The organism is Paenibacillus spiritus (assembly GCF_008710135.1).
Classification (GTDB): domain Bacteria; phylum Bacillota; class Bacilli; order Paenibacillales; family Paenibacillaceae; genus Paenibacillus_AQ; species Paenibacillus_AQ glufosinatiresistens.
Genome location: NZ_VYKK01000021.1, coordinates 1 through 57,533 on the forward strand (window position 1 = coordinate 1; position 57,533 = coordinate 57,533).

At 61.4% G+C, this 57,533-nt stretch carries 49 protein-coding genes and 1 tRNA gene (1 of these 50 running past the window's edge); 36 read left to right on the top strand and 14 right to left on the bottom strand.

All coding sequences use genetic code 11. From position 1 onward, the window contains the following. Positions 1-123 precede the first annotated feature (123 nt). Positions 124-1,203 (bottom strand): glycosyltransferase family 4 protein, encoded by a 1,080-nt coding sequence (locus F4V43_RS14415; RefSeq protein WP_150458956.1) that lies wholly within the window; start codon positions 1,201-1,203, stop codon positions 124-126. Positions 1,204-1,393: 190 nt separating this feature from the next. Between F4V43_RS14415 and F4V43_RS14420 the strand changes: the two genes are divergently transcribed. Continuing rightward, a complete protein-coding gene (locus F4V43_RS14420; RefSeq protein WP_191089597.1) occupies positions 1,394-2,299 on the top strand; it encodes a YhcN/YlaJ family sporulation lipoprotein in 906 nt (301 codons plus the stop codon). A 71-nt stretch (positions 2,300-2,370) separates the two neighbouring features. On the opposite strand, the gene nagA is transcribed toward F4V43_RS14420, so the two are convergent. Next, positions 2,371-3,549 (bottom strand): N-acetylglucosamine-6-phosphate deacetylase, encoded by a 1,179-nt coding sequence (gene nagA, locus F4V43_RS14425; protein WP_150459052.1) that lies wholly within the window; start codon positions 3,547-3,549, stop codon positions 2,371-2,373. Between the two features lie 222 nt (positions 3,550-3,771). Between nagA and F4V43_RS14430 the strand changes: the two genes are divergently transcribed. Then, entirely contained in the window at positions 3,772-4,650 is an 879-nt protein-coding gene (locus tag F4V43_RS14430; protein WP_150458958.1) for a phosphotransferase family protein, read from the top strand. Positions 4,651-4,824: 174 nt separating this feature from the next. Here the strand turns inward: F4V43_RS14430 and F4V43_RS14435 are convergent, their stop codons facing one another. Genes F4V43_RS14435 through efeO form a run of 3 tightly spaced genes read right to left on the bottom strand, consistent with a single transcriptional unit; the run spans position 4,825 to position 9,066 of the window. Beyond that, on the bottom strand, positions 4,825-6,816 hold the full coding sequence (locus F4V43_RS14435) for an FTR1 family protein (RefSeq protein WP_150458959.1): 1,992 nt from the start codon (positions 6,814-6,816) through the stop codon (positions 4,825-4,827). Then, entirely contained in the window at positions 6,813-8,171 is a 1,359-nt protein-coding gene (gene efeB, locus F4V43_RS14440) for an iron uptake transporter deferrochelatase/peroxidase subunit (protein ID WP_150458960.1), read from the bottom strand. The genes F4V43_RS14435 and efeB overlap by 4 nt, the downstream gene beginning before the upstream one ends. Positions 8,172-8,175: 4 nt before the next feature. Continuing rightward, on the bottom strand, positions 8,176-9,066 hold the full coding sequence (gene efeO / locus F4V43_RS14445; protein ID WP_150459053.1) for an iron uptake system protein EfeO: 891 nt from the start codon (positions 9,064-9,066) through the stop codon (positions 8,176-8,178). 257 nt (positions 9,067-9,323) lie between these two features. On the opposite strand from efeO, the gene F4V43_RS14450 reads away from it, so the two are divergent. Further along, positions 9,324-9,548, top strand: coding sequence for a helix-turn-helix domain-containing protein (locus F4V43_RS14450; protein ID WP_150458961.1), 225 nt, complete (start codon positions 9,324-9,326; stop codon positions 9,546-9,548). Between the two features lie 134 nt (positions 9,549-9,682). Here F4V43_RS14450 and F4V43_RS14455 read toward each other — a convergent pair whose 3' ends face one another. Together F4V43_RS14455 and F4V43_RS14460 are read right to left on the bottom strand one after the other, a co-directional pair. After that, a complete protein-coding gene (locus tag F4V43_RS14455) occupies positions 9,683-9,868 on the bottom strand; it encodes a hypothetical protein (RefSeq protein WP_150458962.1) in 186 nt (61 codons plus the stop codon). 236 nt (positions 9,869-10,104) lie between these two features. Then, the gene (locus tag F4V43_RS14460; RefSeq protein WP_223879912.1) at positions 10,105-11,409 is read right to left on the bottom strand and encodes a sugar phosphate nucleotidyltransferase; all 1,305 of its coding nucleotides are present in this window, start codon (positions 11,407-11,409) and stop codon (positions 10,105-10,107) included. A gap of 246 nt (positions 11,410-11,655) precedes the next feature. On the opposite strand from F4V43_RS14460, the gene F4V43_RS14465 reads away from it, so the two are divergent. The 4 genes from F4V43_RS14465 (at position 11,656) to rlmN (ending at position 15,378) form a co-directional block, all read left to right on the top strand. Further along, the gene (locus F4V43_RS14465) at positions 11,656-12,681 is read left to right on the top strand and encodes an ABC transporter substrate-binding protein (protein ID WP_150458964.1); all 1,026 of its coding nucleotides are present in this window, start codon (positions 11,656-11,658) and stop codon (positions 12,679-12,681) included. Continuing rightward, a complete protein-coding gene (locus F4V43_RS14470) occupies positions 12,659-13,444 on the top strand; it encodes an ABC transporter ATP-binding protein (protein WP_150458965.1) in 786 nt (261 codons plus the stop codon). The genes F4V43_RS14465 and F4V43_RS14470 overlap by 23 nt, the downstream gene beginning before the upstream one ends. Then, complete coding sequence (locus F4V43_RS14475; protein ID WP_150458966.1) at positions 13,438-14,187, top strand: ABC transporter permease; 750 nt, start codon at positions 13,438-13,440, stop codon at positions 14,185-14,187. The genes F4V43_RS14470 and F4V43_RS14475 overlap by 7 nt, the downstream gene beginning before the upstream one ends. A 123-nt stretch (positions 14,188-14,310) precedes the next feature. Further along, positions 14,311-15,378, top strand: coding sequence for a 23S rRNA (adenine(2503)-C(2))-methyltransferase RlmN (gene rlmN, locus F4V43_RS14480; protein WP_150458967.1), 1,068 nt, complete (start codon positions 14,311-14,313; stop codon positions 15,376-15,378). Between the two features lie 125 nt (positions 15,379-15,503). Here the strand turns inward: rlmN and F4V43_RS14485 are convergent, their stop codons facing one another. After that, the gene (locus F4V43_RS14485; RefSeq protein ID WP_150458968.1) at positions 15,504-16,334 is read right to left on the bottom strand and encodes a TerC family protein; all 831 of its coding nucleotides are present in this window, start codon (positions 16,332-16,334) and stop codon (positions 15,504-15,506) included. 524 nt (positions 16,335-16,858) lie between these two features. On the opposite strand from F4V43_RS14485, the gene nifB reads away from it, so the two are divergent. From nifB to F4V43_RS14555, 14 genes are all read left to right on the top strand, one after another. After that, positions 16,859-18,235, top strand: coding sequence for a nitrogenase cofactor biosynthesis protein NifB (gene nifB, locus F4V43_RS14490; protein WP_150458969.1), 1,377 nt, complete (start codon positions 16,859-16,861; stop codon positions 18,233-18,235). A gap of 6 nt (positions 18,236-18,241) precedes the next feature. Next, a complete protein-coding gene (gene nifH, locus F4V43_RS14495) occupies positions 18,242-19,120 on the top strand; it encodes a nitrogenase iron protein (RefSeq protein WP_150458970.1) in 879 nt (292 codons plus the stop codon). Positions 19,121-19,161: 41 nt separating this feature from the next. Next, positions 19,162-20,619: a nitrogenase molybdenum-iron protein alpha chain gene (nifD, locus tag F4V43_RS14500; RefSeq protein WP_150458971.1), complete on the top strand. Its 1,458-nt coding sequence runs from the start codon at positions 19,162-19,164 to the stop codon at positions 20,617-20,619. Beyond that, on the top strand, positions 20,616-22,175 hold the full coding sequence (gene nifK / locus F4V43_RS14505; RefSeq protein WP_150458972.1) for a nitrogenase molybdenum-iron protein subunit beta: 1,560 nt from the start codon (positions 20,616-20,618) through the stop codon (positions 22,173-22,175). The genes nifD and nifK overlap by 4 nt, the downstream gene beginning before the upstream one ends. A 47-nt stretch (positions 22,176-22,222) precedes the next feature. Further along, the gene (nifE, locus tag F4V43_RS14510) at positions 22,223-23,587 is read left to right on the top strand and encodes a nitrogenase iron-molybdenum cofactor biosynthesis protein NifE (protein WP_150458973.1); all 1,365 of its coding nucleotides are present in this window, start codon (positions 22,223-22,225) and stop codon (positions 23,585-23,587) included. Further along, a complete protein-coding gene (gene nifN, locus F4V43_RS14515; protein WP_150458974.1) occupies positions 23,577-24,908 on the top strand; it encodes a nitrogenase iron-molybdenum cofactor biosynthesis protein NifN in 1,332 nt (443 codons plus the stop codon). Before nifE ends, nifN begins: the two co-directional genes overlap by 11 nt. After that, the gene (gene nifX / locus F4V43_RS14520) at positions 24,883-25,284 is read left to right on the top strand and encodes a nitrogen fixation protein NifX (RefSeq protein ID WP_150458975.1); all 402 of its coding nucleotides are present in this window, start codon (positions 24,883-24,885) and stop codon (positions 25,282-25,284) included. The genes nifN and nifX overlap by 26 nt, the downstream gene beginning before the upstream one ends. Next, positions 25,281-25,871: a DUF269 domain-containing protein gene (locus tag F4V43_RS14525; protein ID WP_150458976.1), complete on the top strand. Its 591-nt coding sequence runs from the start codon at positions 25,281-25,283 to the stop codon at positions 25,869-25,871. Before nifX ends, F4V43_RS14525 begins: the two co-directional genes overlap by 4 nt. Positions 25,872-25,968: 97 nt before the next feature. Further along, positions 25,969-26,799 (top strand): HesA/MoeB/ThiF family protein, encoded by an 831-nt coding sequence (locus F4V43_RS14530; RefSeq protein ID WP_150458977.1) that lies wholly within the window; start codon positions 25,969-25,971, stop codon positions 26,797-26,799. A gap of 2 nt (positions 26,800-26,801) precedes the next feature. Continuing rightward, complete coding sequence (locus tag F4V43_RS14535; protein ID WP_150458978.1) at positions 26,802-27,944, top strand: homocysteine methyltransferase; 1,143 nt, start codon at positions 26,802-26,804, stop codon at positions 27,942-27,944. A 226-nt stretch (positions 27,945-28,170) separates the two neighbouring features. Next, positions 28,171-30,030: a glycoside hydrolase family 13 protein gene (locus F4V43_RS14540; RefSeq protein ID WP_150458979.1), complete on the top strand. Its 1,860-nt coding sequence runs from the start codon at positions 28,171-28,173 to the stop codon at positions 30,028-30,030. Between the two features lie 216 nt (positions 30,031-30,246). Continuing rightward, on the top strand, positions 30,247-30,981 hold the full coding sequence (locus tag F4V43_RS14545) for a class I SAM-dependent methyltransferase (RefSeq protein WP_150458980.1): 735 nt from the start codon (positions 30,247-30,249) through the stop codon (positions 30,979-30,981). A gap of 1 nt (position 30,982) precedes the next feature. Next, on the top strand, positions 30,983-32,053 hold the full coding sequence (locus F4V43_RS14550) for an MBL fold metallo-hydrolase (RefSeq protein ID WP_223879905.1): 1,071 nt from the start codon (positions 30,983-30,985) through the stop codon (positions 32,051-32,053). 499 nt (positions 32,054-32,552) lie between these two features. Then, positions 32,553-33,536 carry a diaminopimelate dehydrogenase gene (locus F4V43_RS14555; protein ID WP_150458981.1) on the top strand — a complete coding sequence of 328 codons (984 nt, stop codon included), beginning with the start codon at positions 32,553-32,555 and terminating at the stop codon, positions 33,534-33,536. A gap of 129 nt (positions 33,537-33,665) precedes the next feature. Here F4V43_RS14555 and F4V43_RS14560 read toward each other — a convergent pair whose 3' ends face one another. Continuing rightward, a complete protein-coding gene (locus F4V43_RS14560) occupies positions 33,666-34,271 on the bottom strand; it encodes a phosphatidylglycerophosphatase A (RefSeq protein WP_150458982.1) in 606 nt (201 codons plus the stop codon). Between the two features lie 227 nt (positions 34,272-34,498). Here F4V43_RS14560 and F4V43_RS14565 point away from each other — a divergent pair, with 227 nt between their 5' ends. From F4V43_RS14565 to F4V43_RS14610, 10 genes are all read left to right on the top strand, one after another. Beyond that, positions 34,499-35,698 (top strand): GerMN domain-containing protein, encoded by a 1,200-nt coding sequence (locus tag F4V43_RS14565; RefSeq protein WP_150458983.1) that lies wholly within the window; start codon positions 34,499-34,501, stop codon positions 35,696-35,698. Between the two features lie 146 nt (positions 35,699-35,844). Continuing rightward, on the top strand, positions 35,845-36,603 hold the full coding sequence (rph, locus tag F4V43_RS14570; RefSeq protein WP_150458984.1) for a ribonuclease PH: 759 nt from the start codon (positions 35,845-35,847) through the stop codon (positions 36,601-36,603). Between the two features lie 3 nt (positions 36,604-36,606). Further along, on the top strand, positions 36,607-37,239 hold the full coding sequence (locus F4V43_RS14575; RefSeq protein ID WP_150458985.1) for an XTP/dITP diphosphatase: 633 nt from the start codon (positions 36,607-36,609) through the stop codon (positions 37,237-37,239). A 195-nt stretch (positions 37,240-37,434) separates the two neighbouring features. Further along, entirely contained in the window at positions 37,435-37,899 is a 465-nt protein-coding gene (locus F4V43_RS14580) for a cupin domain-containing protein (RefSeq protein WP_150458986.1), read from the top strand. A gap of 93 nt (positions 37,900-37,992) precedes the next feature. Continuing rightward, complete coding sequence (locus F4V43_RS14585; protein ID WP_150458987.1) at positions 37,993-38,826, top strand: aldo/keto reductase; 834 nt, start codon at positions 37,993-37,995, stop codon at positions 38,824-38,826. Between the two features lie 141 nt (positions 38,827-38,967). Beyond that, on the top strand, positions 38,968-39,699 hold the full coding sequence (locus tag F4V43_RS14590; RefSeq protein ID WP_150458988.1) for a lantibiotic protection ABC transporter ATP-binding protein: 732 nt from the start codon (positions 38,968-38,970) through the stop codon (positions 39,697-39,699). Then, on the top strand, positions 39,677-40,411 hold the full coding sequence (locus F4V43_RS14595) for a lantibiotic immunity ABC transporter MutE/EpiE family permease subunit (RefSeq protein ID WP_223879906.1): 735 nt from the start codon (positions 39,677-39,679) through the stop codon (positions 40,409-40,411). The genes F4V43_RS14590 and F4V43_RS14595 overlap by 23 nt, the downstream gene beginning before the upstream one ends. A gap of 1 nt (position 40,412) precedes the next feature. Further along, positions 40,413-41,168 (top strand): lantibiotic immunity ABC transporter MutG family permease subunit, encoded by a 756-nt coding sequence (locus tag F4V43_RS14600; protein ID WP_150458989.1) that lies wholly within the window; start codon positions 40,413-40,415, stop codon positions 41,166-41,168. A gap of 33 nt (positions 41,169-41,201) precedes the next feature. Further along, positions 41,202-41,864, top strand: coding sequence for a response regulator transcription factor (locus F4V43_RS14605; RefSeq protein WP_150458990.1), 663 nt, complete (start codon positions 41,202-41,204; stop codon positions 41,862-41,864). After that, positions 41,852-43,267, top strand: coding sequence for a sensor histidine kinase (locus F4V43_RS14610; RefSeq protein ID WP_150458991.1), 1,416 nt, complete (start codon positions 41,852-41,854; stop codon positions 43,265-43,267). Before F4V43_RS14605 ends, F4V43_RS14610 begins: the two co-directional genes overlap by 13 nt. A 111-nt stretch (positions 43,268-43,378) precedes the next feature. Here F4V43_RS14610 and asnB read toward each other — a convergent pair whose 3' ends face one another. The 3 genes from asnB to F4V43_RS14625 all read right to left on the bottom strand — a co-directional run bounded on the left by asnB (position 43,379) and on the right by F4V43_RS14625 (position 48,850). After that, positions 43,379-45,223, bottom strand: coding sequence for an asparagine synthase (glutamine-hydrolyzing) (gene asnB, locus F4V43_RS14615; RefSeq protein ID WP_150458992.1), 1,845 nt, complete (start codon positions 45,221-45,223; stop codon positions 43,379-43,381). 100 nt (positions 45,224-45,323) lie between these two features. Next, positions 45,324-46,610: an MFS transporter gene (locus tag F4V43_RS14620; protein ID WP_150458993.1), complete on the bottom strand. Its 1,287-nt coding sequence runs from the start codon at positions 46,608-46,610 to the stop codon at positions 45,324-45,326. Then, positions 46,607-48,850: a B12-binding domain-containing radical SAM protein gene (locus tag F4V43_RS14625; protein WP_150458994.1), complete on the bottom strand. Its 2,244-nt coding sequence runs from the start codon at positions 48,848-48,850 to the stop codon at positions 46,607-46,609. Before F4V43_RS14625 ends, F4V43_RS14620 begins: the two co-directional genes overlap by 4 nt. A 367-nt stretch (positions 48,851-49,217) precedes the next feature. Between F4V43_RS14625 and F4V43_RS14630 the strand changes: the two genes are divergently transcribed. Beyond that, a complete protein-coding gene (locus F4V43_RS14630; RefSeq protein ID WP_150458995.1) occupies positions 49,218-49,574 on the top strand; it encodes a hypothetical protein in 357 nt (118 codons plus the stop codon). A 117-nt stretch (positions 49,575-49,691) separates the two neighbouring features. Next, positions 49,692-49,765, top strand: a tRNA-Arg gene (locus F4V43_RS14635). 81 nt (positions 49,766-49,846) lie between these two features. Here F4V43_RS14635 and F4V43_RS14640 read toward each other — a convergent pair. Continuing rightward, the gene (locus F4V43_RS14640; protein WP_150458996.1) at positions 49,847-51,727 is read right to left on the bottom strand and encodes an arginine--tRNA ligase; all 1,881 of its coding nucleotides are present in this window, start codon (positions 51,725-51,727) and stop codon (positions 49,847-49,849) included. 410 nt (positions 51,728-52,137) lie between these two features. On the opposite strand from F4V43_RS14640, the gene F4V43_RS14645 reads away from it, so the two are divergent. Genes F4V43_RS14645 through F4V43_RS14655 form a run of 3 tightly spaced genes read left to right on the top strand, consistent with a single transcriptional unit; the run spans position 52,138 to position 55,032 of the window. Then, positions 52,138-52,494, top strand: coding sequence for a hypothetical protein (locus F4V43_RS14645; RefSeq protein WP_150458997.1), 357 nt, complete (start codon positions 52,138-52,140; stop codon positions 52,492-52,494). A 34-nt stretch (positions 52,495-52,528) separates the two neighbouring features. Next, the gene (locus F4V43_RS14650) at positions 52,529-53,896 is read left to right on the top strand and encodes an exosporium glycoprotein BclB-related protein (RefSeq protein ID WP_150458998.1); all 1,368 of its coding nucleotides are present in this window, start codon (positions 52,529-52,531) and stop codon (positions 53,894-53,896) included. A 17-nt stretch (positions 53,897-53,913) separates the two neighbouring features. Beyond that, on the top strand, positions 53,914-55,032 hold the full coding sequence (locus tag F4V43_RS14655; RefSeq protein WP_150458999.1) for a glycosyltransferase family 2 protein: 1,119 nt from the start codon (positions 53,914-53,916) through the stop codon (positions 55,030-55,032). A 281-nt stretch (positions 55,033-55,313) separates the two neighbouring features. Here F4V43_RS14655 and F4V43_RS14660 read toward each other — a convergent pair whose 3' ends face one another. Continuing rightward, positions 55,314-57,533 carry the 3' portion of a DEAD/DEAH box helicase gene (locus F4V43_RS14660; protein ID WP_223879907.1) on the bottom strand. The gene runs 1,296 nt beyond the window's last position, so the window shows 2,220 of its 3,516 coding nt (coding positions 1,297-3,516); its start codon lies beyond the right edge, outside the window — the gene reads right to left on this strand; its stop codon occupies positions 55,314-55,316.

Genomic DNA, 57,533 nt, shown 5'->3' on the forward strand with positions numbered 1-57,533 from the left:
CAACCTAGGTGTTTTTTTCAATGTCCACTAAATGGGGTCTTGACCAGGAAGCAAATTCTTGGACGGCCGCTTTGCGTTTGAGCTTTTTCCTGGATGCAGAATAACCGGCGTAATCCCAGCGGGCTAGGTGAAAATGCCGAAGGAATTCATCATCTCCCGAAAAGAATTCGCATACCGCGCGGGATGAAAGCCCGCTGCCAGTCTGGCGGGGCCTTCGCGCGCAATTCTTTCGCGGAGCCCGCCATTGGCAATGAGGTCCGTCCCTTGGGCCACGGCGGTCTGAATATCCCCGAGCGGATAGAATTTGCCGGTACAGTCATGTTCGATGAAGCTTCGCACGCCGTCGGAGTCGGTGCTGAGCACCGGGCAGCCGCACAGAATGGCCTCAGCTACCGCATAACCGAAGCCTTCCATGACTGAAGTCGAGAGCAGAAATCCCCCGGAGTCGGCTACGCGGGAATAATAATGGGGCATGCCGGAATTCGGTATCCGGATGAACTCGGCGAGGCGGTCGCCCATGCCGCTCTCTGCCAGAGCCTGGCGGAACCGTTCGTTCTCGCCGTCCGCCGCAAGCTTCGGATCATGGAACATCCACAGATGCAGATCAGGCACGCGGGAGCGGAGCGCTGAAGCGACCGCCAGCAGCTCTCGCCAGTTCTTGTTCGGCTCCAGGCGGCCCACCCAGGCGAGCACGGGATCGCGGGGCCGCTCTCCCGGCACATAACGGAAGCGTTCGACGTCAAGCATGTTGGCAATGACATAGCGGTGTACGCCGGGCAAATAGCGGTTGAACAGATCGAACAAGTGATAGGTCGGCGGGAACAGGAGCGCATTGCAGTAAGCCTGCACGTAGGGGACGGCGAGCTGGACGGCGACCTCGGCATCCGCCGGAGCTCCGAATCCCTGGGCTTCATAGATCAGAATGCCGCCGTATCCGAGTCTCCGCAGCCGTTCGGTCATCCGGTAGTCCGAGGTGACGATGATGGCGTTGTACTGCTGGCGGGCCAGCAGGTCAGACAGCAGAGCGTCATCCGAACCGAAGAAGACGGGATAGGGACAGGAGTCTGGCTCCGGGCCGTTCCCCCCGGGCAGCAGATAGAGGGTATGGGCTTCAATGCCGACTTGAGGCAGACTGGCGCAGCGAAGCCGGTTAAGGGTCTCCACGCCTCCGCTCGCGATATAGAAAATGAACAGAACCTTCATGTTGTTCTCCTCCCGTCGGATCGCGGGTATGATCCTGCCGTCTACAGCATACGCAGCGCCGGAATGGATGGTGAGGAGCGGCGCAGGAGTTCCAATATTTTTTGGGATACAAGAGCAGGATGACGGTCATTCTAAGCTTGTTCACCGGCTTTATTGCCATGATCTTATTTATAAGGGATGGAGGATGATTATGCAGCATTCCCGAATTGGCATGACTCTCGCGGCCGCGCTGCTCCTGGGAACCGCAACCCTCGCCGGATGCGGCGGCAACGGATCGAAGAATGACGCGGGTGTGAAGACGAACAGTGTCAAGACAAACAGTACGAAGGGAACTTCCAATCAGGGGCGCTTTCAGACCCGTTCGGCCCAAGGCATTCACAACATCGCCAACCTGAAAATGGACCGGGAGCTGTCCGACCGGGTATCGGCAATTCCCGGGGTCCGCTCAGCCCATGTGCTTATGGCCGGACGAACGGCTTATGTGGCTGTGACGGCCGATGAGAACTCCGGCAACTCCCGCCGTTCCGGCAATGGCGCATCGGACCGCGGAACGACCATGCGCGGCACGAATCTGAGTCCGGGAAGCAGCGGTTACGGGACGGGCAACGGCACCGGATACGGAACCGGCAGCGGCACTCTCTATAAGCCGCGCAGCTCGGCCGGCGCTCATCTGACCGATGACGGCCGGAGTATGACCGGAACTCCGGGTACTGGCGGCAGCCGCGGAGGCGGACTCGGCGGTGGAATGAACGGCAGCGGAGGTTACATGAACGGCATGACCGGAACGGACGGAACGGGGCCCGCCGGAGGAGCCGGAGATTTGCTGAACGGTACAGGCACAGTCGAATCGGGACGGGGCTACCACAGCATGGGAACCGGCCGCGGGGATACGGTGAACAAAGAGTTGAAGAACCGGATTGCCGAGACGGTCCGCGGCTACGACAGCAACATCGGGTCCGTCTATGTTTCGGCCAACCCCGATTTTGTGGAACGGGTGAACGGCTATGCGGATCAGGCCCGCGGCGGCCATCCGTTATCGGGCTTCGCGAATGAATTCCGTACGCTGGTGGAACGGATCTTCCCTACCCGGGAATAGGAAGGGATCTCAAGTCCATTGAAGACACCCGATAAAAGGGTTCCAGGTTCCCGTACAAGCGGGAACCTTTTTTATGGAAGGGAGCATCCTCCGATCCACACGCTCTTCAGTTCAAGCTCTTCATCCAGCAGCACCAGATCGGCGCGTTTGCCTGCTTCGATAGAGCCGATGTCATGATCGAGGCCGAGCGATACAGCCGGGTTGAGGCTGGCCGCCAGGGAAGCGTCCCGAAGCGAAAGGCCTGCCTCCCGCACCAGATAGCGGAAGCCGCGAATCATAGTCAGCGTACTGCCGGCCAGCGTGCCGCTTCCATCGCGCAGCCGGGCGACTCCGTTCCTGACCCGAACAGGCAGATCGCCGATGGCATATTCGCCGTCGGGCAGGCCGGCTGCCGCCATGGCATCGGTAACAAGCAGCAGGCTATCGGGCCCTTTCATTCTGGCCAGGATGCGAATGGCTGCCGGATGCACATGAATGCCGTCGGCAATGACTTCTGCCCGAATGCGCGGATCGGCGAGAACAGCGCCTGCTGCGCCGGGGCTGCGGTGATGCAGCGGCGTCATGGCATTGAACGTATGGACCGCATGGTTCAGCCCGGCGTCGGCAGCGGCCAGGACTTCTTCATAGGAAGCGCCGGTATGACCGAGCGCAGCTGTAATGCCCCGCCGGCGCAGCCAGGCAATCGCCTCCAGCGCGCCTTCCCGTTCGGGGGCAAGGGTGACCTGCCGGATGAGTCCCGGGTGTCTTCGCTCCCATTCCTCCAGCCAGTCCAGACGCGCAAGCGAAATATGCGCGGGGTTCTGGGCGCCGGCCCAGTCGGGATGGATGAACGGTCCTTCCAGATGTACGCCGGCGATGACGGCTGCCAAGGGACTGCCGCCGTTCCGGCAAGCGGCGACTCCGGCAAGAACGGTATCCAGGGCATCCTTCGGGGCGGTCATGGTGGTAGCAAGGAGCGTGGTGGTGCCCATCGAGGCATGGAAGGCGGCAATCTCTTCAAGTTCCTGCTGACCGGCGGACATGAAATCATGCCCGGCTCCGCCGTGGACATGAACATCCACGAAGCCGGGAACAATAAGCCCGTTCCGGCATGCGGCCGCATCCGGCCAGTTCCGGCAGGCCGGGGGGAGCTCTTCGGCCTTGCCGGCAAAGAGGATTCGGCTTCCCTGAAACGCCACGGCCCCGCTCTCGACAAGGCCGCCGGGTGTCAGCACCTGTCCGCGCAGCAGGGCTCCTTCCTCTGCCGGCATTCGGGACAAGGCATTTGTACCGCCGTTTAATGGATAGGAATTCATAGGCTCTCCTCCTTGTGCCGAATATATCGGATCGGATAACGGAATACAACCGAGGCGGATAAAAGCTTCATTGACAAGCGAAAAGCAACCTCCTAATATAGCTTGATATCAAGGCTCGCCGAAATCCCGGATATCCGGGCAGGGAGGGCCATTACGCATCAGGCAGGGGGGATCGGTATGAATCCGGAACCGGGAAGAAGTATTGGAGAAGGAGGCTGTGCGGAGGTCCGCGTCTGGGAACCCGGGCGGACCATTATCAAGCTGGCCAAGAGCAATACGAGCCGTTGGGCCATGGAAAGAGAATACCGCAATCAGCAGCAGGCGTGGAACCAGGGGCTGTCTGTGCCCAGGCCCTATGAACTGCTGGAGACCGACGGGAGACCGGGGATCATTTCGGATTATATCCAAGGCCAGCCGCTGATCGAGCGTCTGTTCGGGGCATGGAGCAAGGAGAAAACACCGGGATACGATGAAGCTGTACCCGATTACGAGGGCTGGCGAATAACGGCAAGGCTGCTGGCCGAGCTGCACCGCGTTCCCGCTCCGCAAGGTCTGGCTTCGCAGAAAGAGAATTTCGCCTTCGCCATCCGAAATGCCCCCTATTTGACGGATGCGGAGAAGGAACGCGTGCTGGAGGAATTGAGAGCGCTTCCCGATTCGGACCGCTTTTGCCATGGGGACCCGAACCCGGGTAACATTCTGCTTCCGCCGGAAGGCCGTCCCGTGATCATCGACTGGATGGATGCTTCCTGCGGCCATCCCGGAGGAGATCTGGCCGAATATGTGGTCATGATCCGGTACGCAGTTCTGCCCCCGTTCCTGCCGGAGGAAGCGCACCGTCAGTTCGATGCCGTGCGGGAAGAGATGATCGACCAGTTCCATGAGGAATACGAAGCCTGCGGCGGGATTTCGCGCGCGGAGACGGAGCCTTGGCTGCTGCCCATAGCTGCCCGCAAGCTGAACGCGGACGCCATCTCGGAGGAAGAGAAGCAGCGGCTGATCGCGTTCATCCGCTCGAAGATCGGCGGAGATAATGCGGGCGAAGAAGGAGTCTGAAGCCAGGAAGATGAAGCCTGGAAGCTAAGGTCTGAAAGATAAAGTCTGAAAGATAAAGTCTGAAAGATAAAGTCTGAAATAAGAGGTCTGAAAGATAAAGTCCGGAACCTGAAATCCAATAAGACGTTTCTCCGGCGAACAGGAGAAACGTCTTATTGGCGTACCCGCCGTTATCTATGCGCCCGGGTCCAGGCTCCGGGCCTGCGAAGCGTCCGCTGCCGTCCGGCGTGCCCGTTCCGCCCGTCTCCGAAGCAGCGATTCTCCGAACAGGAGCAGAAGCAGGGCGGCCTGGGGAATCGCCGTCTCCCAGGTCGGGTACAGACCGAGCCAGCCGACGACCGGAAGCGAGTCCGAGACATGGGCCGGCGCATGTCCGGCCACCTGAAGCGCATGGATGCTCTCCCCGAGGAAGCGGAAGACAAGATAGTAGATCAGCAGCGCGGCGGTCCGGAAGAAGGCGCCAATCGGCAGCCGGGCGCTCAGCGCCAGAATCGCATAGCCGGCTGCCCCGAGCAGCGCAAGCGCCAGGACGATGCCAAGCAGCATCTGGGAGAGGTCCATCGAAGGCGCCATTCCGGCATAGAAGATCGCCGTCTCGGCCCCTTCGCGAAGGACGGCCAGCAGGGTAACGCCGAAGACGGTCCACAGGCTGCCGCCGGCCAGCGCCCCTTCCATGCGGCTGCCGACATAGCGGTTCCATGCCGCAGTGCCGGACTTGCCGTGCAGCCAGCGGCCGACGGCCAGCATCATCACGACTGCGGCGAGGCCAACGTAGCCTTCGATCGCTTCCCGGGCTCCTCCGGCGGCAGCGGATGCGACCAGGAGGGTCAGCCCCGAGGCCAGCGCCAGACTGGCCGCCAGACCGGCGGCCGCTCCGGACCATACCCAGCGCGCAGCCCTAGGACGGCCGCTGCGTCTCGCGAAGGCGAGCATGGCGGCCAGTACCAGAATCGCCTCCAGCCCTTCGCGCAGCAGCACGAGCGCCGCATCCCAGAACGTATACCGGGCCTCGCCGGACAGCGGCGTCAGTTCATCGCGCATCGTCTTCATCGTGGCCAGCGCCCGGTCCAGCTTGGGCGGATCGGACAGCAGGTAGCCGGCCGCTTCGGCGCTCTCATTCTCGAGGCGGGTGTAGGCCGAGGGCGAAGAGATCTGCACGCGGCCCTCGACAGACGGCCAATCGGCAATGAACCGCTCCACGGAAGCGGCCGCTTCGGCTGCCCGGCCGGCTTCGGCATCCGTAATCGCCTGATCCAGATGGCCGATCAGCCCTTCAATGGAAGCGGCGGCAGCCCGGCTGACTTCCGTCTCCGCGGCGGAAGGCTTCAGCCCCTTGCTGTAGCTCTCCAGCAGGCCGCGGAGCGCTTCCGCTTCCGCCAATGCGGCCTCCGCCCGGACAGGCTCGGCCTGAAGCGCGATCCGCAGCAGGCTCATCTTCGTCTCGAGCTGGCCGTAGACCGCAGCATTGTCCTGGCGGACGGCGCGCTCCACCGGCGCCCAGCCGTCGACGAGGCTGCGGTACGCCGCCTCCGCCGCGTCCCAGTCGGCGGCGCGCGCCGCGTCCCGCGCCTGCCCGGCCGCGGGAAGCAGCCCGGCCGCCGCTTTCGGCCCGGCGGCGGCCGTCTCTTCGCCGCCGGGCGCAGCGGCGGCGCTGGCGTAGGCGTCCACGGCTCCGGCGAGCGTGGACAGCGCTTGGCGGGCGGCCGGACCGCCGCCCGCCGCCAGAGCGGACGACGCCGCTTCGAGCGCGGCGTCCACTTCCCCAGCCAGACCGGCATGGGCCGAGTCCGCTTGGGTCTTCGCCTCGCCCCAGAGGCCGGCGAAGGTTGCAAGATCGGCGGCGGCCTCGTTCCACTCGCCGCCGCCTGCGGCCACGAGCGCGCTGCCGACCGGCGGGAACAGCGCGTCGAGCCGCGCCTGCGCCGCCTGGGCGGCCGCGGATCGGTCCGCGCTGCCGGCAGGCAGAAGCCCGGCGGCAGTCTGGGCTGAAGCCGCCGCAGGCTGCCTGCCCGGCGCCGCTTCCGCCGCAGCGGTTCCCGGCGCAGCCAGAAGCGCGCCGGCGGTCAGCGCGGCTGCCAGCGCGCCGGCCTGGAGGCGGCGCTTGAGTGAGGTATAAATCATCGGGATGCCCCTTCCGTAAGCCAGAGTAGTAGAAATGTGCTTCATCCCAGCAGCGCCTGTCCCAGATAGGCGCCTTCCCGCACGCCCGGGAAGCAGGCGAACACGGCGCTGCCGACATGCGCTTGGTATTCATTCAGCTTGTCGCTGGCCGCAAGCCGCCGCTGAACGGCGACGAACTGCTTCTGCAGATCGCGCTGGAAGGAGATGAAGAGCAGTCCGGCGTCCAGCTGTCCGGTCTTCAGGCTCAATCCGCTGGAATAGGAGAAGGAGCGGCGCAGCATCTTGACCGATCCGTCGCCGCGGGCGAGCGCGGAGTGCGAATGGGCGGGAATCCGGAGGTTGCCGCTGCTGTCGGTCGCCTTCGGGTCCAGCGGATCGAATTCATGGGCCGAGCCGAGCGGCGCGCCGCTCGCCCGGTGCCGTCCGAAGGTCGCCTCCTGGTCGGCAAGCGAGGAGCGATCCCATATTTCCAGCCGCAGCCGGACCCGCCGGACCGCCATATAGGTGCCGCCCTGCATCCAGGCCGGTGCTTCGCCGCCGCACCAGACAATCTCGTTCATGGCCTGGGAATCGGAGATGTCCGGATTCCCGGTGCCGTCCTTGAAGCCGAGCAGATTGCGCGGCGTTCCGGCGCGGGGATCGGCCGTTCCGGTGCGCTGGAAGCCCTCTTGGGTCCAGCGGAGAACGGCGGTTCCCCGGGCAATGCGGGCCAGATTGCGGATGGCGTGGAAGGCGACCTGAAGGTCGTCGGAGCAGGCCTGCACGCACAGATCGCCGCCGCACCACTCCGGTTCAAGCTGATCGCCGTTGAAGGCGGGAAGCTCCGCAAAGGTCGCCGGCCGGCTTCCGGCCAGGCCGAAGCGTCCGTCGAACAGCGACGGCCCGGCTCCGAAGGTCAGCGTCAGCCGGGCGGGATTCAGGCCGTCCGCTTCGCCGGTATCGGTCGGAGGCACATGGGCCCGGTCGTTGGCGTCGCCGAGCAGCCGGCCGGCCGTCAGCGCAGCGGCCGCTTCCGTCCAGCTCTGCATCAGACGGCGGAGAGCGGGAAGGCCCGAAGCCGTGACATCAAAAGACGCGAAGCAGATGAAGCTCTGCGCCGGAGTGACAATTCCGGCCTGATGGCTGCCGTAGAACGGAAGGCTTGCATCTGATGTATCGGCGGGGCCGGGAGCTGCGGACGGGGACGCTTCCCGAGCCGCCAGCGCGCCGACTGCGCCGCCTCCGAGCAGCAGGCCAAGCCCCGAGGCGGCTGTAAGCCGCAGCATATCGCGGCGGCTTACAGGCTTGTTCAGCAGGGAAGGGCCGGCGGCCTCTTCGTCTGCAGGGCGGACCGGAGGCGAATCCGGCCCGGATAAGGGTGTTACGTCAGGCGGTGACTTCCAGGGCTTGCGGCGCTTCATGGACTCACACTCCCAGAAGCCGCCCCATATTGGACAGCGGTTCGGCCAGCGCGTCGAGGTTCTGGCTGAGCTTGCGGACGTCCTCATCCTGGAGCTGATCGTAAGAGACATAGCCGTCCCCGGATTTGAACGGCGCGAGCTCGTCCTTCAGGGCGGCGAACCGCTCCCCGATTGTCCGCTCCAGCTCGGGGTCCTTCTCGGCCAGCCGGGGCTTCAGCAGTTCATAGATTTTCTCGGCCCCTTCCACATTGGCGGCAAAATCATACAGATCGGTCCGCGAATACCGTTCCTCTTCTCCTGTAACCTTGGAGGTGGAGACCTCGTTCAGCAGCTCGACCGCTCCCGTCACGAGGAGAGAGGCGTCAATCGGCGCAGTTTCCACCTTGGCGCGGAGAAGCTGGGCGTCCTGAAGCAGCCGGTCGGCGTATGCTTCGCTTCCCTTGGTCGTGCCCCCCGTCCAGAGTCCCTTCTCGATCCGGTGGAAGCCGCGCCATTCGCTGTCGTCCACATCGCCTTCCCGGGCATCGATGCTGGGATCAAGATCTCCGAGGGCTTCGGCAATCGGTTCGATGCGCTCATAGTACATGCGGGTCGGGGCGTACAGCTTCTTCGCCGCCTCCAGATTGCCGGCCTTCACGGCCGCTGCGAACGCCTCGGTTCCCTTGACGAACTCGTCGCACTGGGCGATGACGAAGCTGCGGTAATCGTTCACCGCCCGGGTGAAGTCCGGCGCTTCGGCTGAAGCCGGAAGGCCCGACGCCGGAGGCGCAGACGGCGCAGCGGTAGGTGAGGCCGGTTGCCCGGAAGTAGCACCGGACGCGTTATTGTCGGAGCAGCCGGACAGCAGCAGCACCCCGGCGAGCAGCCCGGCGGGCAGAGCAAAGCGGTAATTCATCATGACCAACATCCCCTTTTTCTATGTAATGAACCTATTATCAATGATAATGATTATCAGTGGGAAAATATGCCCTAATCATAAAACCGCCGCTACCTGCTGTCAACGAAAAAATGTGATTTCCGTCACATTTAAGCGACCGCCCATTTCCTTGAAGCGACCGCACCATCGTTCTGCGCGGCTCATACTATGGATTTGACTGTATCCCTTAACCTTGTTAGACCAAACATTCCCGGGCAAGGAGGGGTGACACCACCATGAAGGGGCACGAACATCACAGCAAATTTCTGTTGACACATCGGGAGCGGGAAGTATTTGAACTCCTCGTCCAGGACAAAACGACAAGCGATATCGCCGGTCTGCTGTTCATCAGCGAGAAGACAGTCCGCAACCACATTTCCAACGTTATGCAAAAACTGAATGTCAAAGGCCGTTCGCAAGCGGTTGTCGAGCTGATTAAGCTTGGGGAACTGAAGATATAGCCGGCCTGCCTGGGGAAACACCGAGAGAAGCCTTCTTTTATCCTTCGGGATGAAGGGAGGTTTTTTATTGAGACAATAAAAAGACCGCAGCCATCCGGATCGTCCGGTGCTGCGGTCGGTATGGGAGTTAACCGTTAGTGGAGAATAACGGATTTGATTCGCGATTCTTCTTCGTAGGTCAAGCGCTTCGGTGCCGGAGCTTCGCGAAGACAGCGGGCGGCGTCATACTCGATCTTCATGTAATCTCCTTCTCCCGATACTAGAGCCGGCTGCAAATTGGTGATTGCCCAATTCTTGAATTCTTTCAGTCCTGCCAGCATAATATTCATCCCCCTTGGTGGTGCTGTAACGGCTTGCCGCCGTTTATTGATTACGCTTACATTATAGCATGATCGACTGATAAATAAAATAGATGTCCGCTATAAAAATACATTTTACCCCTGCGGATCGTGATAAAATGCACTAATGGTGCGCTATGGAAGGAGAACTGTCCTTCCGCAGCGCACATTGTTGTGAAAGCCAGGCGACCGGCCGGATCGGCGCTCCCGCCTGCTGTCTAGAGCGGGAATGCCGTCTCGACGAGCCGGATTCCGCCGTGTGTCCGAAGGCTGTGCGGCGTGCCGGAAGGGAGCCGCAGCGCATCCCCGGGACCGAGCGGATGAACGCGGTTCTCCAGTACGGCTTCCCCGCTGCCGGAGGTGACGACCCAGACGTATTCGCACTGCGCCTCGCAGCGGAGCGGCAGGGTGCAGCCGGCGTGAACGGCAATCCGGCTGACCGTCGCCCTGCGGTCTTCCGCGCTCCCGCCGCGTTCCAGCACCCGCTGCCATCCCCACTGCCGCTCGGCGTACATCGGCGGCGCGTCTTCATCCAGCATCTCCTTGATCCGCGGGCTCGCTTCCTTGTCGGCCACAAGGATGCCGTCCGGGCTGGCGGCGACGATCAGGCCGGGGACGCCGAGCACGTTGACGGGAATATCCAGCTCATTGACGATATGCGTGCCGATGGAGTCTGCGCTGACTCTTCCCGGCCCGCTGACCGTCTCCCGCATCTCCTCGGTCAGCGTATTCCAGGTGCCGAGGTCTTTCCAGCGCCCCGCATAGGGAAGAACGCCCAGAGACGGGAGACGCTCGGCGACCTCGTAGTCGAAGCTGATCTTCGGCAGCCCGGCGTACCGCCGGAGCAACCCGGCGTAATCGGCGGGCAGGCCGCGCTTCGCAAGCAGGCCGGTATAGAAGGAGAGGCGCCCGGCGAAGACGCCGCAGTTCCACAGCGCGCCTTCGCCGATCAGCCGCGCCGCTTCTCCGGCGGACGGCTTCTCGACGAACCGGCTGACGGTGCGGAGCGGACAGGCGTGTCCCCCGGTGTGTTCTCCGGCATGTTCATCTATAACGATATAGCCGTATTTCTCCGACGGATGGGTCGGATGTACGCCGACCAGGACAAGCGGATACCGGGAGGCAGCCAGTGCAGAGTCCAGGAGCGCAAGGGTGCGGAAGAAATCCCCGTCGACGCAGGGGTCGATCGGCATGATGATGACCGTCTCGTCGGGGGCGGCTCCCGGAAGACCGGCCGCATAGGCGGCGGCCAGCAGAATGGCGGCGAAGGTATCCCGCCGCTCGGGCTCGAGAATCAGCGGTGCGGCTGCGCCGATCTGGGCGGCGATCATTCCGGCCTGGTCGCGCCCGGTAAGGATGTGGGCGCTCTCCCGGAGACCGGCTTCGCCGACCTGCCGCCAGAGGCGCTGAAGCATGGATTCGCTGCCTCCCCCGGGAGCAGGCAGCACGCGCAGGAACTGCTTGGATCGCGAATCGTTGGACAGCGGCCACAGCCTTTTGCCGGAGCCGCCGGAGAGCAGCATCAGTTTCACGAGAGATTCCGCTCCTTCCGTCATCTTGAGCCCGGCAGCATGCGCCAAGCTTCATTCTGTATCGTATGCACGCCGCGCTGCGCCGTCTTCCGCAGGGGGCCAGATCCGGCTGGGCTCCTATGGACCGGGAAGCAGATATTTCAATTTGGAAATATACAAAAGGCATGGACAGGTGTAAAATGGCAAGGGTCAAAACGCGCGAGGCCGCGTTACTTACCCGATATGGAGGCTTGTGAAATGCTGAACACCAAACGACGCAATCCCTTAATCCTCGGACTGCCGCTTCTTGCGCTGGCCGGCTCGCTGCTGGCGGGGTGCGGCTCATCGGGCGGCAACTCCGCCGCAGACGCGGGGGCATCCGCTTCTCCCGCCGCTTCGGCAGGCACGGCTTCGGCAGCGCCCGCAGCGCTTACGACGCTGACGCTCGGCATGCTGCCGTCGATCGACGCCATTCCTTTTGTCATCGCTCATGAGCAGGGCTTCGACGCCGAGCACGGCGTGAACCTGGATATCCAGTCCTTCAAGAGCGCCAAAGACCGCGACGCCGCTTCGCAGGCCGGGAAGCTGGAGGGCTGGAGCGCCGATCTTGTGGCGATTTCACTCTACAACCAGGCGGGGCTTGATGTGAAGATTGCCAGCACGACGACCGGCTCCTTCTCCCTTCTGACCGGCAACGACGCGATTCAGAGCGTGAAGGATCTCAAGGGCAAGACGGTCATCCTCTCCAAAAACACCTCGACCGAGTACACGGTCGCGACGATGCTGGCCCAGGCGGGCCTGACCGAGAAGGACATCACGGTCACCGAAGTGCCGCAGATTCCGACCCGGCTGGAGCTGCTCAAGAACGGGAAGGCGGACGCCGCCATTCTGCCTGAGCCCTATGTCACGATCGGACAAGCGGCAGGACTGCGGGTGCTGAGCTCCACGGGAGAAGCGGGCATCAATCCGTTCGTTCTGGCTCTCCCCGGGAAGACCATCCGCGACAAAGCGGATGCCGTACACGGCATGTACGCCGCCTACAATGAAGCGGTTGATTATATGAAGTCCCATGACCAGAGCGAGTATATCGACGTAGTGGTCCGTGAAGTCGGCTATCCGGAAGAAATGAAGGGCGAAATCAAAGTGCCTTCATACGAACATGCCGTCCAGGCCGACGTGAAGCAGATCGAGCAGGCCTTTGTCTGGTCGCGTGAGAAAGGACTGCTGTCCAAGGAGACGAAGCCGGAGGAAGTGATCTCGGGTGTCGAGTTCGGTTCCAAATAAAATCCCGGCGGCAGGGCTTGCGGTCCGCGGCTTCACGGTGTCCTATCCCGGACGTGCGGAGGCGGTCGGACCGATCGCGCTGTCGGTCCCGCAAGGGGCGATATGCAGCGTAATCGGCCCGTCCGGCTGCGGCAAATCGACGCTGCTGCGCGCGGCCGCCGGACTGCTCGGCGCCTACGAAGGCGAGATCGCCTTCGGGGGGCAGCCGCTCGCGGGATCGGGCGCCGTCATCGGCCTTGTGCCGCAGAATTACGGCCTGCTGCCGTGGAAGACGGCCGAGGCGAATATTACGACGGCGCTCGGCATCGCAAGACCGGGGCTTGGCCGCCGGGAGAAGCGGGAAGCGGCGGCGCGCTGGCTCGGCCTCATGGGCATCGGCGAGCTGGCGGACCGCTATCCGGCCCGGATGAGCGGCGGACAGCAGCAGCGCGTGGCCGTCGCCCGCGCCTTTGCGCTCGAGCCGGATCTCCTGCTGCTGGACGAGCCGTTCTCGGCACTCGACGCCCTGACCCGCGAAGCGCTGCAGGAACGCTTCCTGGCGAACTGGGAGGCGTATCCGGCGACGGCGCTCTTCGTGACCCATGATGTGGAGGAAGCGATTCTGCTCGGCGGGATCATCGCTGTTCTGCCTCCGTCCGGCGCGGGAAGCCCCCTGCTGCTGGACAACCCCGTCTCGGGCCTTGCGCCCGGGGAGCGGCGGACCAGCGCCGTTTTTTTTGAAATGACCCGAACGGTACGAAAGGCTATGGCTGACCTATGGTGAAACGGCGCACTTCTTATCTCTTGAGTCTCCTCTATGTATTGGCGGGTCTTCACCTGCTGTGGTTCCTGCTCGCGCTCGCCGTCAACAAGCCGATTCTCCCCGGACCGGAGGATGTCTACCGGGCGCTCCTGCGGTTGGACCGGAGCGATATGCTGGAGAATGCGGGCTACAGCCTGTTCCGGGTATTCGCCGGAGTAGCGCTGGCCATGCTGGCGGGGCTGCTGGTCGGCCTGCCGATGGGGCGTTCCGCGCGCTGGAACCGGCTGCTGGATCCCGTCGTCTATCTGACCTATCCCATCCCGAAGATTGCGCTGCTGCCTGTGGCCATGCTTCTTCTCGGACTGGGCGAGAGGTCCAAAATCATGATGATTACGCTGATTCTCGTCTTCCCGGTCATCATATCCGTCCGCGACGGTATCCGGGCCATCCCGTCCGATGCCTATGACGTTCTGACCAGCGTGGGCGCGGGAGCCGGGCAGAAATTCCGGCATGTGACACTGCCGGGCGCGCTTGCGGCAATTCTGAGCAGCATCCGGGTGTCGCTCGGGACGGCGTTCTCCGTGCTCTTCTTTACCGAAATCTACGGAACGGAGCACGGGCTCGGCTATTTCATTATGGATGCCTGGCAGCGGATTGATTATCCGGGCATGTATGCCGGAATTCTGCTGTTCAGTCTGGCCGGATTTATCTTGTTCCTTATAGTGGATGTGCTGGAGGCCGTCTTCATGAAATGGCGCCGCTGACGCTTCCGGCCGGCCGAACCGGCGAAGCCTTCTTGTCAATATGCTAAAAATTTGGGACAATAGAGGAATGCCGGAGCGTCTGCGGCAGGAATTTGTTTTGGTGAAATGAGGACAAGAACAGCGATGAATAAACCATCCATATATGAATTGACGTTCGGGGAGCTGGCCGGATGGCTGGAGGAGCGGGGGCACCGCAAGTTCCGCGCCCTTCAGGTCTGGGACTGGCTCTATGTGAAACGCGCAACGGCGTTCGCGGCTATGGAGGATGTGAATCCGGATTGCCTCGGCGTTCTGGAAGAGCATTTTGCCATCGAGACGCTGACCGAGCACGTGAAGCAGGAGTCGCAGGACGGCACGGTCAAGTTCCTGTTCCGGCTTCGGGACGGCAATCTGATCGAGACGGTGCTCATGCGCCAGAAGTACGGTCTGTCCGTCTGCGTCACCACGCAGGTCGGCTGCAACATCGGGTGCAGCTTCTGCGCCAGCGGCCTGCTGGCGAAGAGCCGGGATCTGACCAGCGGCGAGATCGTAGAACAGATTATGAAGGTCCAGCTTCATCTGGACCGCACCGAGCCGGGCAGCCGGGTCAGCCACATTGTCGTTATGGGGATCGGGGAACCGTTCGATAATTTCGAGAACATGGCCCGCTTCCTGGAGACGGTCAAGCATCAGAAGGGGCTGGCGATTGCAGGGCGGCATATTACAGTATCCACCAGCGGTCTGGCCGGCAAAATTGTCGAGTTCGCCGACCGCCGCTTCGGCGTGAACCTGGCGATCTCGCTGCATGCGCCCAACAATGAGCTGCGGACGCGCATCATGAAGATCAACAAGGCGATTCCGATCGAGAAGCTGATGGAGGCGCTCGATTATTATCTGGAGAAGTCCAAGCGCCGCGTGACGCTGGAATACATTATGCTCCGCGGAGTCAACGACGGCCAGGAGCATGCGCTTGAGCTGGCCGAGCTGATCGGCAGCCGGCGTCCCCTCGTCAATGTCAATCTCATCCCGTATAACCCCGTGGATGAGCACAGCCAATATCAGCGCCCCGACCGGGAGACGGTCAGCGCCTTCTTCGATACGCTCAAGAAGCAGAAGGTGAGCGTCAGCAAGCGGCTGGAGCACGGCGTCGACATCGACGCGGCGTGCGGCCAGCTCCGCAGCAAGCAGATCAAGGCCTCCGCCCGGGCGTAAGTCCGGCGAAGAGACAAAGAAAAGAAGAGCCGGAACGAACCGCCTCGGCGGGAACGTTCGGGCTCTTGCTGCAGGAACTCTGCGAACTGTGTGGACTGTATGAACGGAGGGAAGGACGGGCCTTCTTATTTATCCAGCTGCCGATCCAGTTCCCCGACCGGATTCTCGCCCTCGTGCGAAGCTTCCGAGCGGCCGCTCATGAACCAGCCGAGGACGGCAATGAGCACGAGCACAACGTAGAAGGTGGCTTTCCACCAGGTGCTGTGGGCGAAATGCTCCGACAGCACGCCGAGCGAAGGATGCGCCAGCGTAATGACGGCCAGCTTGACGCCGACCCAGCCGACAATAATGAAGGCGGCCACTTCAAGGCCAGGACGGCTGTGCAGCAGCTTCACGAAGAAGGAAGCGGCGAAACGCATGATGACCAGTCCGATGAAACCGCCGGCGAAGATGACCAGGAACACTCCGCCGTCCAGTCCGCCGATGTCCGGCAGCCCGCTGGGCGGAAGCGCCACGGCCAGCGCCACGGCGGCCAGAATGGAGTCGATGGCGAAGGCGATGTCCGCCAGCTCGACCTTGAACACCGTGGACCAGAAACCGGCTTTCTTCTTGTCGACCGCGGCATCCGAGCCGCTCCCGGCCGCGGAGTCCGTGACGCCTTTGCGCGAAGCGGCGATTTTGCGGACGATATGGTTCACGGCTATGAAGAGCAGATAGAGCGCTCCGATTGCCTGCACCTGCCAGATATCCACCAGATAAGAGATGATGAACAAAGATGCGAACCGGAAGACGAAGGCGCCGAACAGTCCGTAGAAGAGCGCCTTCTTGCGCTCGGCCTCCGGAAGATGCTTGACCATAATCGCCAGCACCAGCGCGTTATCCGCGGCCAGCAGCCCCTCCAGTCCGACGAGCACCAGCAGTACCCAGCCGTACTCAAACAATAAACCCCAATCCATGTTAGATCCTCCCTTTTGACTTAGATTGCCCATAATCCAATAAAAAAGACCCGTACCACATCCCGCAGGCCCAATTGGGCCTGGCGGATGTGGTAAAGGTCTCGCTAACAATTAAGGTTACATTGTCGGTAAAGCCGGAGAAGCGGAACTTCTCGTATTGACGACTTTACCTCACAGCTACTCCCCTTTACGGAGTCTATGAAGTTGGGGGCTCCCTTCGGAACCTAGAACGATCTTAGCGTATAGCAGGATTTATTGTCAATAGCCTGTCTGATTTCTCTTCCGGCCCCGCCGCCTCCTGCCGGGCGAAGAATTGGAAACGGAACCAAGAGAGGAGCGTGTTAACTAAAATAACATGAAATATGGCAAAAGTGTAAACTTCATCTTTTTTGGCTTCAAATAGCAATTCGTATAATTGACGGTTAGCAGGCTTGAAAATATCATGAAACTAAATAAAACACACCAAGAGATATTCAGATAAGGAAAATTAACATAAATACAATCTACGTCAAGGAGGTGGGACCATGGCAATTCAGCCGTCATCATGCCGGACCGAGCCGCCGGAGGAGAGAGTCAGCCGGCATCCCTGCTACAGCGAGGAAGCACATCGCTTCTTCGCCCGGATGCACCTGCCGGTCGCGCCTGCCTGCAACATCCAGTGCAGCTACTGCAACCGCAAGTTCGACTGCGTCAACGAGAGCAGGCCCGGCGTTGTCAGCGAGCTGCTGACGCCGGAAGAGGCCGAGCGCAAAGTCAAGGGAGTCGCCGCCCAGTTGATGCAGCTGTCGGTGGTCGGCATCGCGGGACCCGGCGATCCGCTGGCGAATGCGGAGCGGACCTTCGGGACCTTCAAGCGGGTGCGCCGCGCACTGCCGGATGTGCTGACCTGCCTCAGTACGAACGGGCTGACGCTGCATAGGCATATCGACGAGATTGAAGAGCTGGGCATCGGGCATGTGACGATTACCATCAACGCCATCGACCCCGATATCGGGCGGGAAATTTATGCCTGGGTCTACGATGAGGGAGTGAGGTATGAAGGCAGGGAAGCGGCGGAGCTGCTGATAAGGAGACAGCTCGAAGGCCTGCAGGCGCTTGCCGGGCGCGGCGTGCTGGTGAAGGTGAATTCCATTCTGATTCCCGGTGTGAACGACGAGCATCTGGTGGACGTCTCCAGAAAGGTGAAGGAGCTTGGCGCCGCCGTTCACAACGTAACGCCGCTCATCATCGCGCCGGGCAGCCGGTACGCGGAGGAGGGCCGCCGCGCGCCGAAGCCGAAGGAGCTGCACCGGCTTCAGGAGCGGATCGGCACGGAGGGCATGAAGCTCATGCGGCACTGCCGCCAGTGCCGGGCCGATGCGATCGGTCTGTTGGGCCAGGACCGCAGCGCGGACTTCCGGCTGGAGAAGATGGCGGACGATCCGGCGGTGGATCACCGGGCCAGGGAGCAGTTCCAGCAGGAGCTGGACGGCAGGGTCCGCCAGCGGCAGGCTGCCCGCAGCGGGAGGAGGCCGCTTACGGACCAGAACCGGAAGACCCGGGTTGCCGTAGCCTCCAGAGGCGGCGACAAGGTCAATCAGCACTTCGGGCATGCGACGGAATTTCTGATCTATGACACCGATGGCGAAGCGGTCCGCTTCGTGGGCGTCCGCAAGATTCAGGCTTACTGCCACGGCACCGCCGACTGCAACGGCGACAAGGGAGAGACGCTGGCGGAGATCTGTTCCCTGCTCGGCGACTGCCGGATTCTTCTCAGCTCGGGCATCGGCGATGCCCCGAAGGCGGCATTGAACCGGGCGGGTATCCTGCCGCTGGTGCGCAAGGGAGAAATCGCGGCGGAGATACTCGACAGCGTCAAGTACAGTTCTTATTTTGAGCCAATCCAAATCACGAAGGGATGATTCTAAATGACGAAGAAATTGAGACAAATCGCTTTCTATGGCAAGGGCGGCATCGGCAAATCCACGACTTCCCAGAATACGCTGGCCCAGCTCGCGACGACGTTCGGCCAGAAAGTCATGATTGTCGGCTGTGATCCCAAGGCGGATTCCACCCGTCTGATTCTGAACACGAAAGCCCAGCAGACCGTGCTTCACCTGGCCGCCGAGATGGGATCGGTCGAGGATCTGGAGCTAGAAGATGTGGTCGCAGGCGGCTTCGGCGACATCCTCTGCGTCGAGTCGGGCGGTCCGGAACCGGGCGTCGGCTGTGCCGGCCGGGGGATCATTACTTCGATTAACTTCCTGGAGGAGCAGGGCGCCTATGACGGAATGGACTTCATCTCCTATGACGTTCTCGGCGACGTCGTATGCGGCGGGTTCGCCATGCCGATCCGCGAGAACAAAGCCCAGGAGATCTACATCGTCTGCTCGGGCGAAATGATGGCGATGTACGCGGCGAACAATATCGCCCGCGGGATTCTCAAGTACGCGCACAGCGGCGGAGTCCGGCTCGGAGGACTGATCTGCAACTCCCGCAACACCGACCGCGAAGAGGAACTGATCAAGGAGCTGGCCCGCCGGCTGAATACCCAGATGATTCATTTTGTGCCGCGGGACAATGTGGTGCAGCATGCCGAGCTGCGGCGAATGACGGTGACCCAGTACAATCCGGCCCATAACCAGGCCAATGAATACAAGCAGCTTGCCGAGAAGATTCTCCACAACGACCGGCTGACGATTCCGACTCCGATCGAGATGGATGAGTTGGAACAGCTGTTGATCGAGTTCGGGGTGGTGGAGGACGAAGAAGCCGCCATCAAGAAGCTGGAGGCGGCCGGGCAGTAGTTGACATCGTCTAACAACGATAATAGAGAGGTGAAGTGGAGATGAGCCTGGATATTGAAGCAAGCAAGAAGCTGGTAGGAGACATTCTGGAAGCTTACCCGGACAAGGCGAGGAAGGACCGGCAGAAGCATTTTCAGATCAATACGGAAGAGACGATGGAGTCGTGCAAATGCTCGCTGAAATCGAATATCAAATCCCGTCCCGGCGTCATGACGCCGCGAGGATGCTCCTATGCCGGGTCCAAGGGGGTCGTCTGGGGGCCGATCAAGGATATGGTTCACATCAGCCACGGTCCGATCGGCTGCGGCCAGTACAGCTGGGGAACGCGCCGCAACTATGCGAACGGAACGCTTGGAATCGACAACTTCACCGCTATGCAGATCACGAGCGATTTCTCGGAGACGGACATCGTCTTTGGGGGCGACAAGAAGCTGGAGACGATCTGCCGGGAGATCAAGGAGATGTTCCCGCTCGCCAAGGGCATCTCGGTGCAGTCGGAGTGTCCGGTCGGGCTGATCGGAGACGATATCGAGGCGGTGTCGAAGAAGATGTCGAAGGAGCTGGATCTGCCGATTGTTCCGGTCCGCTGCGAGGGCTTCCGGGGCGTCAGCCAGTCGCTGGGCCATCATATCGCCAATGATGCAATCCGCGATTTCATGCTCGGCAAGGCGGAGCTTCAAGAGACCGGCCCTTATGATGTCACCATCATCGGCGACTACAATATCGGCGGAGACGCCTGGGCCTCACGTATTCTGCTGGAGGAAATGGGCCTTCGCGTTATCGGCCAGTGGTCGGGCGACGGTACGATGAACGAGCTGATGACCGCCCATAAGTCCAAGCTGAACCTGATTCACTGCCACCGGTCCATGAATTATATGGTCGATCATATGGAGAAGGCCTATGGCATTCCGTGGATGGAATACAACTTCTTCGGACCGTCCAAGACCTATGAGAGCCTGCGGGCCATCGCCGCGCGGTTCGACGCCTCGATTCAGGAGAACTGTGAGAAGGTAATCGCCCGCTACAAGCCGCAGATGGACGCCGTTATCGCCAAGTACCGGCCGCGGCTGGAGAGCAAGAAGGTGATGCTGCTGATCGGAGGCCTCCGTTCCCGCCACACCATCGGGGCTTATGAGGACCTCGGCATGGAGATTGTCGCCACCGGCTACGAGTTCGCGCACAAGGACGATTATGAACGGACCTTCCCCGACATGAAGGAAGGCTCTATCATTATGGACGATCCTACGGCTTATGAGCTGGAGGAACTGGCCCAGCGTCTCGATATCGACCTTATGGGCTCGGGAGTGAAGGAGAAATATGTGTACCACAAGATGGGCATCCCGTTCCGGCAGATGCACTCCTGGGATTACAGCGGGCCGTATCACGGGTTCGACGGCTTCAAGATTTTTGCCCGGGATATGGATATGACCGTGAACAGCCCGGTATGGGGCCTGATGGACCGGAAGAAGGCGCTGATTAAAGAGGAGGCGGGCTTATGAGCAAGGAACGGATCGATATCCCCGACTATAACTCGCTGTTCTCGGAGGAACGCTTTGCCGCCCAGCGCGAGAACAAGAAGCAGTTCGAGGCGCCCTGCAGCGCGGAGGAGACGGCCGAAGCGCTGGCGTACTCCCGCTCTGCGGAGTATACCGAGAAGAACTTTGCGCGCCAGGCTGTCGTTATTAACCCCCACAAAGCCTGCCAGCCGCTCGGTTCGGTCATGGCGGCGCTCGGATTCGAGAAGACGCTGCCGTTCGTTCACGGCTCGCAGGGCTGCAATTCCTATTTCCGCAGCCATCTGAGCCGCCACTTCAAGGAACCGACGCCAGCCGTCTCCTCTTCCATGACGGAGGATGCCGCCGTCTTCGGTGGGATGAGCAATATGATCGACGGGCTGGAGAATGCCCGGGCGCTTTACAAGCCGGAGATGATCGCGGTGTGCACGACCTGCATGGCCGAGGTCATCGGCGACGACCTGTCGGCCTTTATCGGCAATGCCCGGCAGAAGGGGGCGATTCCGGAGGACTATCCGGTGACCTTCGCCAATACGCCGAGCTTCATCGGGTCCCATATTACCGGCTATGACTCCATGCTGAAGAATATCCTGAGCCAGCTCTATGAACGTTCCGGCCTTCAGGCCGCCCGGGGAACGGGCGGAGAGAGCGGAGAGAAGCTGAATGTGCTGCTCGGCTTCGAGCCCTACACGGCGAACTTCGCCGAAATAAGCCGTATTCTGGACGCCTTCGATACGAAGTACACGCTTCTTGGCGACCACAGCGGCAACTATGATTCGCCGGCGACCGGCGAATACGAATACTATTACGGCGGCACGAAGCTGGAGGATGTGCCGAAGGCCGCCTGCGCGCTCGGTTCGCTGAGTCTTCAGAAATACACGCTGCGCAGGACGGAGGAGTATATCAGCGGAACCTGGAAGCAGCCGGTGGCTGCCCTGTCTGCGCCGCTGGGCATCCGGGCCACCGACCGGCTGCTGGAGACGATCAGCGGTCTGACCGGCCTGCCGGTTCCGGCTTCGCTGACCAAGGAACGCGGCCGCGTCGTCGACGCTTACGCCGACAGCCATCCGTATCTGCACGGCAAGCGGGTAGCGCTGGTCGGCGATCCCGACCTTCTCATCGGCCTGATCGGCTTCTGTCTGGAGCTTGGAATGGAGCCTGTGCATGTGCTGTGTTCGAACGGGGACGTCGAATCCGGCGGGGTGAAGTTCAAGCAGGAGGCGGAAGAAATGCTGGCCTCCAGCCCTTACGGATCGGAAGCCGCCGTCTATGTCGGAAAGGACCTCTGGCATCTGCGTTCCCTGCTGATCCAGGACCCGGTCGATCTGGCCATCGGGAGTTCCCATCTGAAGTTCGCCGCACAGGATGCCAAGGTGCCGCTCGTGCGGATCGGCTTCCCGATCTTTGACCGCCATCACCTGCACCGCAGTCCGATTATCGGCTACCGGGGGGCGCTGAATCTCCTGACTCAGATTGCCAACACGGTATTGGAGGAGCTTGACCGGAATCACTCCGGGTTCAACTTCGATCTGGTACGCTGACCGCCGCCCGGTCAGAACCGCTTCACAGCGAAGGAGGGAATCATCCGATGGAGCCTATGCGCAAAGAAACGCCGGACGATCAGCCCTGCGGCAGCCGAGTGCCGAAATCGAAGCCCTGTCCCCGGCCGAGGCCGGGGGAAGCTGCCGGGGGGTGCTCCTTCGACGGGGCGCAGATTGCGCTGCTGCCGATTACGGATGCCGCCCATCTCGTCCACGGTCCCGCGGCCTGCGCCGGGAACAGCTGGGGGAGCCGGGGGTCCTTGACGAGCGGACCGGATTTGTCCCGGTACGGGCTGACGACGGACCTCGGGAACAACGAGATTATTTTTGGCGGAGAGAAGAAGCTGCGGGAGAGCATTGACTATATTGCCGGGCGGTTCGCGCCGCCGGCGATCTTTGTCTATTCCACCTGTGTCACCGCGCTGATCGGCGAAGACCTGGACGCGGTGTGCGGGGAGGCTTCCCGGCGGCTCGGACTGCCGGTCATACCGGTGAACAGCCCGGGCTTTGTCGGCAGCAAAAACCTGGGCAACCGGCTGGCGGGCGACGCCCTGCTCCAATACGTCATCGGCACGGAGGAACCGGATTCGGACCTTCCGCCCGGAATCAATCTGATCGGCGAATATAACATCGCCGGCGAGCTGTGGAGCATCGAGAAGCTGATGAATCAGGCGGGCATCCCGCTGACTGCCCGCATTACGGGCGATGCCCGGTATAAGGAAATTGCCTGCGCGCACCGGGCCAGGGCCAGCATGGTGGTGTGCAGCCGCGCGCTGCTTGGCCTGGCGCGGGGGATGGAGGAACGGTACGGCATTCCGTACTTCGAGGGCTCGTTCTACGGAGCGAAGGAGACCACCTATTCGCTCAGGCAGATGGCCTATCTGCTGAACGACCGGGAGATGGAACGGCGGGTGGACCGGCTGACCGAACGCGAGGAGGCCAGACTGGCGCATGACCTGAAGCCGTACCGCAAGGCGCTGAAGGGCAAGAAGGCGGTGCTGTACACCGGCGGTGTGAAGAGCTGGTCGGTCATTTCCGCGCTGAAGGAGCTCGGCGTTCAGGTGGTGGGCGTCGGCACGAACAAGAGCACGGACGATGATATAACCCGGATCGCAGACCGGGTGGGCGACGAGGCGGAGTATATCTCCGAAGGGGGGGCGCTTCGCATTCTGAAGACCGTGAAGGAACGGAAGGCCGATCTGATGATCGCCGGCGGACGCAATATGTATGTGGCGATGAAGGAGCGGATTCCGTTCGTGGATATTAACCAGGAGCGCCACCGGGCCTATGCCGGATATGAAGGGCTGCTTCGGCTCGCCAGGGAGCTGACGGGCGCGCTGACCCATCCGATCTGGGAGCTGGCATCGGCTCCGGCGCCTTGGGAATGGGAGGAGAGCGGAGATGACCGTTAAGAGACGAGAGAAGCCGTTGTCCGTCAACCCGCTCCGGATCGGCCAGTCGCTCGGCGCCGTGCTCGCGCTTCAGGGCTGTTACCGCGCGCTGCCGATTATACACGGAGCCCAAGGCTGTTCCGCCTTTCCCAAGGCGCTGCTGACCCGGCACTTCCGCGAACCGATTGCCGTTCAGACCTCGGCGCTCCAGGAGATGGACGTCATCTTCGACGCGAACCGCAATCTCGAAGAAGCGCTGCACACCGTTCTGACGAAGCACCGGCCGGATATTGTCGGTATTATCGGGAGCGAGCTGACCGATGTGGCGGGCGCGGATTATGCCGGCATGCTGAAGCAGTACAAACGGGAGCGGAATATGCGCGGCGGACTGGCCTTTGCCGTGACGCTGCCGGATTTAGGCGGCTCGATGGAGTCGGGCTTCGCTGCCGCCGTCGAAGCGATGATTGACGAGCTGATCCAGCAGGGCGGAATGCTCCGGGGACAGCGGAATCCGAATCCGCGGCAGATTACGCTGCTGCCGGCTGCTTCGATGACTCCGGGAGACGTCATGGAACTGAAGGAGATCGCCGGTTCCTTCGGGTTCAAGGCTATTGCGCTGCCGGATGTATCGACTTCGCTGTCGGGCCATCTGCTGACCGGCTTCTCGCCGCTGACCCGCGGCGGCGTTCCGCTCGATTCCATGATGCAGAGCCTCCAGTCGGGCTTGACGCTTGCTTTTGGCGGCAGCATGGAACGCGCCGCCCGCCGTCTGCACAACGCGTTGGGCACTCCGTATAAGGTCTTCCCGGCTTCCATGGGGCTTCGGGCCACGGATCAGCTGATGGAGACGCTGCAGCAGATCAGCGGCGTCCCGGTGCCTGTCCGCTACCGCTGGGAGCGGGAGAATCTGCTGGATTGCATGCTGGACGCCCACTTCCAATTCGCCGGAGCCTCCGCCGTCGCAGCGCTGGAGAGTGACCATCTCCGCTCCGTGGCCGGCTGGCTGGCCGAGCTTGGCGTCGAGCGGAGAGCGCTGGTGGTTCCCTGCGAGACGACGGCCGTGTCGGAGCTGGAGGAAGACGTATACGTTGGCGATCTGGACGATGCGGAGGCGCTGGGGGCGGGTGCCGATCTGTGGATCGGAAGCTCGCACGGCATGGCGGGCGCAGAGCGGATCGGCGCAGCTTTTATGGCGGCGGGATTTCCGGTCTGGAACGAACTGGGCGCATATATGAAGGTATCGGTCGGCTACCGGGGAGCGATGGAGTGGACGAACCGGGCCGGCAATTTCTTGATGCGAAGGGAGGCGCAGCGGCATGAAGGTAGCGTTCGCCACAGATGACGGCGTGCGGGTCAACGCGCATTTCGGGCAGAGCCCGATGTTTGCCGTCTACAACGTAACGAGAAGCGGCAGTGAGCGGGTCGGACTGCGGCGGGTGGACGGCGCGTCCCCGGAAGATGAGGCGGGGCGGATTGAAGGGCGGGTGGAAGCCGTGGCGGATTGCACGCTGATCTTCCTGATGCAGATCGGGGCGTCGGCGGCGGCCAGGGTGACCCGGCGCCAGATCATGCCGGTGAAGGTTCCGGCCGGAAGCCGGATCGACGAACAGGTGAAGCGGTTGTCCGAGATGCTCCAAGGCAAGCCGCCGATGTGGCTGGCGAAGGTGCTGCTGCGGGAAGAGGCGCTGACGGCGGAAGGAGGGAGTCCGGAGAAATGAACCCTTCATTTGAACCTGTGACTCCGGCTTCTTCCGGCGGCATCCAAGATGGCGGAGCCGTTCAGCCGGAGAGCGGCGGTCCGGCCGGTTCGGCCGGCCGGCGTAAGCGGCCTGCGCCCGATCCGCTGCTCACGGACGCCCTGCTGGCGCGGCTGGGCGACCTGCTGGGCGCCGCCGATACGCTCGGCCGGTATGCTGCCCTGGGCGCGGAGGAGAAGATCAAGGCGTCCTTTCTGGCTTCGGCGGAAGACAAGCACGGCTCGGACTGGAGCTGCCTGGCCTCCGATGCGGTGCGGCGGCAGGTGCCGCTGCTGTTCCAGGCGGTAGCCGGTGTGCTCGAGGGCAAGAGCGGCTATCTGATGCAGAGCTCGGCGGAGATCAACCGGGAAGGGTTCGGCCGCGGCCTGGTGTACAGCGGCCGCGTCATTCTCGTGATCAAGAGTCTGCGCGCCGGATTTCCGTTCCCGTTCGTCTCGCTGGAGAAGACGCTGGCTTACGGAACGGCCTGTGTGCAGGAGGGGCTGGCTTTTCTGGACCGGTATAAGCGGATCGCCGAAGGCGGAGGGCTGCTTCACATGGAGGGCTGAAGGAAGCTGCCGGGAAGTGGAAGGCAGAATCCGGAAGAGTGAAGGGAGTGCACCAAGAACGCCCGGCGGACGTTTAAGAGGACGGGAGGAGAGACGAATGAGCGAAGCGGAGGCAGCCGCGGCTGCGGCAGAAGACGGCCGGACCGCCACCGGCCGGGCAATATCCGAATACGCTTCCTCCGGCCCGGCGGAATCAGGCCCGGCGGTTCCCGCCCGGTACGCCCGCCAGCTTGCGCTGCTTGGCGCTTCGGGCCAAGAGGCGCTGAGGCGGGCCACGGTACTGGTAGCCGGAATCGGCGGTCTCGGCGGAACGGCGGCTCTGTATCTGGCCGCGGCAGGCATCGGCAGGCTGATCCTGGCCCATGAGGGCGTGATTGCTGAGCCGGACCTGAACCGCCAGATTCTGATGGACACCGCCCATCTCGGACTGGAGCGGATGGAGACCGCCGTCTCGCATCTGCGACGCCTCAATCCCGAGGTGGAGATTGAGGGCTACAATGCGCGGATTACGGAGGACCAGTCCCGCTCCTGGGTGGAGAGCGCCGACATTGTCATCGACGCCCGGTATGACTTTCCGGAGCGCTATATCTTGAACCGCCTTTGTGTTCAATCGCGCACACCGATGATCGAAGCCGCCATGTACGGCTTTGAAATCTCGCTGACCACCGTTGTTCCCGGCGAGACGCCTTGTCTCGAATGTCTCTATCCGCAGGAAATGCCGTCTTGGGAGCCTCTCGGATTTCCGGTTCTGGGGGCGACTTCTGGCATGGCAGGTTGTCTGGCCGCGCTGGAAGCCGTAAAATGGATAACAAGGGTAGGGACGACCTATATGAACGTGATGCACCGTTTCCATTCGCTCGACTTTACCTCCTACAGCGTCCGTCTCACCCGGAATCCGAATTGCGCTTGCTGCGTAGAAGGAGGCTGACCGTGAAGAAGCTCAGACTGTGCGATACGACGCTCAGGGACGGGGAACAGGCTGCGGGAGTTTCATTTACGAGGGCGGAGAAGCTGAACATTGCCCGGATGTTGTCAGAATGCGGCGTTGAGCAGGCGGAAGTGGGCATTCCGGCCATGGGCCGGAAAGAGCAGGAGGATATCGCGGAGCTGGCAGCGCTGAATCTGCCGATGAAGCTGATGACCTGGAACCGGGCCGTCCCGGGCGATATCGACAAGGCGCGGGAGACGGGAGTAGCCTGGAGTCATATCTCCATTCCCGTCTCCGCCGTTCAGCTCCAAGGCAAGCTGGGCCTGACGCCCGCCGAGGGACTGAACAAGCTGCTGCGGGCGTGCGAATACGGGCTTCGGCAGGGAATGACGGTATCGGTAGGTATGGAGGATTCCTCCCGGGCCAGTCTGCCGTTCCTGGCGGAGCTGATCCGCACGCTTCACAAGGAAGGCGTGCGCTGGTTCCGGTACGCCGATACGGTGTCCGCGCATCATCCCGGCCAGATGGCGGAGCGGATCGCCGCGCTTCTGGGCGAGGTGCCGGGAGACATCGAGCTGGAGGTGCACTGCCACAACGACTTTGGCCTGGCGGCGGCGGTAACCTTGAGCGGCATCGCCGCCGGAGCCACCTGGGCCAGCACCACGGTGGCCGGAATCGGAGAACGGACCGGCAATGCGGCCATGGAGGAAGTGGCGCTGGCCTGGCGCTGCCTCTACGGCGGCGAGACGACGGTCCGGGCAGAGCTGCTGAAGCCTCTGGCGGACTATGTGATCGCCGCTTCCGGGCGGAACGTCGGCGATGCCAAGCCGGTCGTCGGCCGGCTGGCGTTCACGCACGAGTCCGGCATTCATGTGGACGGGCTGATGAAGGACCCCGCCACGTATCAGATGCTGCCTCCGGGAGACGTCGGCCGGGAACACTGCTTCGTTCTCGGCAAGCATTCCGGAACGGCGGGAGTCGAGCATGCGCTTCGGCTCCTCGGGGCGCAAGCGGACGGGACGGAGTCGGCCCGGCTGCTGGAGCGGGTCCGGGATTATGCGGAGCGGCAGAAGGCGAACGTGCCCGAGCCGCTGCTGCTGGAATGGCTGGAGGAAGACCGCCTGTCCCAGAAGGACGCGGTGTGAAGGTACTTCGGACAGATCCGGTAATTCGATTACCGGGAAATCGGATGTCGAGCCGGCCGGTCAGGGTCTCCCTGCCGGCCGGCTTTTTGGTATAAACGGAAATCGCCGCAAAACGAAGAGGAACTGCCGTTATCCCCGCGCTGCTCTGTGGTAAAGATATAATAATGTATCTTCAGCCGGCTTCGGCCGGACTGCGCCCAGAACTCAAGGAAAGCGGAGGACTCCTATGAATCCGAAATGGTGGAAGGAAAGCATCGTGTACCAGATTTATCCGATCAGCTTCATGGACTCGAACGGGGACGGCATCGGCGATCTGCGCGGCATTGTCTCCCGGCTCGACTATCTCAAGGATCTCGGCGTGGATGTGATCTGGGTATGCCCGATCTATAAATCGCCGAACCATGACAACGGCTATGACATCAGCGATTACCGGGACATCATGAAGGAATTCGGAACGATGGATGATTTTGACCTGATGCTCCGGGAAATCCACGCCCGCGGCATGAAGCTGATGATGGATCTGGTGCTGAACCACACTTCTCACAAGCATCCCTGGTTCATCGAGTCCCGCAAGTCGAAGGATAACCCGAAGCGGGATTATTATATCTGGCGCAAAGGCAAGAACGGCGGACCCCCGAACAACTGGGAATCGTATTTCAGCGGTTCGGTCTGGGAATACGACGAAACGACGGATGAATATTACCTGCACCTCTACTCCCGGTTCCAGCCCGACCTGAATTGGGAGAACCCGAAGGTGATCGGAGAGCTGCATGACATGGTAGCCTGGTGGCTGCGCAAAGGCGTGGACGGCTTCCGCTTCGACGCCATCGCCCATATCGTCAAGGCCGTCGGCCTGCCCGACGCCCACAACCCGGACAACGCCAAGACGGTGCGCGCCTACGAGATGTTCTCGAATCTGGAGCATGTTCACACGCTGCTGCAGAACCTGAACGACAAGGTGCTGTATTACTACGACATTATGACGGTTGGCGAGACGTCCGGGCTCGGGCCGGAGCAGGCCCTCGATTATGTCGGGGACGGACGCAGGGAGCTGAACATGACGTTCCAGTTCGAGCATATGTTCCTGGATGCGGCTTCGGCGGGCAGCGGCAAGTGGGACGTGGTGCCGTGGAACCTGCTGGAGCTGAAGAAGATTATCAGCAACTGGCAGACGACGCTTCACAACCGGGGATGGAACGCCAACTATCTCTGCAACCATGACCAGCCCCGGTCCGTCTCCCGCTTCGGCGACGATGTGAAGTTCCGGATCTCCTCCGCCAAAATGCTGGCAACCTTCCTGCTGACGCTCGAAGGCACGCCTTATATTTATCAGGGGGAAGAAATCGGAATGACGAATGTCTCCTTCGAGTCGATCGACGATTACCGCGATGTGGAGACCCTGAATTACTATGAAGAACGCCGCAACAGCGGCGTCCCGCATGAGGAAATCATGAAGTCGATTCATCTCAAAAGCCGGGACAACGCCCGGACGCCGATGCAGTGGAGCGCGGAGGAGAACGGAGGCTTCACCACGGGCGAGCCCTGGATCAGCGTCAACTCAAACTATGCGGAGATCAACGTCGATCAGGCGCTCCGGGACCCGGAATCGATCTATTATCACTATAAGAAGCTGATTGCGCTACGCAAAGAGCATCTGGTCTTTGTGTACGGCGAATACAAGCTGCTCCTTCCACTTCACATGGAGATTTATGCGTATACGCGGACTCTGGAAGACCAGCAGGCGCTGGTCGTTCTGAATTTCTTCGATGGGCACCCGGTCTTCGAGCTTCCGGGTGAACTGGAGGCGGAAGGGTGGCGGCTGCTGATCAGCAACTGCCCGCAGGAGAAGGGCGAGGATCTGCGCAAGCTGCCGCTGCGGCCTTACGAGGCCCGGGTCTATCTGCGGAATCTGCCGAAGGCGGCAGGTACAGATGACACGGATGAAGACAAGGCCGGCGCAACGCAGGAGCGCCAGGAAGAACAGAAGGAAGAACAGAAGGAAGAGCAGAAGGAAGAAAGTAAAGAAGAACAGATGGAACAGCGGAAAGAAGAAAGCAAGGAAGAACGTAAGGAAGGCATGTCCTAAACGGACGCCGCTCTCCCTTTGCAGAACGGCGCGTCTATTCGGGGGCCGGATCAAGGCTGCAAGGCCTTGAGTCCGGCCTCCTTCGCGCCAAGTAGGCAAGGAACGTGATATTCGTGCTTGGTGTTTGCCGCTGTGCAGAGTACAATAAGCGTTAAACTTAGTGGATCTACATAGAGAGCCGCGGCCAGGCGGACGGCGGCGGAAGGAGAGAACGGGATGAGCGAGTGGTATGAGGAGAGCTTTGGCGAGGACTATCTGATTGTATACCGGCACCGGGATTTCGGCGGCGCGCGGCGGGAAGTCGAGACGATGATCGGCTGGCTGGGCCTGCCGCAGGGCGCGAAGGTGCTGGATTTATGCTGCGGCATGGGCCGTCATTCACTGGCGCTGGCGGAGGCCGGCTACGAGGTAACCGGCGTCGATCTGTCGGAAGCGCTGCTGCGCGAGGCGCGGGCACAGGGAGGAGCGGAGCAGGTGACCTGGGTCCGTTCCGACATGCGGGAGCTTCCGCTTGCCGGCGGTTTTGACGCTGTAGTCAATCTGTTCACGTCCTTCGGCTACTTCGAGGAGGATGCCGAGCACCTTAAGGTGCTGGGAGAAATTCGCCGGATGCTGAAGCCGGGCGGGCGGTATATTATTGATTTCTTGAGCCCGGATTATGTGGCGGCGCATCTGGTGCCGCATTCGGTCCGGGAGGACGGGGAGACGCTGATCGATGAGCGGCGGCGGATCGAGGACGGTTATGTCAAGAAGGAGATTACGCTGACGGCCAGAGCCGGAGGCGAGCCCCGGCATTACCTGGAGCGGGTGAAGCTCTATGACCGGGAGAAATTCAGCGCCCTGATCCGGGAAGCGGGGCTTGTGATCGATCAGGTGCACGGAAGCTACGACGAAGAGGAATACCGGGGCGCGGAATCGCCGCGGATGATCTTCGTCGGAAGAAGGCCATAGAATGACGCGGCCGACGAAGCATCCGGAAGGAATGGAAGCCCGAGCGGGAGCGGGCCTGCCGCCGGGGCAGGGGGAACGTCCGGCTGCGCCGGCACCGGGTGAAGTGACCGCCGTGGCCGAGGGCATCCGGCGGCTGTCGGTGCCGATGCTTCCGCCGCTCCGGCAGGTGAACGCCTATCTGCTGGCGGAGCCGGACGGCGGCATCAGCGTGGTCGATCCCGGACCGCGCAGCCCGGAAGCCGAGGCGGTATGGGATTCGGCGCTGGCGAAGCTCGGCCTGGCCTGGCGAGATATCCGGCGGGTGATGGTGACCCACCATCACCCGGATCACTACGGCCTGGCGGGCCTGATGCAGTCGCGGAGCGGCGGCTGCCCGGTCTATCTGTCCGCCCGGGCCGCCGCCGAGGCGGACCTGATGTGGGGCCCGGCGGCGGAGATGGACCGCCGCCTGCCGGCGTTCTTCCGGCGGCACGGCATGCCGGAAGAATGGACAAGCCGGCTCGCGGAGCATCTCGCCGGCTTCGTCCCCCAGGTCACGCCGCAGCCGGACGTGACCACAGACGCCCTTCCGCCGGAATTCGGCGGGCGGAAGTGGCGGGTGCTGGAGACCGGCGGGCATGCGCCGGGGCACCGGTCCTTCTTCAGCGAGGCCGACGGGCTGGTGCTGTGCGGCGACGCTGTGCTGCCGCGCATCTCTCCGAACGTCAGCCTGCTGCCGGGCAGCGACGCCCAGCCGCTGCTGCGCTACCTGGACGGCCTGCGCGAGCTGGGCCGTCTGCCGGCGCTGCTGGCGCTGCCCGGTCACCGCGAGCCGTTCCACGGCTTCGCGGATCGGACGGCCAGCCTGCTGCGCCACCACGAGGAGCGCCTCGACGAGACCGAGGCGCTCCTGGCAGAAGGAGCCCGCACCGGCTGGGAAGTGTGCGGGGGATTGTTCCCGCCGGGGCGCGCGGCGGGCATTCACCAGCTTCGCTTTGCGATGAGCGAGACGCTCGCGCATCTGGCCGAGCTGGTCCGCCGCGGCCGGGCGGAGCAGGCGGAAGGAGAGCCTGTCTTTTTTCGCTTGGGATGACCGGATTCACTGATCTTCCAGACCTTCCAGATTTGAATTGACATTCCAGCAAAGGCATGATATGGTGGGTGGCATTAGGCATTCCGTCTTTAGAGACGGGGTGCCTTGATCTATTTTTAAGGGATTTTTACATTTAAAGTCATAAGGGGGTGTCCGTCGTCGGGAATTCTAAGGAAAAGAATTATTACGTATTTTTTCTGTGCTTGTCTTCGATTTCAACGGCCGTAATCGTCGTGGCAGCCCTTGTTTATATAGCGATGTACGCTGCCGGCAGAGGGTAGATCTGAAGCGGAGGGAGAGACGGAAAGGGAATACGGGCATGTCGCCGTTCGGCTGGCCGGAGGTTTCTCCGGCCAAGATCGGAGAATCGCCTGCGCCGAAATCAACGAGAAGGGCGAATTCAGCATTATCGACAGAGCTTAGCGCCCTACTCTTTGCATCTCACAAGCAGCGTCAGGTATACTGGAGCAATATCAGCGTAAATGGAGGTCTGAGCGAGATGTCTTCAACTTTGAAAGTCGGTATTGTAGGGTACGGCAATCTGGGCCGAGGGGTTCGGATGGCCCTTGAACAGAATTCGGATATGGAACTGGTGGCGGTCTTTACGAGACGCGACCCGAAGACCATGAAGCATGAGGAAGGTCTGCGGTTCGAGCATGTCTCGGCCATGGAAGCTTATCGCGGCGAGATCGACGTGATGATTCTGTGCGGCGGGTCGGCGACCGATCTGCCCGAGCAGACTCCGGCTGCCGCTTCGCTGTTCAACACGGTGGACAGCTTCGACACCCATGCCAAAATCCCGGCGTTCTTCGGTGCCGTGGACGAAGCGGCCCGGAAATCGGGACAAGTGAGCGTCATCTCGACGGGCTGGGACCCGGGATTGTTCTCGATGAACCGGCTGCTGGCCGAAGCGATTCTGCCTCAAGGCAAGGAATACACGTTCTGGGGCAAGGGCGTCAGCCAAGGCCACTCCGACGCTATCCGCCGGGTGCCGGGAGTTAAAGCGGGCGTTCAGTATACCGTTCCGGTGGAAGCGGTCATCGACCGGATTCGTTCCGGCGAGACGCCGGAGCTGGCCACCCGCGAGAAGCATACCCGCCATTGCTATGTCGTGGCTGAAGAGGGCGCGGATCTTGCCGGGATCGAGCGGGAGATTGTGACGATGCCGAATTACTTTGCGGATTACGACACGACCGTCACGTTCATCACGGAGGAAGAGCTGAAGCGCGAGCACAGCGGCATGCCGCACGGCGGGTTCGTGATCCGCAGCGGCGTGACGGGCGAAGGAACGAAGCAGCTTGTAGAGTTCGGACTGAAGCTGGAGAGCAATCCCGAGTTCACGGCCAGTGTGCTGGTAGCTTATGCGAGAGCTGCCGTCCGGTTGAGCCGCGAGGGCGCAAGCGGCGCCAAGACGGTATTTGATATTCCGCTGGGTTACCTGAGCCCGAAGAGCGCCGAAGAGCTGCGGAGAGAGCTGCTCTAATCGGGACCACCCCGGCCTAACCCGATCAGGACAAGCGTATCCGGCGCAAAAGAACAGCCCGGCGCGGCCCAAGTCATCCTCTGACTTGGACCGCGCCGGGCTGTTTGGGCTGTGAGCGGGTCCGGGCCGCTATTCCAGCGGCTCCTTCCCGGTGCCGTCCGCCTTCGGAGCAGAGGCGGCCTCCAGTTCCTCCGGCTGATGCGGGAGGCCCAGATCCTGCTCCCGCTCCGCCTGCTTGCGGTGAGCGATCCGGCTGCTTGCCGCGGCTGCGACAGCGCCGACGATATCATCGAGGAAGGTATGAACTTCCCCGGTGCTTTTGTCGTTCAACCTCTCCAGCACGCCCGGCTTCAGCTTATCGACATACCCGTAATTGGTGAATCCGATGCTTCCATAGACGTTGACGATGGAGAACGCCAGAATCTCGTCCACGCCGTACAATCCCTCATCGTTCTCGATCATATCCTGAAGCGGCGGGAAGAGCTTGCCTTCCTCCGCCATGACATCCAGCTGGATGCCGGTCAGCACCGCGTTCTGCACTTCGCGCTTGCTGAGCACCATCTCGACATTGTGCACGCACTCTTCCATGGTCAGGGAAGGGTAATACTTCCGCTGTAGCAGCATGACAAGCTCTGCAATTTCTTCTACTCTCACTCCGCGTGTATGCAGCCAAGCCTTGGTCGCCTGCGCGACGGCTTTGCTGTTCAGACTGTATGGCATTTTGGCCTCACCCATGAATATCACCCCAGGTCGCGAATTAGTAGCGGTAGTCCGTAAGCAAATTGTACGTGTACCGGAAGTATTTGTCGAGCGGCGGTCCCTTATGCGCCGTTCCTTTGCTTGGCGGCGGTGAAAAAGCGTACGGTTTTTTGGAGACCGGCGGGTCTTTTTCATCCCGGGGGCTCGTATACATAGCAGTACAACCCGTACGAAACGGATGTAATGAAAGGGGCCAAGAGACCATGAATCATCGCAAGAAAATGATCGGCATTTCCGCCGCCTGTCTGCTGGCGGTGCCGCTGACCCTGTCGGGCTGCAGCCTGTTCGGATCGGAGAATGCCTCCGCCATTGACCCGCCGCCCGCAGAAGTGGAGGCGCAGATGCTCCAGACGGCGGGCGGAGGCGAGGCCGGCGTCTTCTCTTCCGCAGACGGAAGCGCTCCGGATTCCACGGTCGCCGCTGCGGGAACCGGGGAATCGGCAGCTCCGACCGCTAACGAGACCGGCGCCCTTCCGGCCAGCGCTTCCGTGACAGAGGACGGAAGCGGGGGACCGGCAAGCCCGGCCTCGAAGGAGGAGGAGTCGCGAACCGCTGTATATCTCCAGAACGACAGTGGCCTCTTGGCTCCGATTGCGCTCAAGCTGCCGGGTTCGGGAAGCGCGGATGCGCTGAAGCAGTCGCTGGAAGCTCTGGTCGAAGGCGGCGCTTATGCCGCTTCCTTGCCTCAAGGCTTCCACGGCGTTCTTCCTGCCGGCACTGTCATCAAGAATGTGAGCGTGGATAAAGGGACGGCTGTGGTCGAATTCGGGGGCAGCTTCACGGATTACCGCGCGGCGGATGAACGCAAGGTGCTGGAGGCGGTGGCCTGGACGCTTACGGGAGAAGACGGCGTCAGCGGCGTCCGGCTCATGCTGAACGGCAAGAACCTGACGGAAATGCCGCTGCTGAAGACGCCGCTGGACCGGCCGCTGACGCGCAGCCTCGGCATCAATCTGGAGAAGAAGGGAATGACGACGAATTCCAGCGCGGTCACCGTGTATTTTGCCTCGGTAACGCCGGAAGGCGAGTCCTACTATGTGCCGGTGACCCGGTATGTCGATCCCGGACACGATCTGCTTCAAGCCGCCATGCAGGAGCTGATTGCCGGTCCCGATGCGGGAGACGGTCTGGAGAGCGTCCTGACTTCGGGTACGAAGCTGGAGTCGGTCCGCAAAGAGCAGAACGGCGTCGTGAATGTGGCGCTGACGGACGATATGTTCGGCGACACCGACGCGGTTCCGGCGGAATTTCTGGAATCGGTCGTGCTGACGCTCTCCCAGAATGCCGACGATTCTCTGGTCCAAGTCCGCTTGAACGGCAAGGAGACGGTCAAAGGCAGCGACAACGTCGATTACGGCCAGCCGGTGTCGGCGCCGCAGTATATCAACGAGCTGGCGCTGTAGAACAGGCCGGCGGACCGCCCATTCCCCGAGGAATGGGCTTGTTCCGTTGGGCGGTCCGGATGGAAGAAGGTGCTTTTGCGTCCGCACTTTGGTAGAATGAACCGTGCATCACCAAGATCGCTAACGATAAGCAGGAGGCATAACCTATGAGAGCAAACGGGCGGAATGAGGACCGGATACGGCCGATCACGATTACGACCCAGGTCAATAAATACGCGGAAGGCTCGGTTCTGATCGAGATGGGAGACACGAAGGTAATCTGCACGGCGACCGTGGAAGAGAAAGTACCGCCGTTTCTGAAAGGGCAGGGCAAGGGCTGGGTCACAGCCGAATATTCCATGCTGCCCCGTGCAACAGGCACGCGCAACCAGCGGGAAGCGGCCCGCGGCAAGCTGACGGGACGGACGATGGAGATTCAGCGGCTGATCGGCCGGGCTCTTCGGTCGGTCGTCAATCTGCAGGCGCTCGGAGAGCGCAGCATCACGCTGGACTGCGACGTTATTCAAGCCGACGGGGGAACCCGGACGGCGTCGATCACCGGGGCGTTCGTGGCCTTGGTCTACGCCGTGGACCGGATTGCCGTCCAGCACAAGCTGCCGGTCTTCCCGATCACCGATTATCTGGCAGCTGTCAGCGTCGGCATTGTCGGCGGCACCCCGCTGCTGGATCTGTGCTATGAGGAAGACTCCAAGGCGGCTGTCGATATGAATGTCGTGATGACCGGCAGCGGCGAATTCGTCGAGCTGCAGGGCACCGGCGAAGAGCGTCCGTTCTCGCGCAGCGAGCTGAACCGGCTGCTGGAGCTCGGCGAATCCGGGGTGCTGGAACTGATTGAAGCCCAGCGCAGGGCGCTTGGAGCCTTGGAACTCAAAATCGGCTCAAACCGGCCGTCGCGGGAGGCGTGAAGCATGGAGAAACTCCGGAACCTTCTCATCGTAGCGACCCGCAATGAGGGCAAAGCCCGGGAGTTCCGCCATGCGCTGGAGCCGCTCGGACTGGAGGTTCGCAGCCTCGCCGACTATCCCGGTCTGCCCGAGGTGGAAGAGACCGGATCGACCTTCGCAGAGAATGCCCGGCTGAAGTCGCAGACGATTGCGGAGGCGCTGGGCCTGCCGGTGCTGGCCGACGATTCGGGGCTGTGCGTGGACGCGCTGGAGGGAAGACCCGGCGTGTACTCCGCCCGCTACAGCGGACCCGGAGCGACCGACTCCTCCAACAATGCGAAGCTTCTCGGCGAGCTGGAGAAGCTGAAGCAGGGCGAAGATACGGACCAGCCTCTGCTGAGTCCGGCCCGCTTCGTCTGCGCCCTGTCGCTCTATGATCCCGCCGACGCAAGCGAACTGACGGCGGAAGGCTTCGTGGAGGGCTGGATCACCTCCGAGCCCGCCGGGGGCGGAGGCTTCGGATACGACCCGCTCTTCTACCTGCCGGAGTACGAGAAGACGATGGCGGAGCTTACGCTGGAGGAGAAGCAGGCGGTCAGCCACCGCGGCGCCGCACTGCGTGCGCTGACGGATAAGCGGGCCGGGCGCAGGGGTTAAGCCTGACTGGGAAGTGTGGTACGGCAGGCGGATATTTTTCAGGATTCCAAGAGAAGCTAAGGATGGGATGCGGCCGGGCAACCGGCCGCTTTTTTTGATGAAAGAACGGAAGCTTCGGACAACCTTTTGCACGGGAAGGCCGCTTGCGGTAAAGTAGGGGGGAGAGAAACCAACAGGCAAGGGAGTCGAAGCACAATGACGAATAAACCCGTTTCCCCTTATGTAGAAGCGCTTGGTCTTGAGCCCCATGTAGAAGGCGGATGGCACCGGGAGCTGTGGAAATCCTCGGTTCAGATTCCCCCGGAGCTGCTGGGCGAAGCTTATTCCGGTCCGCGTCCCGCGGCCTCTTCGATTTATTTCCTGCTGCATCCGGACGAGTTCTCCGAGTGGCATCAGGTGCTGTCGGACGAGCTGTGGCTGTGGCATGCCGGAAGCCCGCTGAGTCTTCGTCTCGGCGGAGACGGCGATCAGCCCGGCGAGGTGACGGAACTGGTGCTGGGCCTCGATACGGCTGCCGGACAGCAGCCGCAGGCGCTGGTGCCGGCCAAGGTCTGGCAGTCGGCCTATCCGCTCGGAGACGAGCCGGTGCTCGTCTCCTGTATCGTAGCGCCGGGCTTCCATTATGACGACTTCCGGCTGATCGGCAAGCCGAAGGCATGATTTTTTGGCCCGGAACTGCTTGAACGGACGGCAGCGGTGTTAAGGGATGGTAGGACAGACAGAACTAAATTCAAATTCGGGAGGACTACCCCTATGAGTACATTCAACGGGCCGTTTACCGGCGGACCTACATTAAACGACGGATTCACAATGCCTTGGCTGGGGCTGGGCGTCTGGCAGGTCGGCGACGACGAGGCTGCAAGCGCGGTACGGACGGCCATTGAGCTGGGCTACCGCAGCATTGATACGGCGGCGGCCTACAAGAACGAGGCCGGCGTCGCGCAGGGCATTCGAGATTCGGGTGTGGCCCGGGAGGAACTGTTCATCACAACCAAGCTGTGGAACAGCGATCAAGGCTACGAAGAAACGCTGAAGGCATTCGAGGAGAGCCGCCGGAAGCTGGGACTGGAGCAGCTTGATCTCTATCTGATCCACTGGCCGGTCAAGGACAAGTACCGCGAGAGCTGGAAGGCGCTTGTCCATCTCCAGAAGGAAGGGCTCGTCAAGTCCATCGGCGTCAGCAACTTCCAGCCGCACCATTTGAACGAGATTATCGAGGACACCGGCGTCGTTCCGGCCGTAGACCAGGTCGAGTTCCATCCGCTGCTGAGCCAGCGCGATCTGCTGGCTTATGCCAAGGAGCGGGGAATCCAGCTGGAAGCCTGGAGTCCGCTCATGCAGGGCCATCTGGACCTGCCGCTGCTTCAGGAGCTCGCCGCCAAATACGAGCGGACGCCGGCCCAGATTGTGCTGCGCTGGGATATCCAGCAGGGCGTTATCACCATTCCGAAGTCGGTGCACGAGAAGCGCATCCGCGAGAATGCCGGCATCTTCGACTTCACGCTGAGCGACGAGGACGTTACGGCGATCGAAGGGCTGAACAAGAACAGCCGCTTCGGCCCGGACCCGGACAACTTCAATTTCTAAGCTATATTATTCCTGTTAACAAGCGGAGATGCCCGGCATCTCCGCTTGTTTTAGTGCAGGAATGTGTAAGTTCGGACGGTTTCCTTACAAATTCCTTAGATCCCTCCTTTACACTGGCTAAGCAGAAAGGGAGGATATTAAATGACGGATCTGATTTTGTACACCGAGAATTTATGTAAGAGCTACAACAGACAACCGGCCCTGGAGCATGTCTCGCTGGCCGTTCCCCGGAACTCGGTCTATGGGCTGCTCGGGCCTAACGGCGCGGGGAAGTCAACGACGCTGAAGATGATGGCGGGTATGCTGCGGCCGGATTCTGGGCGAATGGTCTATCAGGGCCACGACTGGAGCCGGAAGGATCTGAGCGAGATCGGCGTCTTGATTGAATCGCCTCCGCTGTATGAGAACCTGACGGCCCGGGAGAATCTCAAGGTGCGGACCCTGGCGCTGGGTCTGCCGGAATCGCGGATTGCCGAGACGCTGGCGCTAGTCGATCTGGCCCACACGGGGAAGAAGCGTGCCGGGCAGTTCTCCATGGGCATGAAGCAGCGGCTCGGCATCGCAATTGCGCTGCTGAACCGTCCCAAGCTGCTCATTCTGGATGAGCCGACGAATGGGCTTGACCCGATCGGGATTCAAGAGCTGCGCGAATTGATCCGGTCTTTTCCCGGGCAAGGGATCACCGTCATTCTGTCAAGCCATATTCTCTCCGAAGTGGAGCAGGTAGTCGATCAGATCGGGATTATCGCCGGAGGACGGCTGGGTTACCAGGGCGCTGCGCCGCATGGCGCAGAGCTGGAGGCCCTGTTCATGCGGGTGGTTGCCGCGAACCGGAGGGCGGGTGACGTTCATGCTGATGCTGCGGCTTATTAAAGCGGAGCGCCTGAAATGGCGGCGCACCTTCATTCCTTGGCTGATCTGGATCGCACCGCTGTTCACGCTGGCGCTCTGCGGCATCCTCATGGGCGGACGGTATTTTCAGACAGGGGCCTATAACTGGTGGTACACGATGCTGCTGCCCGGAGCATTGACCCTGACCTGTTCACTCGCCATGCAAAAGGACACGAAGATGAAGTGCCGCGCTCTGCTCGCGCTGCCCCTCCACCCGCAGTCCCACTGGTCCGCCAAGACCGCCGCCGTCACCGGCTGGCTCCTGTTCACCAGCCTGCTGTTCTTCGTCGGCATCTCAACCGGCGGCTGGCTGTTCGGCTCTTCCATACCGCTGACGGACAGCGCGGCCGGCAGTCTGCTGATCTTCCTGACCCTTCTGTGGCAGATCCCGCTGTGTCTGTTCCTGTCCGCACGCTGGGGACTATTCACCGCCGTACTGGTAAATATGGCCTTGAACGTTGCAGGCGTGGTCACGTTTGATATAGGAGGGCTGTGGGATTTCATGCCCTATACGATTACGTTCCGGCTGATGTGCTCGGTGCTCGGCATTCTGCCGAATGGGCTGCCGGTTCCGTCGGACAGTCCATGGAACAGCACGAACATGATTCTGCCGGGTGCGCTGGTCTCGCTCGCCTGGTTCGCCTTGCTCTTCTTCCTTACCGGGCGGAGCTTCAGCAAGCAGGAGGCGAAGTAGCATGGCTTCTTTGTCCGGACTCTTCAAGGCCGACCTGCTCAAGACCCGGCGCACGCCCTTCCTGCTCCTTCATCTGCTGGCTCCGCTCCTCGCGGCTGCGGTCTTCCTGGCCTATTACTCCTATTCGCCGTGGAGCGCTGCCGACAAGGTGCAGGCCTATCTTCAAGTACTGGGCTGCGCGATGCCCACCCTGATTGCCCTGATCTGTTCCATGATGGCCGAGCAGGAGGCGGCGGGGCAGTTTCAGGGGATGCTCGCGCTTCCTGCCCTGCGGATCAAGGTCTATGCCAGCAAGCTGCTGCTGCTGCTGGTCTACGGTCTCGGCGCTGTCCTGGCAGCCGTCGCCTTGTTCGGCATCGGGTTTCGCGAGCTGCTGGGAGAGGACAGCCTGGGAATGGCCTTTTACTGGAGCGGGGCCGGTCTTCTGTTCGGGTGCAATGTGTTTCTCTATCTGCTGCACAGCTTCATCAGCCTGCGGCTCGGCCGCGGACCGTCCATCGGAATCGGAATCGGGGGAAGTCTGACCGCAGCCCTGATGCTGACCGGCTTGGGCGAGGGGATTTGGCCGTATGTGCCTTTTGCCTGGGGTGTCCGCCTGATTTCGGTCTGGACGCTTCACTGGGCAGGAACTTCGCTTCCTCTTCGCGAATTGCAGGCAGATGCCGGAATTGCCGGATGTATCCTTGCAACGTTAACGGCTGCCGTCCTGTCCGGCTTCTGGTTTAATCGCTGGGAAGGGCGGACGGCTGATCATTAGGCCAGACTGCTTAGAAACCGGGGGGAACCGTATATGACCCAAATACTCGCCGTCGACGACGAACCCGCCATCTTGGCGCTGATCGAGAGGGCTTTGAGCGCCGATGGCCATCTCGTCACCACACTCCGCGATCCGGCCCTGGTGCGCGGGCTGAATCTGGGAATCTATGACCTGATCCTGCTCGATGTAATGATGCCCGGCATTGACGGATTTACGCTATGCCGGGAGATCCGCACAGCGGTGGATTGCCCGATTCTGTTCCTGACGGCGAAGACGCTGGAGAGCGATCTGATGTACGGCCTGGGGCTGGGAGCGGACGAGTATCTTCTGAAGCCCTTCGGAATCGGGGCTCTGCGGGCACGGATCAACGCCCACCTCAGACGGGAGCGGCGGGAGCGGCGGAGGGTGCTCTGTTTGGATCACGTTCATTTCAATCTCTCGGGGAAAGAACTGCTCGTCTGCGGCCGGAAGGTGCCCCTGACTAAGAGCGAATACGAAATCTGCGAATTCCTGGCGCGGAACCGGGGACAGGTCTTCTCCAAAGAGCATATCTATGAGGCGGTCTTCGGCTTTGAGGGCGAGAGCGACAGCAGCGCCATTACAGAGCACATCAAGAACATCCGCGCCAAGCTGAACCAAGCGGGCATCGAAGCCATCGAGACGGTCTGGGGGATTGGTTACAAATGGAAGCTGTAGCAAAAGTGTCAAAGATGCGCCTGCGCACCTTTTTCCTGCAATACCTTCTCTTCCTAAGCGCGGGCACCATCCTGCTGCTCCTCCTCTTGCTGGGGTTGTTCACGGCCGCGTTCTCCTTCAATGTAGTGCTGCCCGCCAACTACGCGGAGAAGGAGATTGCCTTCGCCAAGGAGCAGCTTGCAAGCGGCAGCCTTGGGTCCGGCTTCGCGCCGAAGCTGGCGGATTATGCCATATTCACTGCGGAAGGCAAGCGGCTGTCCGGCAGTCTGAGCGAACGGGAGGCAGGCCGCGCCTGGAAGATCGCCCGTGAGGGCAAGAGCCGGGACTCGCACTTCTATACCGCTGTCCGAAGCGGAGAGGCCTATTGGATCTTCCGGTATAGCCTGACGCCGCAGTACGATTCGCCCTGGCTGCGCAGTCACCTGCCGAATCCGCAGCTTCTGGGCATTCTGCTCTTCATCCTCGGCATTCTGCTGCTGGCCGCCGTTCTCGCGGCCCGGTTCGGCCGGAAGCTGACGCAGAAGATGGCCGGTCTCCAGGAAGCTACGGATCATATCCGGCGCGAGAATCTGGAGTTCTCCGCGAAGCCGAGCGGCATCCGGGAGATTGATGAAGTGCTGGCTTCTCTGGAGCAGATGAAGGACGCTCTGCGCGCTTCATTGACCCGGCAATGGGAGCTGGAGCGTACCCGGCGCGAGCAGATCTCCGCGCTGGCGCACGACATCAAGACCCCGCTGACGATCATCCGGGGCAATGCCGAGCTGCTGCAGGAGACCCCCCAGAGCGAGGTCCAGCGGGAGTGCAACGGATATATCCTGAAGAGCACAGAGGACATTGAAGCCTTCGTGCAGGAGGTTATCGACTTGTCCGGCATGCAGTCCACCGCCGTACAGAGAACGGCGCCGATACGTCTGCGCGACTTCCTCGAAGAGCTGGAAAACCCGCTGCGGGCTTTGTCTGCGGGCAAGAGCATGGCGGCGCAAGTTCGTGTTCAGGAGCCGCTGCCCGAGCACATACCGATGAATAAGGACCTGCTTCTGCGGGGCATCGTCAATGTGATCGCCAATGCCGTCGAGCACACCCCTTCGCAGGGGAGCGTAACCCTGGAGGTCCGAAGCGATGAGGCCGCCGTATTCTTCACCGTTACGGATACCGGCTGCGGCTTCTCCCCGGCCGAACTGCGGGAAGCCGCAGCGCAGTTCTATATGGGCGACCGGAGCCGGGCGTCCGGCCGCCACTACGGCATGGGCCTCAGCATCACGGAATCCGCCGCGCAGCAGCACGGAGGGAAGCTGTTGCTTGAGAATGCCCCTGCCGGCGGGGCGAAGGTGACCGTGAGCGTAGCGGTTGGAGCGGTGAATAAGACGAATACCGGCTCCCCGCCCCCGCTCCCGGGCAGCTAGGGTAGGCTGGATTCCATCAGGCTGCCGGGTTGGCAGCCCATAGCCGGACATAGAGAAACCCGCTACATGGAGCGGGTTTCTGATCGGTTATTTAACGTTGCGTCCTCTAAGTCATTTAATCGTAACGTTATACGTCCGCAGCCACAGGTCCACTTGCGCGAGATAGGCGAAGAGCTGGGGGCCGCTCATGAGCTGGCCGAACCAGGGCAGGTTGCTGGAGGATTCGGGCGAAGCGGCAATCTCCCGGATCTTGGTCGCATCGACAAGCTGCAGCAGGGGAGAAGAGGGATCGTCGAGAACCGCCAGAGCCCGGTCGCGTACGGCGCTCAGATAATTGGGATTATGTGTCTTGGGGTAGGGGCTCTTCTTCCGGTAGAGGACGTCGTCGGGCAGGATGCCCTCGAGCGCTTTGCGCAGGATGCCTTTCTCCCGGCCTCCGACCGTCTTGATCTCCCAGGGAATATTGAATACATATTGGACCAGCCGGTGGTCGCAGTAAGGAACGCGGACTTCCAGGCCAACGCCCATGCTCATCCGGTCCTTGCGGTCGAGAAGCGTCGGCATGAACCGGGTGATGTTGAGGTAGGACATGACGCGCATCTGCGCCTGCTTGGGGTTCTCTCCGGCAAGCTTCGGCACCTCGGCGACGGCATCGCTGTAGCGGTCGCCCAGATATTCCAGCGGCCGAATCCACTCCCGCAGTTCCGGCGAGAGCAGGCTCTCGCGCATCTTGGGAGCGACCGACCAGGGAAAAGTGCCGGAATTCAGCGCTTCTTCCCGGTGAAACCACGGATAGCCGCCGAAGATTTCGTCGGCCGCTTCGCCGGAGATGGCAACGGTGGCGTCCTTCTTGATCTCGCGGCAGAACAGATACAGCGAGGAGTCGACGTCCGTCATGCCGGGCAGATCGCGCGCGTAGAGCGCGCTGTCCAGCGCCTGCACCAGCTCGGGGGTGTCGAATGCGACATTATGATGGTTCGTTCCGAGCTCTTCGACCATTCGCTTGATCCAGGGGCCGTCCGCGCCGGGCTGGAAGGCATGGCTGCGGAAATGCTTGTCGTTATCGACGTAATCGACGGAATAAGTATCGATCATGCCCTGGCCGGTGCGCTTGTAGTAGGCGACGGCCAGCGCCGAGAGCGCGCTCGAATCCAGCCCGCCGGAGAGCAGCGTGCAGACCGGGACATCGGAGACAAGCTGGCGTTCCAGCGTGTCGATCAGCAGTTCTCGGACACGGGCGGCCGTCTCTTCGGCGCTGTCGGTATGCACTTCGCTCTGCAGGCTCCAGTACGGGTAGAGCTTCAGACCGGAACGGCTGTAGATCATGGCATGGCCGGGCCGCAGCTCGGCGATGTCTTTGTACACGCCGTGCCCGGGCGTCCGGGCCGGTCCGACGATGAAAATTTCGGCCAGACCTTCCGGCCCGACGGCCGGCTGCACCGTGGGATGCTGAAGCAGCGCCTTCGGCTCGGAACCGAAGACGAGCGTATCCTCCGACTTGCTGTAGAAGAGCGGCTTGACGCCGAGCCGGTCGCGGGCGAAGAAGACCTGTTCCTTCGGACCGTCCCATACCGCGAACGCAAAGATGCCGTTCAGCTTATCCACACAGTCCGGGCCCCACTCCATGTAGGCATGGAGCAGCACTTCGGTATCGCAGGTCGTGCGGAAGACATGGCCCCGGCGCTTCAGCTCGCTGCCAAGTCCGGAGGCGTTATATAATTCGCCGTTATAGACAATCGCATACGTCCGGTCTTCATCGCGGGCGATCATCGGCTGGGACCCGTTCTCGGGGTCGATGACGCTCAAGCGCCGGTGACCCAGAGCCACAGGTCCGGAGATCCAGGTTCCCGCCGCGTCGGGTCCGCGATTCGCCAGGGTTTCAGTCATTTGGACAAGGAGCTGCGACTGGTTCGTCAGATCGCTGCGCCACTCGATAAATCCGGTTATTCCGCACATGACGGTTCATCCTCTCTAGGCCAATTAATACAGATATATGTACCGGGCGGTCATAAAATGTATGTCCATGGGATGCCCGAGAGAAGAGAAGCGTACGGCCTTATACGGAACGCTGCGCGGAGGAAGGCTGCGGACTCCGGCCCAGCCCCGTGTCCGCCCGGCGCAGCTCGGTGCTGAGCAGGCCCGCCAGGAAGCAGAGCAGGAACAGCGCTCCGGCAATCGCATAGCATTTTGCGGTCCCGATATAATCGGCCAGAATGCCGACGGCTCCGTAGGTGACCGGGATGGAGAGGCTGAACCCCATGCTGCTGATGCTGTTCACTCTGCCGCGCAGCGGCGGAGGAATAAGAATCTGGAACAAGGTGCTCATGGGTATGACCGAGAAGGTGACTCCGAAGCCCAGCAGAAGATTGCCGAGGCACGCCAGCCAGAAGCCCGGAGCGGCGGCGATCAGCAGAGAGGCCGCGCCCTGGCAGCCGAGGCCCAGCACGAAGGCCAGCCCGGCGCGGCGCGGCGAACGGATTCCCGTGAGCAGGCCGCCGAGCAGCAGACCGGCTCCGATGCAGGCATCGAACAGTCCAAGCTCGGTTGTTCCGCCGTGAAAAGTGTTCTTAATCAGCATGGGCGGCAGCACATTGCTTGGACCGAGCGCGATATTGGTCGCCGTCCCCAGAGCGATCAGCAGCATCAGCACCTTTTGGGAGCGAAGCCATTGCCATCCTTCCCGGATTTCGGCCAACATCGAACGGGCGCCGCCCGTTCTCCGTTCCTCGGTGGTTATGTTGTAGGGGATCATTCGGATGAACAGCAGCGAGACCAGAAAGCTGGCCGAATTGATCAGGACCGCTCCGCCGTTCCCGATAACAGCAATCAGCATGCCGCCGAAGACCGTGCCGAGGATGCGCGTAATCTGCTGGGAAATAGACATCAGCGAGTTGGCCGTCATGAAATGCGCTCTGTCCGAAATGAGTTCGGGAAGCCGCGAGCTCTGCGAGGTGGCGAACAGATGAGCCAGAATGGAAAGGGCTGCGGTAATAAGATGAACATGAAAGATCCGAAGCTGTCCGGTCAGCATGAGTATCCACAGACAAGCCGTCAAGAGCCCCTGGCCGAGATCGGCAAGCTGCATAAGACGCTGTTGGTTCCGGCGGTCCACCCAGGCTCCGATGAACAGCCCGAGCAGCATCTGGGGCAGGAACTTGGTGACCAGCACGAGTCCTACCTGCAGAGCGGAACCCGTCATGGAGTAGATCAGCCAGCTGATGACCAGGTTATAGAGCGAATCTCCGAGAAAAGAAATACTGCGCGCCGTCCACAGATGTCTGAATGGAACGTTGCTCTTCAGCAAGCCGGCATATCCGGGCTTTGTCAGCGCCGCGGTCTTCATACAGGCGCCGCCTTTCGGGAGAGAGGAACGCCGGCGTCCGCCGGGCGCAGAAAGCGGTGCTTGACGCTGTGTTCCCAGAGCTTCACCGCAAATGCGCTGTCGCCCCGTTGGCGCAGCAGCCGGGACAGGCTTGTCCCTGGCTCAAAAGCCTCCAGAAATCCAATCATCGGCTCGGGGAACGGAAACGCCGTTCCGTCCAGCCGGATAAAATATGCCGCTGCTTCCGAAGCGGCAGGCTGCGGTCCGCGGTTCATTCTGCGGTGCTCCAGCGCATCCGTTACGGTTCGGGCATTCAGCGAACCTCCGGCTGCCTCGGAGTCCGAATGAACCGCCAGGACGTCCGGACCCTGCACCAAGGCGGACAATCGGGCGCCTTCTCTGCCGCGGACAATGACTCCGTTCAGCGAGAGGATGCGGTCCCGGTCCATTTCGCTCTCCCTCGCTTCCCTCAACACTTGATTGATCCGGGGGCCGAACCGCTCATGATAGAAGAGCGTATGCGGAGTATCGATGCCGCCGGTCCAGGGGCGCTCGTAGCAGGGGCCCTTCAAGGACTGCAGAGCGGAGAAAATCTGCTTGCGGGAGGATGCCGAGCTGGAGGAGTTCTCCTCGTCAATTTCTTTATAGAACAATCTCCAGGCAATATCCTCGCCGCGGTAAGGTCTGACCTGTTCAATGCCGAAGCGTTCCGGCTCCTTGGCGACAATGGCGCCCTTCGTCAGCGTAAATTGGCCCAGCCCGCCGAACGTCCACAGTTCCCGGTTCTCTCTCAAGAAGTCGATGGAGCCCATGGCATCCTCCAGTTTCTCGGTCGGAAAGCCCGTAAAGCCCATAATCTGCACCCCGATTCCGGCTTCGGAGAAGATCCGGATCGTATCCTGGAGACGGTCGGCCTTCGTGCCTTTGTTGATCAGGTCCAGAATGCGCTGATTGCCGGACTCGAATCCGACGGATACCGCGACGCAGCCGCTCTGCCGCAGCAGCCTGCATTTGTCCGGAGTCCAGTATTCCTCAAGCCGGATTTCGGCGCTCCAGATCAGCTTCAGTCCTTCTTCCACAATCCGTTCGGCCAGCCGAAGCAGCAGACTCGGCGCCAGCACATCGACAGAGAAATAGATGTAGGGATAGCTCTTCGTAATCTCGCGAAGATCGCGCATGATGAGATCGGCGTTCAGCTGCCGCCATGCGCTCGTCGGAGAATCAAAGTTGAGCCCATAATCGCAGAACGTGCATTTGTTCCAGTAGCAGCCGCGGGAAGGGGAGTAGTAGACGAAGGGGAACGGAGACAAATATTGGTTCCAGGGCAGCTGACTGTAATCGGGAACGGAGAGCTGCTCCAGCCGCTCGTAGGCGATATGAACGTTCTGCGGCGGGACAGACTGCGGAAGCCGGGGGTTCAGGATCACGTTGTCGATCGGGGACAGCGTTCCCCCGGCCTCCAGCATGTTCAGAATCCCGACAAATGCGGTTTCGCCCTCGCCCAGAATGCAGGCGTCGGCATTGTTAAATATATCAAAGAACGCATTGCGGTCGTTTATATGCTTCCAGTGATCGGACACCGCCGTTCCTCCCAGTACAACGGTAATGTCCGGTACACTTGCTTTTAGAATTTGGGCCAGCTTGAGGGCAAAAGGAATCTGCGCGACATAAGTCACGCTGATGCCGGCCAGCCGGTAGTGTCCCTGCCTGAATGCAGGCGCCAGCACCTCATGAAAGTAGCGGTGATAAGGAGCTGTAATCCGGTTGATGACCTCCGCATTCATCAGGTCTCCCGAATGGAACAGGTTGTACAGCCAGTGGCTGCGAAGCGAGAAACCGTTGAACTGGCCGGGAAATCCGAGCATCGACAGCGCGTCCATCCAGAGCATGACGGCCTCCACCGCATAGGAATACTGCGTATAATCGAAGAAACGTTCCCGGTCTCTCAGGATGCCGATGGCTTCGGGAAGCATGTCTTCAAAAGGGAAAGAGGCGGTCTTCAGGCCGTAGAACAGCTCGAGCTCTTCGGCGGCTGAACGGTTGACGGAGCCGGACAGCGTCCCGACGCGTTCCCGGATATGCTCCATGCTCTCCCGGATGTGCAACGGCTCGGCGGTATGCAGCCAGGCCTCGATATTGGCGTCCACGATGTCGATATCCGTATATCCGAAGCTGCGGGCGTAGCTCTCCAAGTAGCACAGACTGTGGTAGCCGGAGGTCGGATCGCTGACGGGCGGATACAGCAGCAGCGTTTTGGGCAAGACAATCCCCTCCCTGATTGGAAAATACCTCCCCGTAAACGGGGAGGCGAGATGTGCGGGTCCAGATCACTACTATTGGATAATGACAATGTTGGAAGGGGGCGCCGGCTGCACTTCGCGCTCTTCGGTTACCTCCAGGATATGTGTCAGCATCTCCAGTTCTTCGCGGCTCATCGTATCACCTCCAAAATGTATAATTAATCCAATTCTATCTTTCCTGTTCTTGAGCTTGTATGAGAATCCGCACATTTTCCGAATAGATTGGAATAAATTAGCGCATGATGGTTATTGGACTCACCAAGCATAAAATGAGCGTGCTTAGCCTAAGAATAGAAGAGGACCCTGACAGGCAAGGAGGAAGATAACGTTGTATTACATTAAAGACGCCAAAATCCGCAGAATGCTGGATTACGACGGAGCGCCTTGCGCGGAAGTAGGCGTTCTCCCGGGAGCGGCCGGCGATCCGGCGCTGCTGGTGTACATTGTGGAAGACCGCCGCGAGGACGGCTTCGAGATTATCCGGATTCTGACCAATGACGCCGCTCTGGATACCGATTGGTACGACAACAACATGCACGACGCCTTTGTCGATGTGACAGCCAGCGCTTTTACAGGAAGTCCAATCATGACGCCCGAGGAAGAGCGTTCCAAGTTCCAGCGTGAGCTGTTGATCTTCGGCGATTTGAAAAAACAGCTTGGCGAACATTTCCGCAGCTATCCGTAACGCGAAGCGTGCCGCGGCGGGGACAGCCGTTCCCGCCGATTCTTTTGCCTGCCCGAGGCTTGAAAGTAAGCGCCGTTCCGTTATATAATGATAACGCCTGCGGCAATACATACCTGTGTCCCAGTAGCTCAGTTGGATAGAGCATACGCCTTCTAAGCGTACGGTCGGGGGTTCGAATCCCTCCTGGGACGTAGACAAGAAGCCTTCCTTCGGGAAGGCTTCTTTGCGTTGTCTGAGGGATTAGTTCGGGAAAGAGCGGAACGGGCGGCTGTCTACAGTCGTTCGGGTGCAGGCAAGCCGATAACCTCGAGCGCATCTTTGAGCGTAGCGGCAAAACGTGCGGTAAGCCACAGCCGATATCTTGCTGTCGCCGATTCTGCTCTCAGGATCGGGCAAGCCGTGTAGAACTGATTGAAATGGGTCGCCAACTGATAAGCATAAGAACAGAGCATCTGCGGGGCCAGCGCGGCGGACGCACGTTCCAGCGCATCCGACCATCCTGCGATAGAGCGTATCAGCAGGCGCTCGGCTTGCTCCGGTTCTTCAGGCATGGATTCTGGAGGCTCCATAGGATTCGGGGAGCTGATAGGCTGACCCTTGGACAGCACATTGGAAGCGCGGGCATGGGCGTACATCAGATAAACCCCTGTGTTGCCTGCCATTTCTGTCGCCTGCTTCATGTCGAACACAATCTCCGTATCGAGGCTGAAGCGAAGCAGATAATAACGGATTGCTGCTGCGGCGATCGTGCGGGAAGAAAGTCCCTCCCCGGAGCCCCGGCTATCCGGAAGCGCCGACTCCATCCGGTCCAGCAGTTCGCTGATCTTGATGCCGATCCCTTGGCGGCCAGACATCGCGTAGGAGGATCGTCCGTCCGATATGTCGATCCCGAGTTCCGCTGCCGTAGCCGGGCTCAGCGATACCACCCCGTAAGAAGCGTGGTGCAGGCGCTCGGCCTGACTCCCGTAACCCATGGCTTGGAGCGCCCCGCGTATTACCTGCTGCGGATATTCCTGCCGCACGTCGATGACATTAACAACCGCATCAGCCTTGCCGAATAGACCCGGCTCACCTGAAGGATCTGTAGAAGACACGCCTCCAACGAATTCCGAGTACCGGAGTTCATGGTCCAGCAGGCCGAATTTCCACAGATGATAAGCGATATCTTTGGCCGTATAGGTCAAAATTCCGTTAGAACGGACCAGAACCTTATCTGTCAGATGCGGACTGCATGCAGCAGAGGCGCTTTCGTCCCCAACCCTAAGAACCCAGCAGCCGGCTTGCGGTCCTTCACGTTCAAGAACAAACTTCGAAGTCTTCTTCAGCTGCTTGAATGCGGCGTCCCACAGGCCCTTGCGCACAATGGCGCTCTCCCAGACGAGCACATCATAATGGATGCCAAACCTCTTCATCTCAGCCAAATGTTCACGGATAATCTTCTCGGCGACCAGCGCACCGAACCAGGCGGTGTTATTGTCTCCTGCTTCCAGATCGTGCAGAATCTCGGAACGTCTGTTCAGCAGCTCGGGATGCTGCTCATAGGTCTGATTGATTGCGGCATAGAGGTTCCAGCAGAAATCGCCGAACCGGGATTGGGGACTATCCAGTGGAATTTCCATTAGTCCCACGACCGTGTCGGCAAGCTGGTTGCCCAGGTCGTCAACATAATAATGAACCTCGACCTCACTCCCGGTCCGGCGCAGAAGCCGGGCAAGCGTGTCTCCGATGCAGGAATTTCGCAAATGGCCGATATGCATGGATTTATTCGGGTTCACACTGGTGTGCTCCACGATAGTTTTGCCGGCCCGGCCTGAAAACACGGAGGACGGAGCCCGGCGAGCCCATGCCTTCCAATCTATATATACGTTCAGGAAGCCGGGAGAAGCGATCTCAATTCGATCAATGAGCGGAAGGATTTGTTTCGTTCCCCATAAGCCTTCGCATTCTGCCTTAATCAGCGCCGCGAGCTCCATCGGAGGTCTGCGCAGCTTCCCGGCCAGCTGCATGGCGATGTTGCTGGAATAATCTCCGTGCAGCGGGTTGGCGGGCTGTTCCATCCGCACCGCAATATCCAGACCATCCAGACGGTTCAGGCGGCGAAGCGCCTGCTCCGTCCCTGTTTGAATAACAGCCTCGATCTCTTGTCTCTGCATTCCTGATTCCTCCCGAAATAGAAAAGTCCCCGTCTCTGATAAGAGACGAGGACGGGGCTCGCGGTACCACTCTACTTGCAGGCGAAGAGGCCTGCCGCTTCCCAGATAACGGTCTGCTGCCGGGGTCATCTACTTGGGCATCCGGCGTAGCGCCGTCTCCGCTGTTCAATAGCCCGCCTCCCGGGTGCGCTTCGCCGCACGGATCGTACCGGTTCACACCTGCTCCGGCTCGCTGGGACTGATCCTGCTTCCACGGTTACTCTCCCGATCATCAGCTTGAATATAATTATGTATCAGTATAGCGGAATTTCCGGATCATGCAAGGCCGGCATCCATGCCGAACGCTTCACGAAATCATAGAATAGGGCAAGCCGTTTATCGGAAGCGGCGGAAATCGGAGGTGATTTCAAGTGCCGGAGTATTCAACGGGTCCGATCGACAACCCGCTGACAGACGCGTCCCGCACCACCGCGCAGCTGACAGTTCGCCTGCTCAATGCCCACCCGTCAGCCGCAGCGGGCGTCCTGATCGAGGGGTATATCCTCGGACCGACCCATACGCTTTACGTCAGCGAATACATTGCACTGGCTCCGAACCAGACGAGTGTGCGCACGTACTACGCCAATTTCGACGGACTGGAATACCGGTTCACGGTGAATGAGGAAGCCGGGGATCGGGTGCGGATTTTTGCCGGAGGTATCGGCCCGGACGGGGGATTAAATGCGGTGCATCGGGTGCTGGTCCGTGAACTGCGGGCAAACGGATAAGCGTCCTATACGAACAAGAAAGCGGGGAGAAAATATGGCACTCTATTCGACGGGACCTATTGAGAACGGGGCCAATGCCCTTACCGGGCTGAGACCAACGCAGCAGGTAACCGTCCGTATGGATAACAGCGACGGGCTGGAGACGCTGACTACGCATGTGCGAGGGTATTATATAACCGGCGTTCGCGTGCTCTATGTGGACGAACTGGTGGCTGCCCCGCCGGGAGGATCGGTAACCCGGACCTATTATGCCAACCTGGACGCCCTGGAGTTCGAATTCGAGACAACGGCGGGAGCGGCCGGGGCAGATCCGGTCAAAATTTCGTTCTGGGGCAAAAATTCAGGCGGGCAACTGGTCGATGCCCATCGGCTGGTAGCCGGCGAACTATTTAGCGATTATGGCATCACGGGCCCGGCCGGCCCGACTGGTCCGACCGGAGCGACGGGGGCGCCGGGAGATGTCGGCCCGACAGGCGCAACGGGCCCGACGGGTCCAACCGGCGTGACCGGAGACATTGGCCCGGCAGGCGCAACGGGCCCGACCGGACCGACGGGGGCGACGGGAGATGTCGGTCCGGCAGGCGCAACGGGCCCGACTGGCCCGACCGGCCCGACGGGGGTGATGGGAGATGTCGGTCCGGCAGGCGCAACGGGCTCGACCGGTGCGACCGGCCCTACGGGAGCGACCGGAGATGTCGGTCCGGCAGGCGCAACGGGCCCGACCGGCCCGACGGGAGCGACCGGAGACATTGGCCCGGCAGGCCCGACGGGTCCAACCGGAGCGACCGGTCTCGAAGGCGATACCGGCCCGACCGGTCCGACCGGTCCGACGGGAGATACCGGTCCTGCCGGTCCGGCCGGAGCTACAGGGATTCCCGGAGACGGAGCGGTCATCCCGTTTGCTTCAGGGCTGCCGACGGCTCTGACCACGGTGCTCGGAGGACTGCTGAATACCTCCAGTCTGGTCGGGTTCGGAAGCAATGTTACCGGCATCTCTACGGCGGGGGGCGTTATCGATTTGACCGGAGCGGGCGGAACGCTGCTCAACTTCGCTTTTTCCGTTCCGCGGGACGGTACGGTCACCTCGCTCGCCGCTTATTTCAGCACGACGGCAAGCCTGGCTCTGGTGGGCAGCACAGTCACGATCACCGCCCAGCTCTATCGGTCCGGGGTTCCGGACAACACCTTTACGACTGTGCCGGGCGCTGTTGTAACGCTGACGCCTCCTCTGACCGGAATCGTGGGCACAAACAGCATTTCCAGCGGAGTGACCAGCGGACTTAGCATTCCGGTGACCGCCGGGGAGCGTCTGCTGCTTGTATTCAGCGCCAATGTTACCGCCGGACTGGATGTGGCTTCGACAGTCGCCGGATATGCAAGCGCCGGCCTCTCGATCTCCTAGCGAAAGACGGGACTGCCATGCCAACTATAAGTCTGTGCATGATTGTCCGGGACGAGGAGAAGGCGCTGGCTCGCTGCCTCTCTTCCGTTCTGGGGGTTGCCGACGAGATGATTGTGGTCGATACGGGTTCCGAGGACCGTACGAAGGAAGTGGCGGCCCGCTTCGGCGCCCGCGTCTGCACCTTTGAATGGAGGGACGATTTTGCCGCTGCGCGGAATTATGCCTTCAGTCTCGCATCCTGCGAGTATCTGTTCTGGCTGGATGCCGACGATATTCTGAAAGAGCGGGACCGGGAGCGCATGATGGAGCTGAAGGCCGCGCTTCCTCCCGGCTGCCGCCGCGTAACCATGCCCTATCATCTGGCCTTCGACAGCAGCGGAAATGTCGTCTACAGTCTGCGCCGCAACCGGCTGGTCCGGCGGGAATGCGGATTTCAGTGGATCGGAGCGGTCCATGAGTATCTGGCGGCGGACGGACCGGGACTGAACAGCGAAGTGTGCGTCACCCATCTCAAGGAGAAGGGCCACTCCGACCGCAATCTCCGCATCTACCGGGAACGGGCGGAGCGGGGCGAAGCTTTTACTCCGAGAGATGTCTACTATTACGCCAATGAGCTGAGGGATCACGGACAGTGGAGGGAAGCGGCCGGACAGTATGAGCGTTTTCTTGACGGCGGCCAGGGATGGGTGGAGGACAATATCCAGGCGGGTCTGAAGCTTGCGGAATGCCGGATGAAGCTCGATGACCGGCCGGGCGGATTTCGGGCGTTGTGCGGGACGCTGCTTCACGATGTCCCCCGCCCGGAGAACTGCTGCGCGCTTGGCCATTTTTTCTGGGAAGAACAGCGATTCGGGCAGGCCATCTACTGGTACGAACAGGCGCTGACGGCCCGGCGTCCGGAGAATGGGATGGGAATACAGAACGCGGCGGCGTCTACCTGGCTGCCTCATCTTCAGCTCTGTCTCTGCCATCACCGTCTGGGAGACCTTCGCAGGGCTCATTGGCATAATGAACAGGCGTTGGCGTATGCGCCCTCTCACCCAAGCCTGCTGCACAACCGCCGATACTTCCGGGAGAAGCTTGGACCAGACGGAGACTGTCCGGGGGAAAAGTCAGGAGGGGCCGGGAAGATTTAAGCGGACGGACAGAGGTGGAGAGGCAACGGCCCGCCCGTTTGTCTGCTCCTGCCTTCTTGCCGGGATTGGGAGAAGCTTGTACGTGTATCGCAAAAGAAGCCTTGGCGGATTGCTCCGTCAAGGCTTCTATGGCGTGCGGCGGCAGGGGATGGGCCGGCTCCTGACTTTTGCCGTCCGGCTGTCGCATCTTCTCCCCGGGACCGGTACCGCGCTGTCCGGGTTGCCGCTACAGACCGTCCCGGCATCCGTTACTCGGACTGCCCGGCCGTCCGTGCAGGGGGCTACAGCGACAGCAGGTCCCGTATTTCCTGCTCGCCAAGTGCGGCGAGATCCTCGGAGCCCGGCTGAACGAGCGCGTCGATCAGATCCCTTTTGCGCTGCTGCAGTTCGAACATCTTGTCCTCGACCGTTCCCTGGGCCAGCATGCGGATGACCTGCACCACCCGCTTCTGACCCATCCGGTGAGCGCGGCCTGCGGCCTGCTCTTCAACAGCGGGGTTCCACCACAGATCATAAAGAATGACCGTGTCGGCTCCCGTGAGATTCAGTCCGGTGCCCCCTGCCTTCAGCGAGATGAGAAAAAACTCCGATTCTCCGCGATTATAGCGCTCCGAGAGCCGGACCCGTTCCTCCGGCGGCGTCGAGCCGTCGAGATAGAAGAACGGAACGGCGCGCCGGGCCAGCTCCCGGCGGATGAGATCCAGCATCTCCGTGAACTGGGAGAAGATGAGGGCCCGTTTGCCTGCGCTTCGGCATTCCTCCACAATCTCCAGCAGCTGATCGAATTTGGCGGAACCGCCTTTATAGCCTTCGACGAAGAGCGCGGGATGGCAGCAGAGCTGGCGCAGGCGGGTCAGTCCGGCCAGCACGCGGATGCGGTTGACGCCGAATTCGTCGCGCGTCAGCGCTTTGAGCGTCTCTTTCTGAAGCCGGGCCAGATAGGCGAGATAGAGCTTCTTCTGCTCGGGATACAGCACCGAGGTCTGAACGGACTCGATCCGCTCCGGCAGCTCGGTCAGCACCTCGCTGCGAAGCCGCCGGAGCAGGAACGGCCGCGCCTTGCGGGCGATAGCTTCCCGGGGCATGCCGTGATACGCCTGCTTGTCCGGGAACAGCCCCGGAAACACCGCCCCGAAGATCGACCACAGCTCCTCCTTCGCATTCTCGACCGGCGTCCCCGTCAGTCCGAAGCGGTGCGCGGCGGAGAGCTGCTTGACCGCCTGCGCCGTCTGGGTCGCAGCGTTCTTGATGAACTGGGCCTCATCCAGCAGGAGCGTGTGGAAGCGGCGTCCCCGGTACTTGCGGATGTCGCGGCGCAGCAGCGGATACGACACAATCAGCACGTCCGCGCCGTCGGCGTTGGCGAGCAGCCGTTCCCGCTCCGCCGGCGAGCCGTCAATGACCGCGGCTTTCAGACCGGGAGCGAACCGGGCGAGCTCGGCCAGCCAGTTGTAGACCAGCGAAGCGGGCGCAACGACCAGCGAAGGAGGGAGCGCGTTGTCCGCATCCTTGGCAGCCCGGGCGGGTTCCCTTGCGTCGGCCCCTTTACCGCCCTTGGCATCCCAGCCCTTTCCATTCCCTTCTTCGCCCCCGCTGCTGTTCTCGGGCCGATGCTCCGACAGCAGGAAGGCGATAGCCTGGATCGTCTTCCCCAGTCCCATATCGTCGGCCAGCACGCCGCCGAACCGGTAGCGCGCCAGCGTCTTCAGCCAGCGGAAGCCGGTGCGCTGATAATCCCGGAGCACAGGCGCCAGCGAGGACGGAAGCGGATCGGCGCCGTCCTCCGGATGGCGAATCTCATGAAGCAGCCGGCGCAGCCCGGCGTCGGGCCGGACTACGGCGGCGAATTCGCCGTTCTCCTGCAAGTGTCCGGCCAGCGGCAGCAGCGCATTTACCGGCAGATGGAGCTTCGCGGCTTCCTGAAGATCGGCGGCGCGGACGCCCGCTTCATTCATGAAGGCCAGCAGGGACTGGAAGGCCTCGCCGGTCAGCGGCGCGAGAGCTCCCGACTTCAGCCGGTAGTAACGGCGCTTCTCCTCCAGCGCAGCCAGCACCTCCGCGATTTCCTGGCGGGGGATTCCCTCCAGTTCGAAGGCGCATTCCAGCCAGTCGGTCTTGTCTTCCCAGCTCATGCGGATGCGCGGGGGAGCGGAGGGAATCCGAATCCGCTCCTTGACGGCCGTTGTGGCATAGACCTCCAGCAGCGGCTCCAGCAGAGGGACGGTATCATGCAGGAAGTCGAACTCGGCCTCCTCGCCGCTCATGATAAAGCCGCTCTCCGTGCGCAGAACCGCCTCCTGGTCCATCAGCGCGAGAATCCGTTCCTCGGCTTCCGTGTCCCGCACCACAATCGGGCTCCCGTCCTGCCGCGGTTCCTGCTCCTCCAGCGGATTGAAGACATAATCGCCGTACTGGAATTCCAGCCCGGCGAGCAGCCGCTCCCGGACCCGGTCCAGGTACAGCCTAGCCCGCAGTGGCGTACGGAGAATGCGCCGGGCGAG

Excerpts from the sequence above, each read along its gene's own strand:
- F4V43_RS14415 (WP_150458956.1), bottom strand. The coding sequence starts at position 1,203 with ATGAAGGTTCTGTTCATTTTCTATATCGCGAGCGGAGGCGTGGAGACC.
- F4V43_RS14420 (WP_191089597.1), top strand. The coding sequence starts at position 1,394 with ATGCAGCATTCCCGAATTGGCATGACTCTCGCGGCCGCGCTGCTCCTG.
- nagA (WP_150459052.1), bottom strand. The coding sequence starts at position 3,549 with ATGCCGGCAGAGGAAGGAGCCCTGCTGCGCGGACAGGTGCTGACACCC.
- F4V43_RS14430 (WP_150458958.1), top strand. The coding sequence starts at position 3,772 with ATGAATCCGGAACCGGGAAGAAGTATTGGAGAAGGAGGCTGTGCGGAG.
- F4V43_RS14435 (WP_150458959.1), bottom strand. The coding sequence starts at position 6,816 with ATGAAGCACATTTCTACTACTCTGGCTTACGGAAGGGGCATCCCGATG.
- efeB (WP_150458960.1), bottom strand. The coding sequence starts at position 8,171 with ATGAAGCGCCGCAAGCCCTGGAAGTCACCGCCTGACGTAACACCCTTA.
- efeO (WP_150459053.1), bottom strand. The coding sequence starts at position 9,066 with ATGAATTACCGCTTTGCTCTGCCCGCCGGGCTGCTCGCCGGGGTGCTG.
- F4V43_RS14450 (WP_150458961.1), top strand. The coding sequence starts at position 9,324 with ATGAAGGGGCACGAACATCACAGCAAATTTCTGTTGACACATCGGGAG.
- F4V43_RS14455 (WP_150458962.1), bottom strand. The coding sequence starts at position 9,868 with ATGCTGGCAGGACTGAAAGAATTCAAGAATTGGGCAATCACCAATTTG.
- F4V43_RS14460 (WP_223879912.1), bottom strand. The coding sequence starts at position 11,409 with ATGCTGCTCTCCGGCGGCTCCGGCAAAAGGCTGTGGCCGCTGTCCAAC.
- F4V43_RS14465 (WP_150458964.1), top strand. The coding sequence starts at position 11,656 with ATGCTGAACACCAAACGACGCAATCCCTTAATCCTCGGACTGCCGCTT.
- F4V43_RS14475 (WP_150458966.1), top strand. The coding sequence starts at position 13,438 with ATGGTGAAACGGCGCACTTCTTATCTCTTGAGTCTCCTCTATGTATTG.
- rlmN (WP_150458967.1), top strand. The coding sequence starts at position 14,311 with ATGAATAAACCATCCATATATGAATTGACGTTCGGGGAGCTGGCCGGA.
- F4V43_RS14485 (WP_150458968.1), bottom strand. The coding sequence starts at position 16,334 with ATGGATTGGGGTTTATTGTTTGAGTACGGCTGGGTACTGCTGGTGCTC.
- nifB (WP_150458969.1), top strand. The coding sequence starts at position 16,859 with ATGGCAATTCAGCCGTCATCATGCCGGACCGAGCCGCCGGAGGAGAGA.
- nifH (WP_150458970.1), top strand. The coding sequence starts at position 18,242 with ATGACGAAGAAATTGAGACAAATCGCTTTCTATGGCAAGGGCGGCATC.
- nifD (WP_150458971.1), top strand. The coding sequence starts at position 19,162 with ATGAGCCTGGATATTGAAGCAAGCAAGAAGCTGGTAGGAGACATTCTG.
- nifK (WP_150458972.1), top strand. The coding sequence starts at position 20,616 with ATGAGCAAGGAACGGATCGATATCCCCGACTATAACTCGCTGTTCTCG.
- nifE (WP_150458973.1), top strand. The coding sequence starts at position 22,223 with ATGGAGCCTATGCGCAAAGAAACGCCGGACGATCAGCCCTGCGGCAGC.
- nifN (WP_150458974.1), top strand. The coding sequence starts at position 23,577 with ATGACCGTTAAGAGACGAGAGAAGCCGTTGTCCGTCAACCCGCTCCGG.
- nifX (WP_150458975.1), top strand. The coding sequence starts at position 24,883 with ATGAAGGTAGCGTTCGCCACAGATGACGGCGTGCGGGTCAACGCGCAT.
- F4V43_RS14525 (WP_150458976.1), top strand. The coding sequence starts at position 25,281 with ATGAACCCTTCATTTGAACCTGTGACTCCGGCTTCTTCCGGCGGCATC.
- F4V43_RS14530 (WP_150458977.1), top strand. The coding sequence starts at position 25,969 with ATGAGCGAAGCGGAGGCAGCCGCGGCTGCGGCAGAAGACGGCCGGACC.
- F4V43_RS14540 (WP_150458979.1), top strand. The coding sequence starts at position 28,171 with ATGAATCCGAAATGGTGGAAGGAAAGCATCGTGTACCAGATTTATCCG.
- F4V43_RS14545 (WP_150458980.1), top strand. The coding sequence starts at position 30,247 with ATGAGCGAGTGGTATGAGGAGAGCTTTGGCGAGGACTATCTGATTGTA.
- F4V43_RS14550 (WP_223879905.1), top strand. The coding sequence starts at position 30,983 with ATGACGCGGCCGACGAAGCATCCGGAAGGAATGGAAGCCCGAGCGGGA.
- F4V43_RS14555 (WP_150458981.1), top strand. The coding sequence starts at position 32,553 with ATGTCTTCAACTTTGAAAGTCGGTATTGTAGGGTACGGCAATCTGGGC.
- F4V43_RS14560 (WP_150458982.1), bottom strand. The coding sequence starts at position 34,271 with ATGGGTGAGGCCAAAATGCCATACAGTCTGAACAGCAAAGCCGTCGCG.
- F4V43_RS14565 (WP_150458983.1), top strand. The coding sequence starts at position 34,499 with ATGAATCATCGCAAGAAAATGATCGGCATTTCCGCCGCCTGTCTGCTG.
- rph (WP_150458984.1), top strand. The coding sequence starts at position 35,845 with ATGAGAGCAAACGGGCGGAATGAGGACCGGATACGGCCGATCACGATT.
- F4V43_RS14575 (WP_150458985.1), top strand. The coding sequence starts at position 36,607 with ATGGAGAAACTCCGGAACCTTCTCATCGTAGCGACCCGCAATGAGGGC.
- F4V43_RS14580 (WP_150458986.1), top strand. The coding sequence starts at position 37,435 with ATGACGAATAAACCCGTTTCCCCTTATGTAGAAGCGCTTGGTCTTGAG.
- F4V43_RS14585 (WP_150458987.1), top strand. The coding sequence starts at position 37,993 with ATGAGTACATTCAACGGGCCGTTTACCGGCGGACCTACATTAAACGAC.
- F4V43_RS14590 (WP_150458988.1), top strand. The coding sequence starts at position 38,968 with ATGACGGATCTGATTTTGTACACCGAGAATTTATGTAAGAGCTACAAC.
- F4V43_RS14595 (WP_223879906.1), top strand. The coding sequence starts at position 39,677 with ATGCTGATGCTGCGGCTTATTAAAGCGGAGCGCCTGAAATGGCGGCGC.
- F4V43_RS14600 (WP_150458989.1), top strand. The coding sequence starts at position 40,413 with ATGGCTTCTTTGTCCGGACTCTTCAAGGCCGACCTGCTCAAGACCCGG.
- F4V43_RS14605 (WP_150458990.1), top strand. The coding sequence starts at position 41,202 with ATGACCCAAATACTCGCCGTCGACGACGAACCCGCCATCTTGGCGCTG.
- F4V43_RS14610 (WP_150458991.1), top strand. The coding sequence starts at position 41,852 with ATGGAAGCTGTAGCAAAAGTGTCAAAGATGCGCCTGCGCACCTTTTTC.
- asnB (WP_150458992.1), bottom strand. The coding sequence starts at position 45,223 with ATGTGCGGAATAACCGGATTTATCGAGTGGCGCAGCGATCTGACGAAC.
- F4V43_RS14620 (WP_150458993.1), bottom strand. The coding sequence starts at position 46,610 with ATGAAGACCGCGGCGCTGACAAAGCCCGGATATGCCGGCTTGCTGAAG.
- F4V43_RS14640 (WP_150458996.1), bottom strand. The coding sequence starts at position 51,727 with ATGCAGAGACAAGAGATCGAGGCTGTTATTCAAACAGGGACGGAGCAG.
- F4V43_RS14650 (WP_150458998.1), top strand. The coding sequence starts at position 52,529 with ATGGCACTCTATTCGACGGGACCTATTGAGAACGGGGCCAATGCCCTT.
- F4V43_RS14655 (WP_150458999.1), top strand. The coding sequence starts at position 53,914 with ATGCCAACTATAAGTCTGTGCATGATTGTCCGGGACGAGGAGAAGGCG.